The sequence below is a fragment of the Shinella sp. R2-11 genome (assembly GCF_055330205.1).
The window spans coordinates 111623-165416 of record NZ_JBVAPC010000007.1 but is presented as its reverse complement, the minus strand read 5'-3'; the positions used below and the strand labels follow the sequence as shown (position 1 = coordinate 165416).

The window sequence follows — 53794 nt, the reverse complement described above, 5'->3', positions numbered from 1 at the left end:
GATGGAGTACCAGCCGGGCGTGAAGGTGCCGTGGGTGAAGCGCGGCGCAAGGCCGGGCTGGATTTCCGCCATCTCGGCGGCGTCCATGTGGCGGAACTCGATGCCGTGTTCGGCACGCGCCTTCCAGCCGGGCAGCGAGGCGTCGAGCTCGGCCTGGCTTTCATAGACCTGGAGATTGCCTTCCTTGCGCAGCATGGAGGCCGTGCCGGTCCCGGCGAGGAACGGCTCCAGCTCGGCCCTGGAAAGGTCCATCAGCGCGGTCTGCGCGGCGGTGGAATGGGCGACGCGGCTTGCCGAGCAGGCACGCCAGAAGCGGAACATCCACGGCGCGATCTGCAAGGCATAGGACGGCGGCACGGAGAGCGGCCCGAGCGGATCGAGCAGCCATTTCGGCGCCTTCTTCAGGATGCCGGGCGAGGCGAGCGGCAGGATGTCGGTGAAGGCGAAGGCGCCGGCGTTTCCAGCGGACGCGCCGGCGGCGGGTTCCTCGCGTTCGAGGACGGTGACGGCGAGGCCGCGGGCCTGCGCCGCGATGGCGGCGGAAAGGCCGACCACGCCGGCGCCGATGACGACGACGCCAGGCTCGATTTCAGTCTGCATCTTTGCCTCAGTGGGTGGCGGCGAGGAACGCCTGCAATTCCGGGTTCTTGGGTGCGCCGAACAGGTCCTCCGGCGGGGCGATCTCGGCCATCACGCCCTTGTGGAAGAAGGCGACGCGGTCGGAGACCTCGCGGGCGAACTTCATCTCGTGCGTGACGCAGATCATCGTCATGCCCTCGGAGGCGAGCATGCGCAGCGTGTCGAGCACTTCGCCGACGAGTTGCGGATCGAGCGCCGAGGTCACTTCGTCGAACAGCATGTAGGCCGGCGACATGGCGAGCGCGCGGGCGATCGCCATGCGCTGCTGCTGGCCGCCGGACATGCGGCTCGGATAGACCTTGAGCTTGTCGCCGAGGCCGACATGGGTGAGCTGCTTGACGGCCATCGCCTCGGCTTCGGCCTTCGACTGGCCGAGCACCTTCACCGGCGCCAGCATGACGTTCTCCAGCACCGTCAGGTGCGGGAAGGCGTTGAACTGCTGGAAGACGATGCCGAGCTTGCGGCGCAACTTGTTGAGGTCCGTGCCCTTGGCATGGACATCCGTGCCGTCGACGACGATGCGGCCGGCGTCGATGGTCTCGAGGCCGTTGATGCAGGTCAGCAGCGTCGACTTGCCGGAGCCCGAGCCGCCGATGATGGTCAGCACCTCGCCCTTCTGGACGGTGAGGTTGATCCCCTTCAGGACCTCGAGCTGGCCGAAGGATTTGCGGACGTTTTCGATCTCAATCATTGGACCACCGTCTTTCGAGATACCCGCCCAGCCGGGCGATGGGGAAGGAGATGATGAAATAGATGGCGCCGCAGATCAGCAGGATGAACAGCGGTTCCTGCAGGCGCGTGACGAGGATCTGCGAGGCGCGCAGGAGCTCGATCAGGCCGAGCCAGAGCACGAGCGCGGAATCCTTCATGACGCCGAGGGTCAGGCCGATCCAGGCGGGCAGCGAGACGCGCGTGGCGAGCGGGGCCACGATGTAGCGCATGTCCTGCCACCAGGTCATGCCCAGCGAGCGGGCCGCGCGGCGCGTGGTGGCCGGCACGGAGGAGATGCCGCCGCGCACGATCTCGGTGCAATAGGCCGCGGTATAGAGCGACAGCACCACGCAGGAGGTGGTGAAGGGCGCCCAGCCGAGCTTCATGATCGACTGCGCCGCATTGCCGAGCACGAGCTGGATGAGCAGCGGCACGGAACGGAAGATGTCGAGCAGGAAGGTGAGCGGCATCGACCAGTAGGGGCCGGCCTGGTTGCGGATGACGCCGAAGACGATGCCGAGCACGGTTCCGGCGAGGACGGAGACGGCGGTGACGGCAAGCGTCATCAAGGCGCCTTGCGCGAGGAAGCCGAGATCGGCCCAGGAGAGAGCGGTATCGAACATGGTTTACCCCTCTCAGTAGCGGAACATGCGCGCGGCGGCGAGGCGCGCCGCCAGCGTCACGATCTTGGCGATGACGTAGTAGATCACGGCCGCGAGCGCGAAGAACTCGAAGGTGCGGAACGAACGGGCGTTCAGTTCCTGCGTGATGCCGGCAAGGTCCGTGTTCATGCCGACGGTGACGCCGAGCGAGGTCATCAGGATCGCCCAGACCATCTGGTTGGTGGCCGGCAGGAAGGCGACGCGCAGCATCTGCGGCAGCACGATGTAGCGGAAGGCCTGCAGCGAGGTCATGCCGAGCGAGCGGCCGGCCCGCGTCTGCGTCTCCGGGATCGCCTTCAGCGCGCCGCGGAAGTTCTCCGCGAGATAGCCGGCATTGTTGAAGGCGATGCCGACCAGCAGCGCCGTATAGGGGCTGAGGTGGATGCCGAAATTGCCGAGGCCGAAATGGGCCATGTAGATCTGGAAGAGCGCCGGCGTGTTGCGCGCGATCTCGACCCAGGCCGTGGCGAAGCCGCCGAGGATGCGGTTGCCGGACAGGCGGAAGAGCGTCAGCGCGAGCGCGACCGCAACGCCGATGACCATGGACAGGATCGCAACCTGCAGCGTGACGAGCGCGCCGTCCAGCATCTGCGGCAGGGCCTTGAACGCCTGGTTCCAATGAAAGGAGTAACTGAACATTGCCGTCTCACCCTTTGAAACGACCGGCGGCGCGGAACGGGATGTTCCACGCCGCCGGGCAAGCGGCAGATTAGCGATAAACGCCGTTCACGGAGAGGTCCGGCACATCGCCGCCGACCCACTTTTCGTAGAGTTCCTTGTAGCGGCCGGTGCGAACCTGCTGGTTGATGAAGAGGTTCAGGTAGTTGATCAGGCCGTATTCTTCGCGATTGGTGAAGAGCGCGACATAGTCGATGTCGTAGGGCGCCTTGCCGACGACCGAGATGCCGGCGAACTTGCCGCTCTTGACGTTGGACTGGGCGACCGTGGAGGTGGAGACCGTCGCGTCGATCTGGCCCTGGCTGAGCGCGAGGAAGACGTCGGCCTGGGTCTGGTACGGACGGAACTCGCCGGCGCCCCATTCCTTGACCGACTTTTCGAGCGCGATGGCCTCGAACGTGCCGGCGGTAGCGCCGACCGTCTTGCCCTTCATGTCCTCGAAGGACTTGACGCCTGACTTGTCATTGGCCGTGACGGCCATTTCGAAGGCGAAGTAGGGGATCGTCATGCCGACGGTCTTGGCGCGCTCAAGCGTGTCGGAGGTCGAGGCGACGCCGACGTCGACGCGGCCGGACATCAGGGCCGGGATGCGTTCCGGGAAGGGCGTCTCGACGATCTCGGCCGTGACGCCGAGCGCCTTGGCGAGGTCGTTGCAGTAATCGACGTCGAAGCCGATCGGGTTGTTGCTCTCGTCGCGCGAGCCCATCGGCGGGAAGTCGAGGACGACGGCGCAGCGCAGCGTGCCGGACGAGATGATGTCGTCCAGCTTGTCGGCCTTGGCCGGGCTGGTCAGAGCGGTGGCGGCAACGAGGCCGAAGGCGAGGACCGAGGTCTTCTTCATAACTCTCTCCCTGGATTGGTCTGGCAGTTCACGCGGGCGGAGGTCCGTCCTGCGCCATGAGCGTAAACCCGTCCACTAAAATACAAAAAATATACAAAAAGTATATACCCAGGCCCTAAAAAAGTGGGAGCCGGGTCTCCCTTGCGGAAAACCCGGCTCCTGTCCAGCCAGCGGCTTGAATCAGTTGAGGAAATCCTCGGGCAGCAGGCCTTCCGGCATGTTCTGGTAGGAAACAGGGCGTAGGAAACGGCGGATCGACATGGTGCCGACGCTCGTCGCGCCGAAATTCGTCGAGGCCGGATAGGGCCCGCCATGCACCATGGAATCGACCACTTCCACGCCCGTCGGGAAGCCGTTGACCAGCACGCGGCCGGCCTTGCGCTCGAGGATCGGGCGCAGGCGCTTCGCATCGTCGAGGTCGCCGGCGTCCATGTGGATCGTCGCCGTGAGCTGGCCCTCGAAATTGCGGGCGAGCGTCTCCATCTCGCCGACCGAGCCGACGCGCACGACGAGGCCGAGCGGGCCGAAGACCTCTTCGGAGAGCGCGTGGTCGGCAAGGAACTGCTCGCCGGAGATCTCGAAGAGGTTCGGCAGCGCGTCGCGGCCGGCGGAGTCGGTGGTGAAGAGCGGCTTGACCGTGTTGCGGCTTGCAAAGCGCGCCTTGCCGTCCTGATAGGCCTTGGCGATGCCGTCGGTCAGCATGGTCTGCGCGCCGACCTTGCCGAGGGCTTCCACGGCGGCGGCCGTGAAGCGGTCGGCATCCGGGCCGTCGGCGACGATGGCGATGCCCGGATTGGTGCAGAACTGGCCGGCGCCCATGGTGAGGGAGCCCGCCCAGCCCTGGCCGAGGCCCTCGGCGCGGGCCTTCATGGCTTCCGGCAGCAGGAACATCGGGTTGACCGAGCCGAGCTCGCCGAAGAACGGGATCGGCTCGGGACGGGCGGCGCAGAGGTTGAAGAGCGCGCGGCCGCCGGCCAGCGAGCCGGTGAAGCCGACGGCCTTGATCAGCGGATGCTGCACGACGGCTTCGCCTACCTGGCGGTTGCCGCCCTGGATGAGCGAGAAGACGCCCGGATGCACGCCGGTCTTCTTGATGGCGGCAAGCACGGCCTCGGCGACGATCTCGCCGGTGCCCGGATGGGCCGAGTGACCCTTGACGACGACCGGGCAGCCGGCGGCGAGCGCGGCGGCGGTGTCGCCGCCGGCCGTCGAGAAGGCGAGCGGGAAGTTGGAGGCGCCGAAGACGGCGACCGGGCCGATCGGCCGCTGGACGAGGCGGATCTCCTGGCGCGGCGCCGGCTGGCGGTCCGGCAGGGCGGCGTCGAAGCGGCGGTCGAGATAGTCGCCCTTCTCGATATGGTCGGCGAAGAGGCGGAGCTGCCCGGTGGTGCGGCCGCGCTCGCCCTGGAGGCGCGCGACGGGCAGGCCGCTTTCCTCAGTGCCGATCTCGGTGATGGCATCCGCCCGGGCCTCGATCTCGTCGGCGATGGCGCGCAGGAACGCGGCCCGTTCGGCGCGCGAGGAATAGCCGTAGCTGAGGAAGGCTTCCTCCGCGGCTTCCGCGGCCTTGTTCACCAGCTCGACCGTGCCGACGGCGAAGGCATGCGCCGGGCCATGGGCCGGCGAGGAGGTGAAGGTGCCGTTGCCGTCCAGCCATTCGCCTGCGACGAGGTGTTTACCGTTGGGGGTGAAAGCCATTTGACGTACCTTTCTTGCGGAATGATGCTCGCCCGATATAGGAAGCGGCGGGGCGAATTGCACTTGTCGAAATCTTGTATACTCTATGTATGCAAATGTTCAATCGCCAACCTGCAAAGGTCGGCACCAGCCGTTGAAGAGAGAAAGATGACGCAAACCACCACTCTGTCGATTGCCGCGCTTCAGGAACGGGTCGAAGCCATCTTCCTGAAGGCTGGCCTGAACGGCGTGCAGGCCGGCGCGCTTGCCCGCGTCATCGTGGCCGGCGAGCGGGATGCCTGCAAGTCGCACGGCATTTACCGCATCGAGGGCGCGCTGCGCACCGTCAAGGCCGGCAAGGTCAAGCCGGATGCCGTGCCGGAACTCGACGGCAACGAGGGCTCGGCCATCGTCAAGGTCAACGCCAAGGGCGGTTTCGCCAACCCCGCCTTCGAGCTCGGCGTTCCCGCCCTTGCCGAGCGTGCCCGCAAGCTCGGCATCGCGGCGCTCGTCATCAACGACTGCACCCATTTCTCCGCGCTCTGGCCGGAAGTCGAGGCCGTGACAAAGGAGGGCCTTGCCGGCCTCGTCATGTGCCCGAGCTATGCGACGGTCGCACCGACCGGCGGCAACAAGCCGCTGCTCGGCACCAATCCCTTCGCCTTCGGCTGGCCGCGCCCGAACGGCGCGCCCTACGTCTTCGACTTCGCCACTTCCGTTGCCGCCCGCGGCGAGATCGAGCTGCACCGCCGCGCCGGCAAGCAGCTCCCGGAAGGCTGGGCGATCGACGCCGACGGCAACCCGACGACCGACCCGGAAGCCGCGCTTGCCGGCGCCATGCTGCCCTTCGGCGGCCACAAGGGCTCGGCCATCGGCACGATGATCGAGCTTCTGGCCGGCATCATGATCGGCGACCTGACGAGCCCGGAAGTGCTCGACTATCTCGGCACGACGACGCTCGCCCCCTTCCACGGCGAACTGATCATCGCCATGTCGCCGGAAGCCTTCGCCAAGGGCCGCCCCGGCGATCCCTTCGCCCGCGCCGAAAACCTCTTCGAGGCCATCGTCGGCCAGGGCGCGCGCCTTCCCTCCCAGCGCCGCTTCGTCGCCCGCACGAAGTCCGAAACGGAAGGCGTCACGTTGACGGCCGCCGAGATGGAACAGCTCGACCGCCTGCTGGACAAGGGCCTCGACGCGATCGCCTGATCGCGCCCTGCCTTCGCCTGCCGCCAAAAGAAAAGGCCCTCCGCGAGGAGGGCCTTTCAGTTTTCCGGCATGCCGCGCCCACCCGCTGTCGTCATCCTCGGCCTTGTGCCGAGGATCTGCCAACGCATTGAAAGAATGGAGACGTTACAGATGCTCGGGACAGGCCCGAGCATGACGGAGGAGAGGTCCCTGCACCTGCGCCAGGAATCAAAAAGGCCCTCCTTGCGGAGGGCCTTTCTCTCATTTGGGAAGGCTTGAAGCTCAGGCCTTGTACTTCTGCACGGCGCCCGGCAGCTTGCTCCATTCGGCATACCAGGTGTCGAAGAGCTTGAGCTGGGATTCGACATAGCCGCGCTGGCTCTCGGAGAGGGCGTCGGTCTCGTTGAAGTGCAGTGTGTATTCCTTGTCGCCCTTCAGCACCATCATGTGCTTGAAGTAGAGGACGAGGTCCGGGCCTTCGTCGAAGGACGAGAGGACGGCGAGCGCCGATTCCAGTTCCAGCGCGCGGGCGCGGGCGTCCGCGTCGCCCTTGGCGGCGGCCTGGGCGAGGGCGCACATGTGCAGCACTTCCTTCGGCAGCACGCAGCCGATCCCGGTGATTGCGCCGACGGCGCCGCAATCGACGAAACCGGTGAAGACGCAGGTGTCGACGCCGATCATCAGCGAGACGTCATCGTCGCGGCTGGTGATGTTTTCCGCCGCATAGCGCATGTCGGCGGCGCCGCCGAATTCCTTGAAGCCGACGAGGTTCTTGTGGTCCTGGCGCAGGGCGAAGAACAGGTCTGCGCGGGTGGCGAAGCCGTAATAGGGGCTGTTGTAGATGACGGCCGGCAGGTCCGGGGCAGCCGACAGGATCGCCTTGAAGTGGTTCTTCTGGGCGGCGACGACGGAGCCGCGGGAAAGAACGCGCGGGATGACCATGAGGCCCTGCGCGCCGACCTTCTGGGCATGGGCGGCATGGGCGACGGCCGAGGCGGTGTTGACGGCACCGGTGCCGACGATGACCGGGATGCCGGCCTTCCCGAGACGCTCGACGCCTTCCATGCGCTGCTCGTCCGTCAGAAGCGGCCAGTCACCCATGGAGCCGCAATAGACGACGGCGGACATGCCCTTCTCGATGAGCTCCTTGCCCTTGCGGACCAGCTGGTCGAAGTCCGGCGTGCGGTCGTCCTTGCAGGGGGTCATCAGGGCGGGAATGACACCGGAAAAAATCTTGGCCTTCATGTCGATCTCCTTTGGGGCGGTTCGGTCGGGTGGTGGGCCGGCACGATGCACGAAGCCTCCCCCCTCTCTCTCTCGATGATGGTTATAGCATCTTGTATTTTATTTGTCGACAAGAAAAATACACGACGATCACAAGTCGATGTCGAGCCTGTCGTTGCGGTTGAAGAGCTTCTGCACCTGCGCGACGATCGCCTCGGCATGGGCCTTGCCGAGCCGGTCCGCCTCGTCCAGGTCCCGCGCCTCGATGGCGGCGAGGATGGCGGCATGCTCGTCCACGAAAAGCTGCGGGAACTGCTCGTCGTAGGATTGGTAATAAAGCCGCAGGATCCTTCGGCCCTCGTCCAGCAGCCGGCGGAACAGGCTGGTGAAATAGGGGTTGCGGCCGGCCTCGGCGATGGCCGCGTGGAAGGCGGCGTTGGTGGCGATCATGCCCAGCGTGTCTCGCTCGGCGAGCGAGCGGGCGTAATCCTCGTGGAAGCCGCGGATGATGGCGATGTCTTCGGCGCGGTGGTACTGCGCCGCAAGCCGCGTCGTCACCCGGTACATCAGCACCAGCGCGTCGAAGAAGGTATGGAGGTTGAGGAAGTCGATATTCGCGACCATGGTCGAGCGGTTCGGCAGCGTCTCGATCAGCCCCTCGCCGGCCAGCCGCACCAGCGCCTCGCGGATCGGCGTGCGTGACATCTTGAACCGCTCGGCAAGCTGCACCTCGTCGATCGGGCTGCCGGGGGCGAGCTTCAGATCGAGGATCTCGTCGCGCAGCAGGTCATAGACCAGTTTGACGCCGGAGCCGCGCTTTCGCTCGGGCAGGGAGCTGGAATCGGTATCGGTCATTGAAAATCCTCTTGTCGACAAAAGAAATACAATTCTCTGCCTGCGCTATCAATCGTTTAAAGTGGGCATTTTGACGAAACCCTCGTCAAGCCCGCCCGGTGGGCGGAGGCAAAAGAAAAGGCGGGGTTTCCCCCGCCTGTTTCGCAATCGAGATGATGCGGCCCGCCGGCCGTCCCGCGGATGCGCCTATTTTGTGCCGTACATCCGGTCGCCGGCATCGCCGAGGCCGGGCACGATATAGCCCTTCTCGTTGAGCTGGCGGTCGATGGAGGCGGTATAGACCGGCACGTCCGGGTGATGCGCGCGGAAGCTCCTGATGCCCTCGGGCGCGGCCAGCAGGCAGAGGAAGCGGATATTCGTCGCGCCGCGGCTCTTCAGCGTGTCGATGGCGGCGATGGCCGAGTTGCCGGTCGCCAGCATCGGGTCGACGACGATGACGAGGCGCTCGTCGATGCTGTCCGGCGCCTTGAAGAAATATTCGACCGCCTCCAGCGTCTCGTGGTCGCGGTAGACGCCGATATGCGAGACGCGGGCCGAGGGCACCAGCTCCAGCATGCCTTCGAGCAGGCCGTTGCCGGCGCGCAGGATCGAGGCGAAGACCAGCTTCTTGCCTTCCAGCACGGGTGCGTCGATCTCCTCCAGCGGCGTTTCGATCCGCGCGGTGGTCAGCTCCAGGTCGCGCGTGACCTCGTAGCAGAGCAGCGTCGAGATTTCGCGCAGCAGGCGGCGGAAGCTGCCGGTCGAGGTTTCCTTCTTGCGCATGATGGTCAGCTTGTGCTGCACGAGCGGGTGATCGATGACTGTGACGCCGTCCATGGCCAACCTTCCGAAACTAAGTTATGCCTTCTTTTTCCACGGAACGGCCGGGACCTGCAAGAGAAGAGAACCGGCTGGAGGCAACATCCCCAGCCCGCTTGCGCCTCAAAGCGCGGAAAGAAGCCTCTGCCGGGTCGGCTCGTCGACGAAGGCCGCCTCGATGGCGGTCCGCGTCATGCCGAGGATGTCCGCGTCGCTGAAACCCATGATCGTCGAGGCGACCTCGTATTCGCGGGCAAGCGACGTGTGGAAGAAGGGCGGGTCGTCGGAATTGAGCGTGACGCGCACGCCCGCCTCGTGCAGCGCCCGCAGGGGATGGCTTTGGAAATCGGCAAAGACGCCGAGCGCGACATTCGATCCGGGGCAGACCTCCAGGACCACGCCCTCGTCCGCCAGCCGCTTCACCAGCGAGGGGTCCTCGATGGCGCGCACGCCATGGCTGATGCGCGAGGGGCGGACATGGTCGAGCGCGTCGCGCACGCTGAAGGCGCCGGAAAGCTCGCCCGCATGGATGGTTATGCCGAGGCCGGCGTCGCGGACGACGTCGAAGGCGCGGGTGAAATCGGCGACGCGGTGCATGCGCTCCTCGCCGGCAAGGTTGAAGCCGGTGACCAGCGGGTGCGGCCGGCGCGCGGCATATTCGGCGGCCCTGACCACCCGCTCCGGCCCGAAATGGCGGATGCCGACGATGAGTAGCCGCGTCTCGATGCCCGTCTTCGCCTTCGCCCGCTCCGCGCCTTCGGCAAGGCCGCTTATATAGGCTTCGGCGCCGATGCCGACGGCATCGCCCTGGTCCGGCGAGACGATCAGCTCGCTGTAGATGGCCCCGGCCCCGGCGATATCCGTGAGATAGGTTTCCGCGAGTAGCGCGTAATCCTCCTCCGTGCGGAAGAGATTGGCGGTCGCGTCGTAGCTGGCGACGAAGCTCGTGAAATCCTGCCAGGTGTATTCGCCGTCACGGATGAAGGCGGACGTGTCGATGCCGTAGCGCCGCGCCTGGGAGAGCGCGAGGGCAGGGGGCGTCGCGCCCTCGATATGGCAGTGCAGCTCCGCCTTGGGCATGGGTTCGGTCACAGGAAGCTCCTTCCATGCGGGCCGGGGGCGATGCCGAGGTGCCGGGCGATGCTCTCGCCGATATCGGCGAAGGTCGTGCGGGTTTCGAGGAGGCGCGAGCGGATGCCCGGGCCGAAGCTCATGATCGGGACGCGCTCGCGCGTATGGTCGGTGCCGCGCCAGGTGGGATCGCAGCCATGGTCGGCGGTGAGGATGACGATGTCGCCGGGCTTCAGCTTGCGGTCCACTTCCGGCAGGCGCCGGTCGAAGGCCTCCAGCGCCGCCGCATAGCCGGCCACGTCCCGCCTGTGGCCGTAGAGCATGTCGAAATCGACGAAATTGGTGAAGACCAGGTCGCCGTCCTTCGCCTCGTCCATCACGCGGAGCGTCGCGTCGAACAGCGCCATGTTGCCGTTCGCCTTGGCCAGCGTGCCGATGCCCTGGTGGGCGAAGATGTCACCGATCTTGCCGACGGCGTGCACCGTGCGGCCGGCCTCCGTCAGCCGGTCGAGCAGGGTCGGCTCCGGCGGCAGCACGGAATAGTCACGGCGATTGCCGGTACGCTCGAAGGTTTCCGGCGTCTCGCCGATGAAGGGCCGGGCGATGACCCGGCCGATGCGTCCGCCCGGCCGCGCGTCGAGGATCCCGCGCACCGTCTCGCAGAAGGCCAGCAGCCGGTCGAGACCGAACGAGCCCTCATGGGCGGCGATCTGGAAGACCGAATCGGAGGACGTGTAGCAGATGGGCTTGCCGGTACGCCGGTGCTCCACGCCATGCTTGGCGATGATGTCCGTGCCCGAGGCATGGCAATTGCCGAGGATGCCGGGCACCTTGCCGGCGGCGCAGATCGCTTCGACGAGTTCCGGCTCGAAGGCATCGCCCTCCGCGGGGAAGTAGCCCCAGTCGAAGGTGACCGGCGTGCCGGCGATCTCCCAATGGCCGGACGGCGTGTCCTTGCCGTTGGAGACCTCGCTGGCCGCGCCGTGATAGCCGAAGACGCGCGGCGGCACGTCCATGCCCGGCGGAAAGAAGCCGGTCGCCGCGCGCGCCGCATGCAGCAGCCCGAGCGCCGACATGTTGGGAAGGTGGAGCGGCCCCTGTCTCAGCCCCGGCCGGTCGGCGGCCCCTGCCGCGCAGAACTCGGCGATATGGCCGAGCGTGTTGGCGCCGAGATCGCCGAAGGCCGCCGCATCCGGTCCGCCGCCGATGCCGAAGGAATCGAGAACGAAGAGAAAAGCCCGCGCCATGTGTCACCCGTCGACTGTTCGCGCCGCCCGCTTGCGCGGCGGCTGGACTGTCTGACATGGCATGCCCGCCGAGCGCCGTTCAAGGAAAATCCGTGCCGGGAGGGCCGCGTCAGCAATCGCCGCAAGTGATTTCCGTGCCGGTGCGCTGGCGGAAATAGCTCGTCTTGGAGAGATTGATCTTGTTGATGTTCGAGGCCAGCCCCGGCGCCATCAGGAAGATCGTGTGCGGCACGGAGAATTCCGTGCGCACGATGAAGGTGCCCTTCGCGTCCATCTCGGTGGGAAGGGTCACCGGCGTTCCCTTGGTGTAGGGAACGGCGGATGCCTGGTCGCGCGACCAGGCGACGGTCGCCTTGCCGCTGCTGTCGATGGCGATGCCGGTGATCTTCAGCGTGTAGCCGTCCTGCGAGAAGGGCGCGACGATGTTCTTCGTGACGTCCTTCATCGAATCCAGCGTGGTCTTGTTCGTCGTTTCGGTCCGGGTGAGGAGATCGGAAACGGTGCTGGAGGCGCGGCTGATCTTGCGCGACATCGTTACGGCAACGGTGATCTCGAAGGCGCCGATATAGGTCATCAGGAGCAGCGGCGCGACGATGGCGAATTCGATGGCGCCGACGCCGCGGCGGTCGTCGACGAAGCGGCGCAGGTGCCGAAGGAGGCCCGATCCGGATCTGGACGTCGCCATGGTCTTGCCCATCACGGATAGTCCTCGTTCTGCATGATGACGGTCGCCACCATCAGGTAGTTCTGCCGCGAGCCGTCGGCGGCGCGGATGTTGGACAGGATCGGGCGGACGAGATCGGTTATGACGTCCCAGCGATAATAGGCGCGGACGATGTTGATCGTCTTCTTGCCGCCGGGGTCGAACTTGAAGTCCTTGGTACTGAGGTCGCCGTCGACGAGCGGCACGGTGGACGGAATGTCGGAATATTTGTCGAAATGGCGCACGTCGAGGAACAGCTTGTCCGGCTTTGCCGCCTCGGTCTTTGAGCAGGGCATCAGGATCTTGATCTCCTCGCAGAACGCCGTGCGGAACTGCAGCTCCGTGGTGGCGTTGGACGCGGCCGAGGCGGCGCGGATCTCGCCGGTGCGGATCTTGCGCGCCATCGTGTCGGTGGCGTTGGCGAGCAGCTGGTCGCCCATGAAGGCCACGAAGGTCTCGATCGAGGCGAAGACGATGACGAAGAAGGGAATGGCGAGGATCGCGAACTCGATCGCCGTCGCGCCGTCGCGGCGCCGGAGGAGGCGTCGGAACAGGCCCTTTGCCGGCCGCCGCCGGGGGGCTGTGTCGTGATCGAGCGGCATCGCGAGCGGTTCCCAAGGATCGAGAAGGCCAGACTAGGCGGCAGACCCTTTATATTTCGTGTGCGCGGACGTGAAGATTCGACCGGTTTCCCGCATCAGGACGCCCGAAGCGGGACTGCGGCTCAGTTGCTGCCGGCCGTCTTGCTGGCATGCTGCTCGCAATTGGGCGTGCAGGAGAGGACGGACCGGTCCGTCTGGCGGAAGACGCGCACCGTGTTGCCCTCGTCGATCGATACGAGGACGCGCTCGTCGACGATGGCGTTGCCGTCCGCATCGAGCAGCACGAGATTGGTGGTCCCGAAATTGCGGCCGGTCAGCACGATGGTCTGGGCATCGGCGACCGTCGCATCCGCCACCGCCGCATTGCCGACGATGACCTTGCTGACCGGGCGATCGAGCCGCAGGACGCGGGCGTGATCCATATAGACGCGCAGGAATTGCTCCTGCGCCCCTGCATCGGCGGCCGCCGACAGCAGCACGAAGGCGGTCGTCGCAAGCGTTGCTGCACCCGCAGCGAAGGTCCGGTCGCGTCCCATAAACAGTCATCCCGATGAAGAAACGCCCACAGCATCGCCAAGAATGGTGAATGAAGGTTTAAGCGGAAGGTCGGCATTCTCGATTCAACCCTGGCGCTCAGGGGGGCTCACTCGCGGCGAAAACGGCCGAAGCGGCGAAAGAGCGTGCAAATACCGGCATTTCACGAAGAATTAACCCTAAAACCAGCGTCCTCTTCTTAAGCTTCCATTAACCCAACTCCTTAAGTCGATGGAAATGGCCTGCCTGTAGGTTGCAGTCATCCGAACAACGGAAACAGTTGGCGGACGTGCTGAACCAACATCGTGGAGCTAGGAGAATACCATGACCAAGATTTTCGCTCGCCTTATGAAGGACGAGTCTGGCGCAACCGCCATCGAATACGGCCTGATCGCCGCCCTGATTTCCGTCGCCCTCATCACGGGTGCAACCGCCCTCGGCGGCTCGCTGAACAACACGTTCAGCGCTCTCTCTACCAAGATGCAGGCTACCGAGAACAAGTACTGATAGCCATCAGTGGTCAATGTTCGGAAAGCCGTCCTTTGTGAAGGGCGGCTTTTTGATTTTCAGATCATGTCTTTTCGGAACCGACGCATCATCGTCGAAAAAGGAGACCGTCGTGACGCAGGCTATCATTTTCGTCGTTTTCCCGCTCTGCCTTGCGGTTGCGGCCTGCTCCGACTTCTTCACGATGCTTATCCCCAACCGTGTCTCGGCGATCCTGCTGGCCTCCTTCCTTATCGTCGCCCCGCTCGCCGGTCTTGGTCTCGCCGACATCGCCACGCATCTTGCCGCTGGCTTCATCGTGTTCTCCGTCTGCTTTGCGCTCTTCGCCCTGAATGTCATGGGCGGCGGCGATGCGAAGCTGCTGACGGCGAGCGCCGTATGGTTCGGGCTGACCTTTTCTCTCTTCGAATTCCTGATCTACGTGTCGTTCTTCGGTGGCCTTCTGACTTTCGCCATCCTGTCCCTGCGCTCGCATACGAACGCGATCCTCGCCAGTGGCCTGCCCGTGCCCGGCCACATTCTTTCAGCGAAGAAGGTGCCCTACGGCATCGCCATCGGCATCGGAGCCTTCATGGCCTATCCCTCGTCCCCGCTGATGCTCGCCGCGCTCGGCGGCTGAGGACGTCAACCAGCCGTTAACCATAGCCGTAAGGCGCTTATTAACCATAATTACACCATTGCCGGTCAATGTGGGCTGACAGGAGATTCCGCAGCTCAGGGAAACCACATGAAACCGGCACGAATCATCATTCTGGCAGTCGCCGTCGTCTCGGCGGGCGTGGCAGGATTTCTTGCCTTGCAGGTTGCCCGCGGCGGCCCGTCGGTGATCGAGACGCAGACCGTCGTGGAGCGCGAGCCCACGATCAACGTGCTCGTCGCCAGGGAAAGCCTGCCGGTCGGCGCGCGGCTCAACCCCGATGTGGTCGCCTGGGCGGCCTGGCCGGAAGGCTCCGTCGTCGAAGGCTTCATCACCGACAAGAGCCGGCCGGATGCGATCGAGACCCTCAAGGGCGCCATCGCGCGCATGCCGATCTTCAACGGCGAGCCGATCCGCCAGGAGAAGATCGCCGACTCCTCCAGCCGCATCATGTCGTCGCTGCTTCCCGCCGGAAAGCGGGCCGTCGCGACGGAAATCTCGGTCGCGACCGGCGCCGGCGGCTTCATCCTGCCGAACGACCGCGTTGACGTCACCATGGTGCGCAAGGGCGATTCGGGCGCCTACCTCACCGAGACGATCCTGTCGAACGTCCGCGTCCTCGCCATCGACCAGCAGATCCAGGAAAATCCGGACGGTTCGAAGGCGGTCGTCGGCACCACCGCGACGCTCGAACTGACCCCCGACCAGACCAAGGTGATCGCCGTCGCCCAGCAGATGGCCGAGCGCCTGTCGCTGGCGCTCCGCAGCGTCGCCGACGCCCAGGAGGCCGATACCGGGGCGGCCGATTACCTGCTCAGCGGCGGCGAAGGCCGGCCGCAGATCCAGGTGATCAAGACCGGTTCGATCGTCAACGGCACGACTGCCGCCGCAACAGCACAGCAATGAGCAGGAGCTGACCCGTGTTTGGAATCACAAGGACTTTTCGGGCTTCTGTCGCGGGCGGGCTGAGCTTCTGCCTGGCCTTTGCCGGTTTCCCGCTTCCCGGCCAGGTCGCCGAGGCGGCAACCTCGTCGATCATCCGCATCCAGGAGAGCGGCGCGGGCGTGCGCAAGTCGGTGCGCCTCGGCCTCAACAAGGCCATCGTCGTGGACCTGCCGACCGACGCGCACGACATCCTCGTCGCCGATCCGGTCAAGGCGGATGCCGTCACGCGCACCTCGCGCCGCATCTATCTCTTCGGCAAGGAAGTCGGCCAGACCAACATCTTCGTCTTCGGGCCCAATGGCGAGGAGATCGTCAGCATCGACCTCAATGTGGAGCGTGATGTCAGCGGGCTGCAGACGCAGCTACGCCGCTTCATCCCCGATTCCAACATCCAGGTCGAGATCATCTCCGACAATATCGTGCTCTCCGGCTCCGTGCGTACGCCGCAGGATGCCACCCAGGCGGTCAATCTCGCGCAGATATTCCTCAAGGGCGGCGAAGCGACCACCCGCACGGTCGTCTCGCAGGGCAACAACGGCGATTCGGCGATCTTTGGCGAAGGGCGCCAGAGCTCGCAGGTCGTCAACATGCTGCAGATCGAGGGCGAGGATCAGGTCACGCTGAAGGTGACGGTCGCCGAAATCCGCCGCGAGGTTCTCAAACAGCTCGGTTTCGACAACACGTTCAGCCGCGTCAACAAATCCGGCTCCAGCCTGGATACCCTGGTTTTCAACGCTGCGGAGACCGGGCTCACCGGCAACATCGCGGGTAATATCGGCAAGTTCGGCATCGATGCCGCCCTGAGCGCGCTCGAACAGGCCAAGGCGATCCGCACACTGGCAGAACCGACGCTGACGGCGGTTTCCGGCCAGTCGGCAACCTTCAATTCCGGCGGGGAGAAGGTGTTCTACATCTCCGACCGCAACGGCGGCGTTACGACGACGACCTATCAATACGGCATTTCGCTCGGCTTCACGCCGACCGTGCTTTCCTCCGGCCGCATCGGCCTGCGCATCCAGACCAAGGTGTCGGAGCCGGTTGTCTCGGGGGCGAACACCGCGGAATACCGCCGCCGCGACGCCGAGACCGTCGTCGAGCTGCCGTCCGGCGGCTCCATCGCGCTGGCCGGCCTCATCCGCGACGATGTCCAGCAGACCGTGTCCGGAACGCCGGGCGCCTCCAAGGTGCCGGTCCTCGGCGCGCTGTTCCGCAGCAAGTCCATCGAGCGCAACGAGACGGAACTGGTGATCATCGCCACCCCCTATCTCGTCAAGCCGGTGAACCGGAACGCGCTGGCCCGGCCGGACGACAATTTCAATCCGGCGAATGACGCGGCGAGCGTCTTCCTCGGCCAGGTGAACCAGCTCTACGGCAGGAAGAACGGCCTGCCGGCCCAGCGCTACGAAGGTAGCGTCGGCTTCATCTACAAGTGAACGGGTGCGACGTGACGAAGGGACGGACCCAGCCAATGGCAAACGAAATGCACACCACCCGCACCAGGAATGGCCGCACCCGGAACGGCCGCGCTGTCGCCGTCTTCGCCATGGCGGCGCTCGCCGTCGCCCTTGCCGGCTGCGCCGACCGCCGCGCGACGGGTTCGCTGCCGGATGACTACCGCACGCGCCATCCCATCGTCGTCGGCGAGCAGGAACGCACCATCGATATCCCGATCGCCACCGGCGCCAGCGAACTGACGCGCGGCCAGGGCGAGGTCATCGCCGGCTTCGCATCGGGCTATTCCACCGAATCCTCCGGCATGTTCCGTGTCATCCTGCCGCGCGGCGCGCGCAACGATGCCGCGACCTCGGTCGCCGGCCGGCAGATTCGCAAGCTGCTTGCGCGCCATGGCATACCGGCCCGCAAGATCATGATCGAAAGCTATTCCGCCGGCGATCCGGACGAGGCGGCGCCGATCCGTCTCAGCTATTTCGCCATCACCGCCTCGACGCAGGCCTGCGGCCAGTGGCCGGAAGACATGACGATCAACACCTTCGAGAACAAGAACTACTACAATTTCGGCTGTGCCACGCAGAACAACCTCGCCGCCCAGATGGCCGATCCGAACGATCTGCTCGGCCCGCGCCGCGTGACGCCCGCCGACGCGACGCAGCGTGGCGAGGCGCTCGAACGCTATCGCGGCGCCTATACCGAACTGAAGGACATGTGACGATGAGCACGGTCGACTACACCTTCACGAGCGAGGCCGTTGAAAACCAGGCGGACGAGGCCGTGCGGCCGATGGACCTAGAGGCCGTGCGTCCGCTGCCGCGCATTTCCGTGCATGCCTTCTGCGAGAGCGAGGCCATGCTGCGCACCATGGAACGGTGCGGGCAGGACCGGCGCATGGCGAAGGTCAGCCTGCGCATCTCCAGCGCGAGCATCGCGGCGGCGGCCAACATGTTCGCCAGCGCGCCGACGCCGAACCTCCTGATCCTCGAGACCTCGACGGAGCCGCACGCCATCATGGACGAGCTCGCGCCGCTCGCCGAGGTCTGCGATCCCTCCACCAAGGTCGTCATCGTCGGCCGCTACAACGACATCGCCCTATACCGCGACCTGATCCGCAACGGCATTTCCGAATACATGGTCGGTCCGGTCGGCATGGCCGAGGTGCTGAACGCCATGGCGGCGATCTTCATCGACCCGGAGGCCGAGCCTCTCGGCCGCTCGCTTGCCTTCATCGGCGCCAAGGGCGGCGCGGGCTCCTCGACCATCGCACACAACTGTGCCTTCGACATCTCCAACCTGTTCCAGACCGAGGTGATCCTCGCCGATCTCGACCTGCCCTACGGCACGGCGAATATCGACTTCGACCAGGACCCGCCGCAGGGCATTTCCGAGGCGATCTATGCTCCGGACCGCCTCGACGAGGTCTTCCTCGACCGCCTCCTGACCAAATGCTCGGAGCATCTTTCGCTCCTCGCCGCGCCCTCGATGCTGGACCGCGCCTACGATCTGGAGCGCGGCTCCTTCCAGCCGGTCCTCGAAGTATTGCAGCGCAGCGCGCCAGTGACGGTGCTCGACGTGCCGCACGCCTGGTCCGAGTGGACCCGCATGCTGCTGTCCGAGGTGGACGAGCTGGTCATCACGGCGACGCCGGACCTTGCGAGCCTGCGCAACGTGAAGAACATGCTCGACGCGTTGAAGAAGCTCAGGCCGAACGACAAGCCGCCCCACCTGATCCTCAACCAGGTGGGCCTGCCGAAGCGCCCGGAAATCGCCCCGGCGGATTTCTGCGAGCCGCTCGGCATCGAGCCGGTCGCGATCATTCCCTTCGACGCGCAGCTTTTCGGCACGGCCGCCAACAGCGGCCGGATGATCGCGGAAATGGACCGCAAGTCGCCGACCGCGGAAACCTTCTCGCAGATCGCCCATCTCGTGACGGGCCGCGCGACGGTGAAGAAACCCAAGAAGGCCGGGCTCGGCAAGATGCTGGGCCTGATCGGACGCAAATAGGCCCCGAAGGGGCAATGCAACAGACTGGATGACGTGGCATGTTCGGCAAACGGGGCAATGACGGTTTCGGCAAGAGCGGCGCAGCGGGCCAGATGCCCCACGCCGCACCCTCGGCCGCCGCGACGGTGACGGCCGAACGGCCGGCCGCGCCCGCGCCCGTGGTCCAGCCCGCCTTCGAGCCGGCGCCCGCGCCGGCGGCTCAGGCCCCTGCGCCCGCCGCCTCCAGCCGCCGCCGCTCGCCGCGCACCGAAGACTATTACGATACCAAGAGCCAGGTCTTCTCCGCGCTGATCGACACGATCGACCTGTCGCAGCTCGCAAAGCTCGACACGGAAAGCGCGCGCGAGGAAATCCGCGACATCGTCAACGACATCATCACGATCAAGAACTTCGCGATGTCGATCTCCGAGCAGGAGGAACTGCTCGACGACATCTGCAACGACGTTCTCGGCTACGGTCCGCTGGAGCCGCTGCTGGCGCGCGACGACATCGCCGACATCATGGTCAACGGCGCCGGCAAGACCTATATCGAAGTGGGCGGCAAGGTGCAGGAATCGGAGATCCGCTTCCGCGACAACGCCCAGCTCCTCTCGATCTGCCAGCGCATCGTCAGCCAGGTCGGCCGCCGCGTCGACGAATCGAGCCCGATCTGCGACGCGCGCCTTCCCGACGGCTCGCGCGTCAATGTCATCGCCCCGCCGCTCGCCATCGACGGCACCGCGCTCACCATCCGAAAGTTCAAGAAGGACAAGCTGACGCTCGACCAGCTCGTCCGTTTCGGCTCGATCACGCCGGAGGGCGCGGCGCTGCTGCAGATCATCGGCCGCGTGCGCTGCAACCTCGTCATCTCCGGCGGCACCGGCTCGGGCAAGACGACGCTGCTCAACTGCCTGACGAACTATATCGACCGGGACGAGCGGGTCATCACCTGCGAGGACTCGGCCGAACTCCAGCTCCAGCAGCCGCATGTCGTGCGTCTCGAAACCCGCCCGCCGAACATCGAGGGCGAGGGCGAGATCACCATGCGCGACCTCATCAAGAACTGCCTGCGCATGCGTCCCGAACGCATCATCGTCGGCGAAGTGCGCGGACCGGAGGTTTTCGACCTCCTGCAGGCGATGAACACCGGCCACGACGGCTCGATGGGCACGATCCACGCCAACACGCCGCGCGAATGCCTCTCCCGCATGGAATCCATGATCGCCATGGGCGGCTACACGCTGCCGGCCAAGACGGTGCGCGAGATCATCGCCGGTTCCATCGACGTCATCATCCAGGCTTCGCGCCTGCGCGACGGCTCGCGCCGCATCACCCACATCACCGAGGTGGTCGGCATGGAAGGCGATGTCATCGTCACCCAGGACCTGATGCGCTTCGACATCCAGGGCGAGGATGCCAACGGCCGCATCGTCGGCAAGCATATGGGCACTGGCATCGGCAAGCCGCACTTCTGGGAGCGCGCCCGCTACTTCAACGAGGACAGGCGCCTGGCGGCAACGCTCGACGCGATGGAAAAGCCCTAAGGGCAGGGAGTGGCGCGGATGTTCGGGCTGGATATCACCATCGTTGCGATCTTCGCGCTGGCGGCGCTCTCCACCGCCGGCCTTGCCTATGGCGTGCTCTTCTCGCGCATCGAGGCCGAGAAGAAGACCGAGAGCCGCTTCCGCCGCGTGCAGGCCGCGGAGACCGACCAGAACAAGGCCAAGGCCGCGCGCGACCGCATGCAGGAGCTCTCCAAGCGCCGCAAGTCGGTGCAGGAATCCCTGAAGGACCTCGAAAAGAAGCAGCAGGAGCAGACGAGGCGCATCGCCACGACCCTGAAGGCGAGGCTGATGCAGGCGGGCCTTTCGATCACGCCCGCCAAATTCTACGTCTTCAGCGCGATCTTCGGCCTCTTCGCCTTCGTGCTGACGCTCGTGGCCGGCGCGGGGCTTCTCATCTCGCTCGGCGTCGCCTTCATCATGGGGGCGGGCCTGCCGCGCTGGCTCGTCGGCTTCCTCGTCAAACGCCGCATGAACAAGTTCCTCGAGGAGTTCCCCAACTCGCTCGACGTCATGGTGCGCTCCATCAAGTCCGGTCTTCCCCTGACGGATGCGCTGCGGCTGATCGCGGCCGAAGGCCAGGAGCCGGTGAAGACGGAATTCCGCAAGGTCGTCGAATCCCAGCAGGTCGGCCTCAGCGTGCCGGATGCCTGCGCCCGCATGTTCACCAATATCCCGCTGCAGGAAGTCAACTTCTTCTCGATCGTCATCGCCATCCAGAGCCAGGCGGGCGGCAATCTCTCCGAGGCGCTGGGCAACCTCTCCCGCGTCCTGCGCGAGCGCCGCAAGATGCGCGCCAAGGTCAGTGCTTTGTCGATGGAGGCAAAGGCCTCGGCGGCGATCATCGGCGCCCTGCCGTTCATCGTGACCTTGCTCGTCTACCTGACCTCGCCGGAATACATCATGATCCTGTTCCAGGATCCGCGTGGCCATCTCATCCTCGGCATTTCCGGCTTCTGGATGTCGATCGGCATCCTCGTGATGCGCAACATGATCAACTTCGACATCTAGGGCCGAGACCATGGTCGCCACGCTTACCGATCCCGCCATCCTGCTGCCGGCCTTCGTGATGATCGCCGTGCTGGCGACCTTCTACACGCTGGCGGCGCCCTATCTCGACCGCGGCGACCTCGGCAGGCGCATGAAGGCGGTGGCGCTGGAGCGCGAGCAGATGCGCGCGCGCGAACGCGCGCGCCTCAACACGCAGGCCGCCCAGAGCAAGGCCTCGCTGCGCGCCCAGCACAACACCTCCGTGCGCCAGGTCGTCGAGCGGCTGAACCTGCGCGAGGCGCTCGTCGACGTCAATACGGTGAACCGGCTGAAGCAGGCGGGCTACCGCTCGCAGAACGCGCTCAACATCTTCCTCTTCGCGCGCTTCGTCCTGCCCTTCGTCTTCCTGATGCTTGCCGGCTTCTACATCTTCTATCTCGGCTTCCTCGGCGACAAGCCGCTGCCGATGCGCATCCTCGCCACCGTCGCCATCGGCTATCTCGGCTTCTACGCGCCGAACATCTTCGTCTCCAACCAGGTGTCGAAGCGCCAGAAATCGATCCGCCGCGCCTGGCCGGATGCGCTGGACCTCATGCTGATCTGCGTGGAATCGGGCATTTCCATCGAAGTCGCCTTCAAGCGCGTCGCCGACGAGATCGCCATGGCCTCGCCGGAACTGGCCGAGGAACTGGTGCTGACCACCGCGGAACTCTCCTTCCTGCAGGAGCGGCGGGTGGCTTACGAGAACCTCGGCACCCGCATCGGGCTCGACACGGTCAAGTCGGTCACGCAGGCGCTCATCCAGGCCGAACGCTACGGCACGCCGCTCGCCCAGGCGCTGCGCGTGCTGGCGCAGGAATGCCGCGACCAGCGCATGAACGAGGCGGAGAAGAAGGCGGCCGCCCTGCCGCCGAAGCTGACCGTGCCGATGATCCTGTTCTTCCTGCCGGTGCTCGTCGCCGTCATCCTCGGCCCCGCCGGCATCCAGGTTTCCGACCGCTTCTGACAGCGGTTAACCGAACGAAAAAACGCCCCGGTCGAGCAATCGGCCGGGGCGTTGGCGTCTTGGGAGGGACGCTGGGATGAGCTTCAGTTGGTGCTGCCGCTGTCGTCCGCGGCGAGCTTCTTCCAGGCATTCTGCTGGGTCAGCATGGAGCGCAGATACGTGACATTGGCTTCGGCCTGCCCGGCGGTCAGTTCCTGCCTTGCGATGGTTTCCGCCTCCTGGAACCGTCCCTGCAGGCCGACGGTGAGCGCCAGGTTCTGGCGCACGCTGCTGTCGGCGCCGGGCTGCGTGGCGGCCGAGCGCAGATAGGTCTCCGCCGTCTTCAGGTCCCGCGTCAGGAGGTAGGACATGCCGAGATTGGAGAGCACGGAAGGCTCGTTCGGTCGCAGGTCGAGCGCCTCGCGGTAGCGCTGGCGGGCCTCGCCCGACCGGCCGAGCTGGTCGAGGATCGCGCCTTCCGCCGATTTCAGCTTCCAGTCCGGCCGGTCCGGCGTCTGGGCGCGCAGGATCGTGTCGAGCGCCTGCTGGAGCTGGCCGGCCGCCGCCTGCGCCTTGCCGTAGGCGGCCAGCACTTCACGGTTGTCGGGATTGCTGATGGCGACCTGCTGCATGACGGCGAGCGCCTGGTCGTTGCGCCCGTTCATGCGCAGGACGCTGGCATAGTTCATGCCGGTCTGCGGATCGCGCGGGTTCTTCTCGTAGGCCTTGCCGATGCTGTCGGCCGCCCCGCGCAATTCCGTCGCGTTCATCGCGCCGATCGGCTTGGATGTCGTGGAGATCGAGCCCGTGGTCGGGTTGTTCTTGCTGGCGCAGCTCGCCACCGCCACCGTGATGGCGAGTAGCGCCGCCCCTCTCAGAAGCGCCGAGCGAAGTGACGAACGCGTGCGGCTGATAGCCATGATCGGTCCCCGAAGCGATTTTCGCATCCCCGCGGCGTCAAGAATCACGCCGCAATCTCCACTCCAGCAATAATCTGTTAACCCTAACAGAATGTTAATTGCCCGATTCCCGGCTCTCTCCAAAGGTTCGCCATGGCCCCCTTCCAGTTCATCGACCGGCCCTCTCCCTTCAACACGAAAGGCGGCAGGACGCTGCCGATCTTCGCGATCACGCCGGCCCATATCGAAACCGGCACGATCGACCCGATCGCGCTCGACTGGGCGAAGAAGGCCGGCTTCAAGGCGGAGGCGGGCGCGCTGCTGATGGTGCCGACGGCCGACGGCCATCTCGGCGGGGCGCTGTTCGGCCTCGGCAGGAACCCGTCCGATGCGCCTTTCCTGACGGGCAAGCTCGCCCGCACGCTGCCCGCCGGCGACTGGCATATCGAGACTGCGCCGCTGACGGCCAACCGCCTCGCCCTCGGCTACGGTCTCGGCAGCTACCGTTTCGAGCGCTACAAGGCCTCGGCCTCCGAGGCGCCGACCCTGCTCATCCCGACCGATGCGGACGCCGCCGACATCAAGCGCCAGCTCGCCGGCGTCTTCCTTGCCCGCGACCTCATCAACACGCCGACCAACGACATGGGCCCGGAAGCGCTGGAAGACGTTTTCCGCGCGCTCGGCGAGCACTACAAGGCGAAGGTCTCGGTGATCGCGGGCGACGATCTTCTCAAGGAGAACTTCCCCCTCATCCACACGGTCGGCCGCGCCTCGGAGCAGGCGCCGCGCCTCCTCGAACTGCGCTGGGGCAAGAAGGGCCACAAGCGCGTGACGCTCGTCGGCAAGGGCGTCTGCTTCGACACCGGCGGCCTCGACATCAAGCCGGCCTCCTCCATGCTGCTGATGAAGAAGGACATGGGCGGTGCGGCCAATGTCATGGGCCTTGCGCTGATGATCATGGACGCCAAGCTGAAAGTGGACCTGCGCGTGCTGCTGCCGGTGGTCGAGAACTCGATCTCGGCCAATGCCTTCCGCCCCGGCGACATTTACAAAAGCCGCAAGGGCCTGACCGTGCAGATCGACAATACCGATGCCGAGGGCCGGCTGATCCTTGCCGATGCGCTTGCCTATGCCGACGAGGAGGAGGCCGACCTCATCGTCGACATGGCGACGCTGACGGGCGCCGCCCGCGTCGCGCTCGGCCCGGACCTGCCGCCCTTCTTCACCGACGACGACGACCTTGCCCACGACCTCACCGAGGCGAGCCTTGCGGTCGACGATCCGATGTGGCGCATGCCGCTCTACATGGGCTACGACAAGGACGTCTCCGCCCGCATCGCCGACCTCACCAATGCCCCGGCCGGCGGCATGGCCGGCTCGATCACCGCGGCGCTCTTCCTCAAGCGCTTCGTCACGCGCAACCGGCGCTGGGCGCATTTCGACATCTATGCCTGGGCGCAGGCCGAGCGTCCGCATTCGCCGGTCGGCGGCGAGGCGCAGGCGATCCGCGCGCTTTACCATCACCTGCGCGGCAGGACCGCCTGAGCTTTCCTTCGGGCGGTTGATACGGTAGCGTAACGATTGCGGGAAGCCCGTGGCTGCGCCCGTGATTGCACTCGCGACGCCTCGGAGGACTCGTGCCGCTCGATCTCAACCCCTCGCAGGCGCTCGGCCTCTGGCACGCGGTCGCCGTGGAGCAGGTTCGCGAGGACGGGCGGGACCTGACCCTGCGCCAGCTCGCCATCCTTCTGGAGATCTATCTCGTGCCCCCGCCGCATACCGTGCGGGGGCTCGCCGCCAGGCTCGGCGTCACCAAGCCGGTGATCACCCGCGCGCTCGACACGATGGGCGAGCAGGGGCTCGTCACCCGCGTGCGCGACGAGCGCGACCGCCGCAACGTCGTCATCAAGCGCACCGTCGAGGGGGCGCTCTATCTCGAACATCTCGGCGATGTTATCATCGCCAGGGCCCGCGCCCAGAATTCCTGAAGGCTTCCGCGAGAACATCATGAACGCCCTGCCAGACCGCCGCCTCAACGCCTTCCGTCCGGATCTCGCCGAAGAAGCCCTCAAGGGCACCGTCGCCGCCGAGCGCTATGTGACGGGCGTGCCGGCCCGCATCGCCCTGCCCGTCGCCGCCCTCCGGCCCCGGCCGGACGAGACCGCCGGCATCGACACGCAGGTCCTGTTCGGCGAGGGCGTGCGCGTGCTCGACCGTGCCGCCGGCTGGGCCTGGGTGAAGTCGGATTTCGACGGCTATGTCGGCTACCTGCCGGAAACCGCGCTGGATGCGGCCGCGGCGCCCGCCACCCATGTCGTCGGCGTGCCGCGCACCTTCGCCTATATCGGCCCGGATCTCAGGACGCCCGCCGCCTTCGCGCTTTCCATGGGAAGCCGGCTAACGGTCGTCGGCGAGAGCGAGACGCGCGGGACGCGCTATTTCACGCTGGAAGGCGGCCAGTCGGTCATTGCCGGCCATTGCCTGCCGGCCGGCGGGACGGCGGGCGGCGACTACGTCGCGATTGCCGGCCGCTTCCTCGAAACGCCCTATCTGTGGGGCGGCCGCTCCGGCTTCGGCCTCGACTGCTCGGCCCTCGTGCAGCTTTCCATGATGATGGCAGGGCGAAGCGCCCCGCGCGATTCCGACATGCAGGCCGCCGGCCTCGGCACGCCCGTCGCCCGCGAGGAACTGCGGCGCGGCGACCTCGTCTTCTGGAAGGGGCATGTGGCGATCATGGAGGACGAGACGACCATCATCCATGCCAACGGCCATACGATGAGCGTCGCCCGCGAGCCGCTGGCGGCCGCCATCGAGCGCACCGCCTATCTCTACCAGCAGCCGACGGGCTATCGCCGTCCCGTCTAGAGCTTTTCCGCTCGCGAAAACATTCATCCTTTTGCTTTGGCGCAATTCCGGACGCAAAACCGCTGCGCACTTTTGCTGGAATTGCTTTAGAATAACGTCTCGTAGATCTCCGGCTTGAAGCCGGCCGTAAGCTGACCGTCGCGGTCTAGGATCGGGCGCTTGATCATGGACGGCTGGGCGAGCATCAGCGCGATGGCCTTCTTCGCGTCGATATCCTGCTTGTCGGCGTCCGGCAGGGCGCGGAAGGTGGTGCCGGCGCGGTTGAGCACCGTTTCCCAGCCGAGCGCATCGACCCAGCGCGCAAGGCTCGCCTCGTCGATGCCTTCCGCCTTGTAGTCGTGAAAGCGATAGGCGATGCCCCGGGCGTCGAGCCAGGTGCGGGCCTTCTTCATCGTGTCGCAGTTCTTGATGCCGTAGATCGTGACGGTCACGCGTCTCTCCTCATGTCATGTGCCGCTTTCATAGAGCGCCGTAGAGGTCACGTCACCCCGAGATAGCGGCCGGGGCGGTGATTGATGGCGAGCGTCATGTTGACGACGACGGCGCCAAGCACCGAGAGCGCCAGCCGGTCCGCCGGGATGACGAAGAAGGCCGCGGCGAGGATGGCAAGGTCCACGCCGAGCTGGAAATAGCCGGCGCGCAGGCCGAACCGGTCCTGCAGGTAGATCGCCAGCACATTGATGCCGCCGAGCCCGGTGCGGTGGCGGAAGAGGATGAGCAGGCCCGTGCCGCAAAGCGCGCCGCCCATCACCGCCGCATAGAGCGGATCGAGATGGGAGAAGGCGATCAGGCCGGATGTGAGCCGGGTAAGGATCGAGACCAGCGTTACCGCGGCGAAGGTGCGCAGCGTGAAGGCCCAGCCGAGCTTGCGCACGGCAAGCACGTAGAAGGGCAGGTTGATGGCGAAGAACAGCCACCAGAAGCCGATGCCCGTCGCATATTGCAGGAGGAGGGCAAGGCCCGCCGTGCTGCCGGCGAGCAGCACGGCCTTGGTGTAGATCACCACGCCGAGCGCCACGAACATCGTGCCGACGACGATGGCGATGACATCCTCGTAGACGGAATGGCGCTCGGGCGGGTCGGCCGTCATGGCATCCTCACAGGCTCAGGAACTTCTCGATGACGGCATCGACCTCCGCCGTCTTCAGGCCGGCAATGTTGATGCGGCCGGAGGTCGGCATGTAGATGGCGTGCTCGGCCCGCAGCTTCATCACGTCCGCCTCCTCGAGCGGCAGCAGCGAGAACATGCCCTCCTGCTCGCGGATGGCGGTCAGCACCTGCCAGCGCCTCGAAAGGCCCGCGGCAAGGCGCTCGCGGATCGCGGTTATGCGCAGCCGCATGGATTCGAGCTCGGCCTTCCAGTCCGCCATCAGCGCCTCGTCGCCGAGGATCATGCTGACGACCGCGGCGCCGTGGTCCGGCGGCATGGAATAGCTGATGCGGGCGAGCGCCGCGAGGTTGGTGCGCACGGTCAGCGCCGTCTCGGCGCTGCCGCAGACGGCATAGATCGCCCCGGTGCGCTCGCGGTAGAGCCCGAAGGATTTCGAGCAGGAAACGGCGACCAGCGCCTCCGGCACGGCGCTGAGCAGGATGCGCAGGCCCGCCGCGTCTTCGTCGAGGCCCCGGCCATAGCCCTGATAGGCGATGTCGATGACCGGCAGCAGACCGCGCTCGGCGATAAGGGCGGCAACGGCGCGCCATTGCTCGGTATTGAGGTTCGCCCCCGTCGGGTTGTGGCAGCTCGCATGCAGCAGCACGGCATCGCCCGGCGCGGCGCCGGAAAGTGCCTCCATCATCCGGTCGAAGAGAACGGCCTGCGAGGGGATGTCGAAGAAGGGGTAGGTGACGACCTCCAGGCCGGCGGCCGTGAAGATGCTGGCATGGTTCGGCCAGGTCGGCAGGCCGAGCCAGATGCGCCGCGTGCCCATGCGCGCCATGAGGTCGCCGGCAAGGCGCAAAGCGCCCGAGCCGCCCGGGGTTTGCAGTCCGGCGGTCGCGCGGCCGCGGCCGGCCTCGCCCGTCGTCAGCGCCCACAGGCGTTCGAGGAAGACGGGATCGCCTTCCGGCCCGACATAGGCCTTGGTCTGCTGGGTCTCGACGAGACGGCGCTCGGCCTCCTTGACCGTGCGGAAGACCCGCGTCACGCCCGTTTCGTCGCGATAGACGCCGACGCCGAGATCCACCTTGCCGGCGCGCTCGTCCGCCCGGAAAAGGCCGATCAGGGCAAGCAGCGGATCGTCGGGCTGGCGGGTGAGGGCATCGAACATGGCCGGTTTCCTGTCTGGCTGGAGGGTGAAGACGATTTAAGGCAAAGCGCCCGCAAATTCGACCATGAAATTGCGGGGAAGGCGCAAGAAGCTTTTGTATTCTTGCGGCCTGCCGTAAGTTCCGTGCAGGTTTTTGCGCGAGGGGCGGGAATGGAGAAAAAGACCGGCGACGACATCGTCCTGGACCAGACCGACCGGCGGATCATCCGCCTGCTCATCGAGGATGCCGGGCTTTCCAACAACCAGCTCGCCGAGAAGGTGGGCCTGTCGCCCGCCCCGCTCTCGCGCCGGCTGGCGCGGCTGGAGGCGAGCGGCGTCATCCGCCATACGGTCATCGTCGATCCGCGTGCCGCCGGCATCGGCTTCCAGGCCTTCCTGGAGGTGACGCTGGAGCGCACGGCCCCGCGCGTCGGCGAGCGCTTCATCGATCTGGTGCGCCGCATGCCGGAAGTGGTCGAGTGCCACACCGTCGCCGGCGATTTCGATTTCCTCCTCAAGATCGCGGTCAAGGATGTCGCCGATTACCGGCGGCTGCTCTGGAGCGAGTTCGAGCGTATCGGCGAGATCAAGACGCTGCGCTCGACCATCCTGCTCGACAGTCCGAAGATGCAGGTGAGCGCGCCGCCCTGACTTTTCGGAACCTTCTTGCCGCAGGGCGGTTGCCGAGAGGAAGCCCGCCCCCATATGATGGGAAGGTGCCATGAGGAAGGTCCATTGGACAGGAACGGCAAGATCACGTCGGCCGCGCTGCTTGCGGCCATTCGCAATCGCCGCGGCCACCGGCCGCCGGAAAACAATCGCCCGGGCGATACCGTCATCGCGTCCTACAACGTGCACAAATGCATCGGCGTCGACCGGCGCTTCGATCCTGAGCGCACGGCCAGCGTGATCGCCGAGATGAATGCCGACATCATCGCCATCCAGGAGGCGGACAAGCGCTTCGGCGAGCGGTCGGGCCTCCTGAACCTGGAGGCGCTGGAGCGCGACTGCGGCCTCGTGCCGGTGCCGATCAACGCGCTGTCCTCCTCCGGCCACGGCTGGCACGGCAACATGATCATGATGCGCAAGGGCGTGGTCGGCGGCGTGCGGCAGCTGAAGCTGCCGGGCGTCGAGCCGCGCGGCGCGCTCGTCGTCCATCTCGACCTGCCGGTGGGGAAGCTGAGGCTCGTCGCCGCCCATTTCGGCCTCTTGAAGCGCTCGCGCGAGCAGCAGGCGATGGCGATCCTCGCCTCCGTCGCGGAAGAGGAGGAGATGCCGACCCTTCTCGTCGGCGATCTCAACGAGTGGCGCGTCGGCCGGCGCTCGTCGCTCTCGCGCTTGCAGCCGACCTTCGATCCGGCCTCCGGCGCGGTGCCGAGCTTTCCCTCCCGCTTTCCGGTTCTGGCGCTCGACCGGGCGCTCGGCCATCCGCACGATCTCGTCACCTCCGTCGAGGTGCACGATTCGCCGCTTGCGCGCGTGGCGTCCGATCACCTGCCGATCAAGGCCCATATCGACCTCAAGGTCGTCTGGGAGCGTGCTGGCGCGTCTACAGATAGGGCGAGCCGAGCCATGTGATGCGCTCGACGAGGCGCTGGGCGAAGGGCCGCGCATTGAGCGCCTCCAGCGTGACCTCCTCGGCATTCGACAGCGCAGCCGCGATGCGCCCGGTGATGCGGTCGGCGAAATCCGGGTCGATCACCTCGATATCCACCTCGAAGTTCAGCCGCAGCGAGCGCGGATCGATGTTCGACGAGCCGACATAGGTCCAGATGTCGTCGATGACCGTCAGCTTGGAATGGTTGAAGGCGCCGGAGGCGCGCCAGATGCGGCAGCCGTATTTGAGCAGCTGGTCGAACTGCGCGGTCATGGCGAGGTCGACCAGCTTGAGGTTGTTGGCCGAGGGCACGACGATGTCGATCTCCACCCCGCGCCGCGCCGCCGTGACCATCGCGCTGATCAGCTCGCGATCGGGCAGGAAATAGGGCGACATGATGCGGATCTGCTTCTTGGCGACCGACAGCGCGCCCATCAGCATGCGGTGGTTGGTCTCGAGACTCTTGTCCGGCCCGGAGGGCACGACGCGGGCGAGCATGCCGGTATCCGGCGCGTCCGGCGGCGGCGGAATGCGCCAGGCCTCGCCGGAAAGGTCGTCGCCGCCGGAAAAGCGCCAGTCCTCGTAGGCGATGCGGAAGAGATCGCTGACGACGGGGCCGGTGAGGCGGAAATGGGTGTCGAGCGCCGCGTCCTGCCCGGCGAATTCCGCGCAGAAGCCGGCGCGGATGTTGAGCCCGCCGGTAAAGGCGGTGGTGCCGTCGACGATGAGGATCTTCCGGTGGGTGCGCAGGTTCGCATAGGGCAGGCGCAGGCCCATGACGATATTGCCGTTGAACACGTCCGTCGGCACCTTCGCCCGCCGCAATTCCGAGACGATGGAGGGAATGGAGTAGCGCGCCCCGACCGCATCGATCAGCACGCGCACCTCGACGCCGCGCGCGACCGCCGCCGACAGCGCCTCGACGAAGCGCCCGCCGGCCTTGTCGCGGTCGAAGATGTAGGTTTCCAGCAGGATGGAGCGCTCGGCGGCGCCGATGGCGGTCAGCATCGCCGCATAGGCCTCGTCGCCGGTCGAGAGCACCGCGATGCGGTTGCCGGAGGTGAGCCGGCAGCGGCCGACGGCGTCGCCGAGGCGCTGCATGGCGGCGAGCGCCCCGCCGAAGCGCACCTGCATGTGGGCGTTGGAAACGTCGTATTCGTCGAGATGGTGCCAGCCGGCGGCAAGCAGGCCCTCGCGGCCGAGATTGAGGGTTTTTCGCCGGATGCGGTTCACGCCGCCCACGGCATAGATCAGCGCGCCGACCACCGGCGACAGCACGATGACGCCGACCCAGCCGATCGCCGCGCGCACTTCCTCCTTCGTCATCGTCGCATGGATGGCGGCGGGAACGCCGAGCACGATCGACAGCGCGACGAGGATATGCGGCCAGTAGGCGGAGAGCGTCTCAAACATGATGCGTGCGGATCATCCCAAGGCGGCAAGCTCTTTTGCTGCTTCTATATATTGCTTCGGGCGATACGAATGCGAGGGGGAAGGCCATCCCCCGCGCGAAAGATTTTTGCGGGCCGCCGTCAGTCTTCCAGCGTGCCCGGCTTGCGGTCCCTGCGGGTCGCTTCGCGGCAGGCGATCTTCATCAGGTCGTCGCCCCGGCGGGCGTAGCGGGCCGAGCAGCGCGTGGCGATCAGCCCGTCATGGCCGGCCGTGACGGCAAGCGTGCCGCCCGCCTCGCCCGGCCGGACGATGAGGGTGGCGAGCACGTCGCCGGCCTTCACCTCGTCGCCGATGTCGCGGTGGAAGAGCACGGTGCCGGGCTCGGGCGCCTTCACCATCTCGATATTGTCGAGCGGCACGGCAGGTCCCGCATAGGGCTTCGCCTTGTGCGCCGGGTCGGCGACGATGCCGCGGCCGGCGAGGAAAGCCCAAAGGCCGTCCGCATCGCGCCGCGCCATGTCGGGATAGACGTCGCGCCGGCCGCGCAACTCCACGGTGACGGCAAGGCGGCCCGGCACGGTCTTGAGTTTGCCGCCGCCCTGGTGCTTGACGGCATGGCCGACGGCCTCCTCGAAGGCGGTGCTTTCGCCGTCCGAGAGGAACACGGCCTCCATGTCGAGGGCCGATGCCAGATCCGCCGCCTCCGGCCAGAAGGCATCGTCGATATAGGCATACTGCAGGGATTCGTCGTCGCAGTGGAGGTCGAGGACGAGGTCGGCGCCGAGCGCCATGTGCAGCAGCGTCCGCTTCAGCCGGTCGGCGGCGCTGCGGCTTTCGAGCTTTTCGAGCAGCGTGTCGCGCCCGGCGAGTGCCACCAGCGGGAAGTCGCGGTTGAAATTGGTGCGCGAGCCGAGATCGAAGCGGCCCTCCATCTCGCCGAAATGATACTGCGCAAGGCCGATCGGATTGGCCTGCGGCACGACGGTGATGTCGCCGCGGATCGCGCCGTCCGCTTCCGCCGTCCGCAGGCGTTCCAGCAGGAAGTGGAGGAGCGCCGTGCCGGGCAGTTCGTTGGCATGCAGCGCCGCCTGGATATAGGCCGAGGGCGCCGCCGCGTCGCTGCCCTTGAAGCGGAAGACCGGCACGCGCCATTCGATGCCTGCCGTATCCCCGCCGATGATGATCTCGGAACGTTCCACGCCGTTTCTCCTCAAATTGTTTGCCGCGTTATGCGAATTGCCTGCGCATGGCGCAAGCCCCGGCAAGAAACGGGTTGAAACCGGCCGGGCAAAGCCCGATCTTGTGACAAAACGGGAACGGGAGCCGAAAATGACCGGCAAGACCCAGTATCGGATATTCGAAACGGCGGGCGGCCCCTGCGGCATCGCCTGGACGGCGGCGGGCGTCGTGCGCTTCCAGCTGCCCGGCGAGGATGCCGCAACAACGCGCCGCCTGCTGCTGCGCCGTCTCGAAAATGCCGAGGCCGCCGAGCCTGCCGAGCCGCCGCCGGCCGTCGCCCGGGCCATCGAAGCCGCGCAGCGCTATTTCGCCGGCGAGGAGGCCGATTTCACCGATGTGCCGCTCGACCTTACCGGCCAGAGCGATTTCTTCCGGGCGATCTACGATGCGGCGCGGCGCGTGCACTGGGGCGAGACGACGACCTACGGCACGATCGCCCGCGATCTCGGCGCGGGCCCGGAAGGCGCGCGCGAGGTCGGCCAGGCCATGGCGAAGAACCCCGTCGCCCTCATCATCCCCTGCCATCGGGTACTGGCCGCCGGAAACAAGGTCGGCGGCTTCTCGGCCCCCGGCGGCGCATCCTCCAAGTTGAGGATGCTGGCGCTGGAGGGCATTTCCTTTGCCCAGCCCGAACCGGCGCAGCAGTCCTTCGGGTTCTAGCCGGGCAGCGCGAGGCTCGTCAGCTTGTCCGGGTTGCGAGTAATGTAGATGGCGGCGATGCGGCCGTCGATGATCTCCAGCGCCGTGGTCTGCATGTGCCCGTCGACGCGGCTGAGGAAACCCGGCAGGCCGTCAATCATCGCATGGCCGAGGAATTCCGCCGGCGGGCCGGGCTTGCGCGACAGGCCGAGATAGAGCCGGATCAGCCGGTCGACGCCATGGATGGCGTTGGGGAAGGCGAGCACCTTGCCGCCGCCGTCCGAGCGCAGCGTCACGTCCGCCGCCAGCATTGCGCCGAGCGCCGCCGCATTGCCGGCGCGGCAGGCCTCGAAGAAGGCGCGCGTCAGCGCCTCGCCATCCTCGCGGGGGATTTCGTAGCGCGGCTGGTCGATCCGCACATGGGCGCGCGCCCGCGCCGCGAGCTGGCGGGTGGCCGCCGGGCTGCGCTTCAGCGTCGCCGCCACGTCGTCGAGCGGCTGGTCGAAGACGTCGTGCAGCAGGAAGGCCGCGCGCTCCAGCGGCGAAAGCCGTTCCAGCGCCACCATGAGCGTGAGGGTGATGTTGTCGGCGCGCATCTCCTCGTCCGCCGGCTCGATCAGCGGTTCGGGAAGCCAGGTGCCGGGATAGGTCTCGCGCCGCGCGCGGGCGGATTTCATCGCGTCGAGGCAGAGGCGCGAGACGATGCGGGTGAGCCAGGCGGCGAGCTCGGCCACCGCCGCGCGGTCGCTGCGGTGCCAGCGCAGCCAGGCGTCCTGCACGATATCCTCCGCCTCCGCATGCGAGCCGAGCATGCGATAGGCAAGGCGCAGCAGCCGCGGCCGCTGCGCCTCGAAGACGTCCGTGGCAGGGTCACGCCGCATGGCGCCGGTCGACCGGGTGCTCGGCGCGGAAGCCGACCTGCACGCGGTTCCAGACATTGATCGCGCCGATCGCAAACGGCAGCCATGCCTGCTCGTCCGGCGTGAAGACGGCCTTGACGGCCTCCCAGTCCGCATCGGGCGCGCCCGTTTCCGCCACCAGCGTCAGCGCCTCCGTCCAGGCAAGGGCGACCCGTTCCCGTTCGCTATAGAGCGGGGAATCGCGCCAGCCGGCGAGGAGGTGGATGCGCATGGGATCCTCGCCGCCCTTCAGCGCCTCGCCGACATGCATATGGATGCAGTAGGCGCAGCCGTTGATCTGCGAGGCGCGCACCTTGACGAGATGCGTGAGCGTCGCATCCAGCGGGCTCGCCTTGATGGCGGCTTCCAGGGCCAGCATCGCCTTGAAGGCGGGCTCGGCGCGTGTGAGGTAGTCGGTCATGCGAGCGGACATTCCAGTCTCCTTTTCAATCCTGTACCGTCATGACGAGGCAGGAACGCCGGATGTGACATGGAACTTCGAATTTTTTACCGGAAAGCAAAAGCCCCGGCGCGGACACCGGGGCTTTCTGGATTTCCGTCATACGGAGCTGGATTTCCGTCATGGAGAGGGACGCGCCCTCACTCCCACTCGATCGTGCCCGGCGGCTTCGACGTCACGTCGTAGACGACGCGGTTGATGCCGCGGACCTCGTTGATGATGCGGGTCGCGGCGCGGCCGAGGAAGTTCATGTCGTAGTGGTAGAAGTCGGCCGTCATGCCGTCGACGGAGGTGACGGCGCGCAGCGCGCAGACGAATTCGTAGGTCCGCCCGTCGCCCATGACGCCGACGGTCTGGACGGGGAGCAGCACGGCGAAGGCCTGCCAGATCTTGTCGTAGAGACCGGCCTTGCGGATCTCGTCGAGATAGATAGCGTCGGCCTCGCGCAGGATCTCCAGCTTGTCACGGGTGATGCCGCCGGGGCAGCGGATGGCGAGGCCCGGTCCCGGGAAGGGGTGGCGGCCGATGAACGAGTCGGGCAGGCCGAGCTCGCGGCCGAGCACGCGGACCTCGTCCTTGAAGAGCTCGCGCAGCGGCTCGACGAGCTTCATGTTCATGCGTTCGGGCAGGCCGCCGACATTGTGGTGCGACTTGATCGTCACCGAGGGGCCACCGGTGAAGGAGACGCTTTCGATGACGTCGGGATAGAGCGTGCCCTGGGCGAGGAATTCCGCGCCGCCGAGCTTACCGGCCTCTTCCTCGAACACCTCGATGAACAGGCGGCCGATGATCTTGCGCTTGGTCTCCGGGTCGGAGACGCCTTCCAGCTCGCCGATGAAGCGGTCGACGGCGTCGACATGGATGAGATGCAGATTGTAGTGCTCGCGGAACATGGCGACGACGTCGGCCGCCTCGTTCTTGCGCATCAGGCCGTGGTCGACGAGGATGCAGGTGAGCTGCGCGCCGACCGCCTCATGGATGAGAAGGGCCGCGACGGAACTGTCGACGCCGCCCGAAAGGGCGCAGATGACGCGCTTGTCGCCGACCTGCTCGCGGATCGCTTCCACCGCGCGGGCGCGGTAGGCGGACATCGACCAGTCGCCCCTGATGCCGGCGATCTTGTGCACGAAGTTGGAGAGCAGCTTGGCGCCGTCCGGCGTGTGCACCACTTCCGGATGGAACATGGTCGTGTAGTAGCGCTTCGCCTCGTTGACGCAGATGGCGAAGGGGGCGTTTTCCGAAACGCCGATGATCTCGAAGCCCTCGGGCGCGACAGTGACGCGGTCGCCGTGGCTCATCCAGACCGGATATTTCCTGCCGACTTCCCAGAAGCCTTCGAAGAGCGGGCTGGCCTTCAGGATCTCCACGTCGGCGCGGCCGAATTCGCGGGCATGGCCGCCCTCGACGGTGCCGCCGAGCTGGGTGGCGAGCGTCTGCTGGCCGTAGCAGATGCCGAGGATCGGCAGGCCGGAATCGAAGACGACCTGCGGCGCGCGCGGGCTGCCCTGGTCGAGAACGGAAGCGGGACCGCCGGAGAAGATGACCGCCTTCGGCTTCATGCGGTGGAAGGCTTCCTCCGCCGACTGGAAGGGGATGATCTCGCAATAGACGCCTGCTTCGCGCACGCGCCGCCCGATGAGCTGGGTCACCTGGCTGCCGAAATCGATGATGAGAACGCTGTCGGGATGGGCTGTCTGGGTCATGGCGAGCCTTTAAAGAATATCCTTGCGGCGTGCAACGGGGAAAAAGCCGGATTCTCAGCCTTTGAGCACGAGCGTTCCGTCGGCGGCAGCGGTTTCCAGCCTGTCGACGGCAGCGGCGAGCCTTTCGTCGATCACGTGCAGGTATTCCGTCCAGTCGCCGATATGGGTGAGCTCGGCCTTGCCGTCGGAAATGCCGCGAAGCGCGACGAGCCGGACGCCGAAGGCCTGGCAGGCGCGCAGCTCCGCATAGGTCTCCATCTCCACCATGTCCGCGTCGATGGCGGCATAGGCGGCGCCGGAAACCACGTTGGCGCCCGTCGAGAGCCGGGCTTCCGGCAGGCCCGGCACATGCACGGTCAGCGGCACCTCCGCCGGCAGGTCGAGGAAGGGCGTCGCGCCGCGGGTGAAGCCAAGGGGCGAGGCATCCATGTCGCGGTAGGAAACGGAGGTGGCCTGGTAGACGCCGGTCTGCTCCAGCACCGCGGAGCCGGCCGAGCCGAGCGAGACGACGAGGTCGGGCAGATTCCCCTCCGCCTCCAGGTGGCAGAGGGCGAGCGTCAGTTGCACGGCAGCCTCGACGGGGCCGACGCCCGTCATCAGCGGCGTCATGCGGGCCGCAAGATGCGGGCCGTATTCGGCATCGACGGCCATGACATAAAGGATGCGGTAGCGGCCGGCGGTCTTGAGGACGAAGCTCATTCGGTGATGTCCTCCCGCCCGCGCACCACCATCATCGTGCCGGTCATCGACGCGATCAGCTTGGCCGGCCCGTCCGTCAGGGCATAGCCGCGCCCGTCGGCGACGATGATGTTGCTGCCCGGCTTGGTGACCTCGCCGCGGAACAGGAAGCGCTCGCCCCGCCCCGGCGACAGGAGGTTGACCTTGAACTCGATGGTGAGGATCGAGGCGTCCGCATCGATGACGGAATAGGCGGCATAGCCGCAGGCCGTGTCGAGCGCGGCGGAAATGACGCCGGCATGCAGGAAGCCGTGCTGCTGCGTCAGCTTCTCGTCGAAGGGCAGCTCGATCTCCACAGTGCCATGGGAAATGCGGGTGAGCTCGGCGCCGATCAGCCGCATGGCGGCCTGCCGTTCGAAACTTCTCGAGACGCGGTCGGCAAAACCCGACGGAGGAAAGCCTGTCATGACCCCACTATCGCCGGAACGCCGGCGCTGAACCGAAGGTGGTCGAGGTTTGCACGGCACATGCTGCACTGCAAGCGCCGGGCGGCGATATCCCTCAGTTGAGGACGAGAATCGCGCCGTTGAGCGCCGTCGCGAAGAGGACCCAGGCGAGGTAGGGCAGGAAGGCGAGGGCCGAAGGGCGGTCCTGCCGCCAGGATGCGGCGATGAAGCCGGCGACGGCGATGTCGAGGGCGAGGATGACGATCATCGCCGATGCCGGATCCTGAAGGCCGAAGAACACCGGGGTCCAGGCGAAGTTGAGGACGAGCTGCGCGAACCAGAACCGCATGGCCATGGACCGGCGGAACGCCAGCCAGGTGCGGGCGCCCACCACACCGATGATCAGGTAGAGGATGCTCCAGACCGGCGCGAACAGCCAGTTGGGCGGGTTGAAGAAGGGCTTGGCAAGCGAGGCGTACCAGCCGCCGGGCACCGTATGGGCGCCGATGACGAGGCCGCCGCCGAGAACGAGGATGATGAAGGCGAGATAGACGAGGGGTTTGTTGCTCATGCCCTCAGAGCTAGTGCGCGCCGCGCCGTCGTCCAGAGGCGGGTCAGCGTCGCGGCATCAGGCCGGCAATGTGCTGGTCCCAGGCGACATCCGCGCGCCGGCCGGCAAAACGGCCGTCATAGGAGGAGACGGCAAAACCGTGCGGCGCGGCGGCGATGCCGGCGGCGTCCGCGACCGCCTCGTCCCTGACGACGCGGCCGGTCTTGGCGTCCAGCACGACGAAGCGCCCGCCATTCGGCGAGGTGAGGCCGACGAGCCCCTCGCGCCGGTTGACGGCGATGGCGCCGACATAGTTGGCAAGGCCGATCGTGATTTCTTCCGGAAGGTCGATGAAGGCGAGGTCCTCGCCCCTGCCGAAATGGCCGACGAGCGGCGGCAGGTCGTTGCGCGGCCCCTCGTACTGGCAGGCGAACCAGATGCGGCCCCTGTCGTCGAGGTCGATATGGCGCGTGGAGAGCTGGCGCAGCTTCTCCGGCAGCGCGTGGCGCTCGATAAGCGCCCCGGTCGCCGCGTCGATCAGGGAGAGCGAGGGCTCCATATGGTCGAGATTGAGCTTGGTGCGGCCGAAATCCGGGTGGGTCTCGATGCCGCCGTTCGCCGCGATCAGGAACCGGCCGTCGTCGCTGACGGAAAGGTCGTGCGTACCGATGCCGTAGGTGGAATATTCGCCGATGCGGCGGTAGCTGTCGCGGGCGTCGTAGAGGCCGATGACGCCGCGATTGGCGTCGAAGTCGTTCTCGCTGGCATAGAGCAGCCTGCCGTCCGGCGAAAAGCAGCCATGGCCGAAGAAATGGCGCTCCTGCGCGGCGGCGATGGTGCGCGGCTCGGCCCGGCCGCTCCGGTCGATGACGAGCGCGAAGGTGCCGGGACGGCGGGCGAAGGCGACGAGATGGTTCGTCGCGGGCGAAAAGGCCATGCCGTGGCTGCGGGCGGGAAGCGCCGTGCGGTCGATCACCGTCCCGTCCTCGGCCAGCACCGCGATGCCGAAGCGGCCGTCACGGTCCATGTAGCCGGAGGCGAAGACGGCGTCGGTGCGCGCGAGCGCGAAGGCCGGGCCGGCGCCGAGCGACGCCACGAAGGCCGTGCCCGCCATGCGCAGGAAGGCACGGCGGTCGAGCGCGGCGTTGGGCAGGCCCATAGCTTCCATCAGTCGCCGTCCGCGAAGGAGAAGCCGGCGCCGAGGCCGATCGCGCCGCCGAAATCGCCGTTGAGCGCCAGGATCAGGTCTCGCGTATTGGTGAGGAGGAAGCCGATCTTCTTCTCTTCCGCCGGCGTGGAGACAGCCTTTTCGATGTTGGGATCGACGGTCTGCGCGACGCCGCGTAGCGCCTTCAGCGCGAAATCGACATTGCCGCTGAGCGACGTGCGGCCGGGATCGACGAATTCGGCGATGCCGGACCGGTCGAAGAGCGTCTGCAGGCCTTCGAGATTGGCGTCGATCGAGACCCAGGTGTTGCCGGAGCGCCAGAAGACCGCCGATTTCGGCCGCGGCGTGCCGCCCTTGCGGTAGAAGGTCTCGATGCGCTGGTCGCGCACCGCTTCCGTTCCGTGCACGAGAATGCCGAGCAGGGCGGTCATCGCCTCCCGGCCGGTGCGGAAGACGGGGTTCTGCGGTCCCGGATGCTTCCAGTGCTGCTGGACGCCGTCGGGCGCGTCCCAGGCCGCCGTGAGCTGCCCGGCCGTTATCTCGATATGGCTGGCGACGGCGGCGGCGTAGCGGCAGCGGAAGCTTTCCGGTGTCTTTTCGAGGTCTTCAGAGCCGGTGCCGTAAAGCGCGAATTCGAGCGCGCCGAAACCCTGGATGGCGACGCTCTTGCCGCCCATCGCTGCGGCCTTCGTGTCCGCCTCGTCCGCCTTCTGGAGCAGCGCCTGCACCTGCTTGAGGCCGGTGCTCTTGCGGTCGGGGTAGAAGAGGATGCGCTCGAAGCGGTTGTCGTCGAGAACGGGGCCGATGCGCACCATCTCGATACGGCCCCAGTCCGCGACGGCCTGCCGGAAGGCGTCGTCCACCGCCTTGCGTGAATCGTCCGAAGGCGCCTTGCAGAAGGCGGTCGTCGCCTCGGCCAGCTTGCCGGCGGATGCCTCGAAGGCCCGGTAGCCGGGGCGGATGACGTCGTCGACGGCATGGGTCATGACGCCGACGACGCTCTCGTTGGTGAGCTCGGGCGGCGCGGCCGTCGCGTCTTCCTGCGCCATGGCCGGCAGGGCGGTGGAAAGCATCAGGCTTGCCCCGGCAAGGGCGGCGAAACGCAGGAAGGATGAACGCAGCATCGGCATCTACAGGCTCTCCAGGAAGGTGATAAGGGCGTCTCGGTCCTGCTTTTCCAGCGCGGCGAAGCGGTCGCGCGCCGCCTGTGCCTCCCCGCCGTGCCAGAGAATGGCCTCGGTGAGGTTGCGGGCGCGCCCGTCGTGCAGGAAGAACGTATGGCCGTTGACGGTTTTTGTAAGGCCGATACCCCAGAGTGGCGGCGTGCGCCACTCCCTTCCGGTCGCAACGCCCACCTGCTGCCCGTCCGCAAGGCCTTCGCCCATGTCGTGCAGCAGGAAATCGGAATAGGGCCAGATGAGCTGGAAGGCATGGGCCTTGTTGCCGGCATCGCGCCGGGTCACGAATTTAGGGTGGTGGCAGGAGGTGCAGCCGGTCTCGTAGAAGACCCGCTTGCCGGCGAGCGTTTCGGGGAAGCTCGCCTTGCGCCGCGCCGGCACGGCGAGGTTCTCGGCATAGAAGGTGACGAGGTCCATGACCGGCGGCGGCGCCTCGGCATCGCCGAGGCGCTTCTGCACGCCGTTGGGCCGTTCGAGGCAGGCGGTCTGGGCCGGCGTGCAATCGCCGTCGGGGAGCGGCACTTCCGGCGTCGATATGCCGATGTCCAGTGCGAAGGCCTCGGCGCTCTGCTGGCGCACGGTGGCGGCTTGCGCCTTCCAGCCGAACCGGCCGAGCGTCTTTCTGCCGGTCTTCGGGTCGATGGCGACGGCGGCCTTGCCGCTGATGCCGTCGCCGTCGGCGTCGTCAGGGTCGGCCAGCGCCAGGATATCGGCCTCGTGGATCGCCTGCACGAGGCCGAGGCCGAGCATCGGCTGGGTGACGCGCGGCGAGAGCGTCGTCGCCGGATCGAGGTCGCCATAGGCAAGGTCGGTAATGGAATAGGTGGGGCGGCGCAGCCTCACGACCTCGCCGCCGGCAAGCGTCACCGGGTCTTCCCTATAGTCGATGGCCATGCGGCCCTCGGCCTTGAGGCCGGGAATGGCTTGGTCCTGAAGCTGGCGGCCGTAGATGGGGTCCGGCAGGCTCATCGCATGGAAGCTCTTCAGCACTGCCTCTTCCTCCGCCGTCGCGGCAGGCCGGGCAAGGCGCAGGAACATCGAGGTCGCGTCCGCCGCACCCTCCGGCGGATGGCCGCGCCCGTCCTTGATGTGACAGGACTGGCAGGAGCGCGCATTGTAGAGCGGGCCGAGCCCGTCGGAGGCCTGCGTGGAGGAGGGGGAGGAGACCCAGAGCTTCTGGAAGAGCGCGTTGCCGAGCTTGAAGGTCTCGCGTTCCTCGAAGGTGATGTTCTCCGAGAAATGCGAGAAGCTGTTCACGTCGACGCTCGCAAGCGAGGTGGCGGCGCCGGCGGACATGGCCTCGTATTGCTCGGCCTTTGAGAAATCCGTCGCCGGTGCCGTCACGGCGGCGACACGCTTCAGGTCCTTCGCGGAGAGATCCCCGCGCTCCCGCGTGGCCGAAACGGCACTGCCGATGACGAAAACGCCCGCCGCGACGGTGAACGCGGCAGAAACCGCGAGCAGGCGACGGGCGGGGCGTTCTGTCATTGCTGGATCGGGCCGCCGTTCATTGCGCGGCGGCCCGCCTTCCTTCTTATTTGAAGACCGCGCCAGGATTGTCCAGGCTGTCGGAGCCTTCAAGCTCGATCTTGCCAAGGTCGAGCGCCGTGATGACGCGCTCGATCGTCTTCGTCTGGTCGATCAGGCTGTCGATGGCGGTCTGGACGACCTTGTTGCCCTCCGCATTGCCTTCGCCGATCATCTGGTCGTAGGCTTCGCCGCCTTCCGCACGGTCCACCAGCGCCTTGAAGGCGGTGTGGCTGGCGTCGAGCTTGGCCGTCATCTCCTGGTCGAGCGCGGCGTCCTTCTCGGCGACGAGTTCGTGCAGCGACGGGCCGGTCAGCTTGGAGCCGTCCGGGCGGGTATATTCACCCGTATAGACGGTCTGGATGCCGACGACGTCGTAGTAGTGCGAGTTGTGCGTGTTGTCGGAGAAGCAATCGTGCTCTTCTTCCGGATCGTGCAGCAGGAGGCCGAGCTTCATGCGCTCGCCAGCAAGTTCGCCATAGGAGAGCGAGCCCATGCCGGTCAGCATGGCGGTGATGCCGGCCTTCGGATCGGACGTCACGTTCTTGGTGGCGTCGCCGTCCGGCGACCAGGCCGTGACCATGTCCTGAAGGTCGGAGACGAGCAGCGAGGAGGCGGCCTTCAGGTAGGCGGCGCGGCGGTCGCAATTGCCGTTGGTGCAATTGGCCGTGTCGTAGTCCGTCGCCGGGCGGTTGCCGGCGCCCGGGCCCGTGCCATTGAGGTCCTGGCCCCACAGCAGGAATTCGATGGCGTGGTAGCCGGTCGCCACGTTCGCTTCGACGCCGCCCGCTTCATGCAGTTCCTGCAGCACTTCCGGCGTGATCGTCGTGGCGTCGATTTCCTTGCCGGCGATTTCCAGCTTCGGATTGGCGATGACATTGGCGACGAAGAGCGCGTTCTCGTTGCTTTCCGTGCCGTAGCTCGGGTCGACATAGTCGATCAGGCCCTCGTCGAGCGGCCAGGCGTTCACCTTGCCTTCCCATTCGTCGACGATGGGGTTGCCGAAGCGGTAGGCTTCCGTCTGCTGGTAGGGGATGCGGGACTTGAGCCACGCCTCGCGCGCCGCCTTCAGCGTGTCGTCGCCGGGCTTGGCGATGAAGGCATCGATCGCCGTGTCGAGCGCCTTGGCGGCGTCGAGCGCATCGGAATACTTGGCGTGGGCGATGTCCGTATAGTGCTTGACGATTGCAGCCGGATCGGCGGCCGCATGGGCGGAACCGATGGCAAGGCTGGACGCCGCGGCAGCAAGCGCAAATGCGGCCGCGCGAAGGAAGGAAGTGGTCATGACGTCTCCTGGTGTCCTGTTTGGCGAGTCCCCCCGGCACCGGACGCCGCGGCACGGAGCCGCTGCCCGGATCGCCCGGCAGGTGCCGGGTTCGGGTTTATTCAGGCGTTTCTGTCATGGACCAAATAAAAACTGGTGTCAAAGTGTATAGTTTAGAATGATTTCAACCTGTTGCGCCGCTTTTGACGGAGCGCAAGGGATTCAGCCCCTGCGGCCCATCGCGCAGAAGAAGAAACCGTCCGTGTCGGTGGAGGCGGGCGTCAGCGTCACGGTCTTGCCGTCGCGCGAGCGGGGCTCCGGCTTGTCCGCGCCGAAGAGCGCCTGCCAGGTCTCCATGACGGGCAGAATCTCGAAATCGGGATTGGCCTTGCAGAAGCCGTGGACCTGCTCCTCGTTCTCCTGCGGCAGGATGGAACAGGTGACGTAGAGCAGCCGGCCGCCGGGGCGCACGAAGGCGCTGGCATTGGCAAGGGCTTCCTGCTGCTGGGCGAGGCGTTCCTCGAGGTTCTTCTCGGTGAGGCGCCACTTGGTATCCGGCCGCCGGCGCCAGGTGCCGGTGCCCGTGCAGGGCGCGTCGACCAGAACGCGGTCGAAGCGTGCGGTCATGGGGGAGAGGCTTGCAAGGTCCTCGTGGACCTGGACATTGCGCGTGCCGGCGCGCTTCAGCCGCTCGATGATCGGGGCGAGGCGCTTGCGGTCGGTGTCGTATGCGTGGACCTGGCCCTTGTTGTGCATGGCGGCCGCCATGGCGAGCGTCTTGCCGCCGCCGCCGGCGCAGAAGTCGAGCACCTGCTCGCCCTCCCCGGGCGCGACGAGGTCGGCGACGATCTGCGAGCCCTCGTCCTGCACCTCGAACCAGCCCTTCTGGAAGGCGAGGTCCGCGGTGACGTTGGGAAGGCGCGCCGGGCCTTCGCCGGCCGGAATGCGGATGCCCTGCCTTGCGATGGCGGAGGCGAGCGCGCCGTTGCGCTCCAGCGCCTTCAGCACCTTGTCGCGGCCGGCCTTGAGCGTGTTGGCCCTGAGATCCAGCGTCGGCCGGCCGGCGAGGGCCCTCGCTTCCGCCAGCCAGTCGCCGTCGAAGTTCGCCTCGAAGGAAGGCTGGATCCATTCGGGAATATCGCCCTGCACATGGAGCGGGGCCGTGGCGAGATCGCGGGCGCGGAAGGCGGCAAGCGCGTCCTGGGAAAGCGGCTGCGGGGCGAAGCGGTCGCCCTCGAACTCGGCGGCCAGCGCCTCGGGAGCAAGCCCCCACTGGCGCAGGAGCACGGCATGGCCGAGGGCGGTGGGGCTGTCGTCGTCCATCAGGAAGGCGTGCGACAGCTTCATGCGCAGCGCGTCGTAGACGATATTGCCGATCGCGGCACGGTCGCCGGAGCCGGCGAAGCGATGGGAAAGGCCCCAGTCCTTGAGCGCATCGGCGACGGGGCGCCGCCGCGTCTCGATATCCGTCAGAACCTCGATGGCCCCCGAGAGCCGCCCACCCAATCGCATCCGTCTACTCCGTTTTGCGTCGTGGTAGCGGCGGAATGCGCGAAGGGCAAGCCGGGCGCCGCAGATTCCGCGGAGCGTCAGCCGATGACTTCGTAACAGATCTTGGCGTGGCCCGAGCGGATCATGCCGATATTGGAGGCCGCGGCCTTGGAAAGGTCGAGCACCCGGCCGCGGATGAACGGGCCGCGATCGTTGATGCGGACGACGACGCTCTTGCCGTTGTTCGCGTTGGTGACCTTCACCTTGGTGCCGAAGCGCAGGCTCCGGTGGGCGGCGGTCAGCATGTTCGGGTTCATCCGTTCGCCGGAAGCGGTGCGCGAATGCAGCGCATACCACGAGGCGCGACCGCAGCCGGCGGCTTCAGCTTCGGAGAAAGTAACGAACGTCGAGGAGGCGGCGAGCAGGGAGGCAAGGGCGAGGCTGGAGAGCTTGAGCATCATGTATCGGACGACCTTCCGGGAAAGTTGCGGTTTTCCACTGTGTTGACCGCCCTATGAGGAAGCAAAAGTGGCGAAAACGTGCCTCAACCCGCCACAAGTGCCGGCAAGCAGCCCTTCGATATACAGTCCATCGCCCACGATGGATTTTTAACCTTGGTTAACGGGGCAGGAAAAGCGCTTGCGAATCAGTCGCTAAACTGGATCGACTTGGAAGTTGGAATGTCTGTGCGGCAATCCTGCAAATTTTCGGAAAAAACTTTCAATATTAGCAATTTCTGCGCAGGAATTCGGAGGCGAAAATGGGGCAGATAAATTAAAGGTTGTAGAAAATCGCAAAACGGGCCGCGCGGGCCCGTCCTCCGTCAGCCCCGCCAGTGCCCGGACGAGAGGAGCTCGGCGAGCGACTGGCGGTAATTCGGGAAGCGGAATTCGAAGCCCGCAGCCTTCAGTTTCGCGTTCGAGACGCGCTTGTTCTCCCCGTAGAAAGACCGGGCCATGGGAGAAAGTTCCGCCGTTTCGAAAGGAATGTCCGGCGGGGTCGGCAGGCCCATCAGCCGGGCGGCTTCCGCGACCACGTCCTGCGGCGGGCCGGGCTCGTCGTCGGTGATGTTCCAGACGCCGCCGAGATGCCGCTCGGCAAGGAAAAGGGCAGAGCGGCCGATATCCTCCACGCGGATGCGGTTGAACACCTGGTCCTTCTTGATCAGGCGGCGGGCGGTTCCTTCCTCCATGTTGCGCAGCGCGTTACGGCCCGGCCCGTAGATGCCCGCAAGGCGCAGCACGGCGACGGGAAGGCCGGAGGCCGCGCCATGGGCGAGCCAGCGCTCCTCCGCCTCGACCCGCTCGACGGAGCGGGCGGAGACGGGGTTCAGCGCGGTGTCCTCGTCGACCCAGCCGCCCTTGTGGTCGCCATAGACGCCGACGGTGGAGAGATAGCCGGCCCATTCGAGCTTCGGCATCAATTGCGAAAGCGGGGGAACGCCGGCGCGGAACAGCGGATCGCCGTCGCGGCCGGGCGCGATGGACTGCACGACATGGGTGGCGCGGGCCATGTCGGCGGCAAGGTCACTGGTAATCGTGCCGTCGAAGAGGAGGGGCGTCATGCCGAGGCCGCGCAGGGCTTTTGCCTTCTCCGCCGAGCGCGTCGTGCCGGAGACGGTGAAGCCGGCGGCCAGGAAGGTTTCGCCGATGGCCTTGCCGGAAAAGCCGGCGCCGAGGATCAGGAGGTGCTTCATGGTCTTTCCGCCTTCGCTCTTGCATATTCCGCGCGCACGTCCTCGTCCACGTCGTCCGCCCTTCCTGCCGCAAATTCCGTGAATTCGGAAGCCGTCATCAGGCGGGAAAGCGCCCATGCGGCCATGCCGCGCACCACGGGCGCGGCATCGTCGGCAAGGCGGATGCAGGTTTCGATAAGGTCGCGGTCGCCGGAATTGCCGGCGGCGATCAGCACGTTGCGGATGAAGCGGTCGCGTCCGATGCGCTTGACGGGCGAGCCGGAGAAATGGGCGCGGAAGCCGGGATCGTCGAAGGTGAGGAGATCGGCGATGGCGGGCGCCTTCAGCTCCTCGCGGGCGACGAGCTTCATCTCGGAGGCGGCCGCGGCGAACTTGTTCCAGGGACAGGCGGCGAGGCAATCGTCGCAGCCATAGATGCGGTTGCCGATCCTTTCGCGGATGTCCGGCTCGATCAAGCCCTTGTGCTCGATGGTGAGATAGGAGATGCAGCGCCGCGCATCGAGCTTGTAGGGCGCCGGGAAGGCATCGGTCGGGCAGGCGTCGAGGCAGGCCCGGCAGGAGCCGCAATGGTCGCGCTCCGGCTCGTCGCGCATGAGGTCGGCGGTGGTGAAGAGGCTGCCGAGGAAGAGCCAGGAGCCGTGCGTGCGGCTGACGAGATTGGTGTGCTTGCCCTGCCAGCCGAGCCCGGCCGCCGCGGCAAGCGGCTTTTCCATGACCGGCGCGGTATCGACGAAGACCTTGACGTCGGCCCCGCCGCGCGCGGCAAAGCGCATTGCCACTTCCTTCAGCCGGCCCTTGATGATGTCGTGATAGTCGCGGTTCTGCGCATAGACGGAGATCGCCGCGCGGTCCGGCATGGCGAGCACGGCGCGCGGATCGTGCGCCGGCCCGTAGTTCATGCCGAAGATGACGACGGAGCGCACCTCGCTCCACAGGACACGTGGATCGGCCCGGCGCGCCTCCGTCTCCGCCATCCAGTCCATCGTGCCGTGGTAGCCGGCGGAAAGGAAGTCGGCGAGCCGTGCCGGCGCCTCAGGGATGGAATCGGGGCCGGTAATGCGACAGAGGTCGAAGCCCTTGTCCGCCGCCTCGGCCTTGAGGAAGTCGGTCAGGCGGCGCCGGAGCCTGTCGTCGCCCGACATGGCGTCATCCTCAGAAGTCGAGGTCCGCGTAATGCGAGACCGGGGTGACGCCGCGCACGCGCTCGGCGAGCAGCGGACGGAAGGAGGGGCGGGATTTCAGCCGCTGGTACCAGTCCTTGGCCTGCGGCGCGTCCGTCCAGTTGATCTCGCCCATATAATCGAGGACGGAGACGGCGGCGGCGGCGGCAAGGTCGGCATAGCTGAGCCGGTCGCCGGCAAGATAGGTGCGTGAGCCGGCCAGCCACGAGAGATACTTCATGTGCTGGCGGATATTGGCGCGCGAATTGCGCAGGATCTTGCTGTCTGGCGGCCCGCCGCCCTGGTCGGAGGTCATCTGCAGCTTGAAGATGCGCTCGCGCACCAGGGGCCGTGTGACGTCCTGCTCCATCTTCTGGAGGAACCATTCGGTGAGGCGGCGGATTTCCGCGCGCTGGAACGGGTCCTCGGCAAGCAGCCGCCGGTCGCGCTTGAGGACGCCATGCGTCTCGTCGAGATATTCTGAGATCACGCTCGCGCCACAGAGCGCCCGCATGCTGTCGTCGACATAGACGGGCAGTGTGCCGGCCGGGTTGAGCGCCAGGAAGTCGCGCCGGTTTTCCCAGGGCTGCTCCTCGGCAAGCTCCGTCTGGAAGCCGTATTCCGCGAGAATCAGCCGGATGAAGCGGGAGGCAGAGGACATCGGGTGATGATAGAGTGTGGGCATGGACGCTGCTTTACTGGTCTTGCGGAAGGGGTTGCGCCGGGCCCTTGCGCGCGTGCGGCGCAGATCCGGATCACGGCTGATTTGACGAACCTATAGAAATTTGGTGGTACAAACACAAGCGAATCGGGCTTTTTGCCGTATGCCCGATTTCGTTTCGTGCCTTTCCTTCCTCCCATCCCAAGGAACATCCATGGCAGACCAGTCCATCGTCAGCGCCCTCGTTCTCGGCCTAATCGAGGGCTTGACCGAATTCATCCCCGTCTCCTCCACCGCCCATATCCTGCTCGCCGGGCATTTCCTCGGCTTCAAGTCGCCCGGCAACACCTTCGCGGTGCTGATCCAGCTCGGCGCGATCCTGGCGATCCTGTCGGTCTACAGCGCCAAGCTGCTGCGCATCGCCCTGGCGCTGCCGTCGAGCCCGGAGGCGCGCCGCTTCGTCATCAGCATCCTCGTCGCCTTCCTTCCGGCCGCGGTTATCGGCGCGCTGGCGCACGATTTCATCAAGACGGTGCTTTTCGAGACGCCGATGCTGATCTGCGTCGTGCTGATCGTCGGCGGCGTCATCCTCTATGCGATCGACCGCATGCCGCTGACGCCGCGCTATACGGATGCGATGAAGTACCCGCCGTCTCTCGCCTTCAAGATCGGCCTCTGCCAGTGCCTCGCCATGATCCCCGGCACCTCGCGCTCGGGCGCGACGATCGCGGGCGCCCTGCTGATGGGAACGGACAAGCGCTCGGCGGCGGAATTCTCGTTCTTCCTCGCCATGCCGACCATGGTCGGCGCCTTCGCGCTCGATCTCTACAAGAACCGGGACGCGCTGTCGTCCGACGACCTGCTTCTCATCGGCGTCGGCTTTGCCGCCGCCTTCGTCGCGGGCCTCTTCGTCGTGCGCTCGCTGCTCGACTTCGTCTCGCGGCGCGGCTTCACGCTGTTCGCGATCTGGCGGATCGTCGTCGGCGTGCTGGGCCTTGCGGCGCTGCTGATCTGGGGCTGAAGGGCCGGCTTCGGCCGGCCCGACGGGCTGGCCGGGGCTTACTTGACCGAAGCGGTCGTGCAGGGATCGACGCCATAGGCCGGCGAGCAGCCGTGCTTGCTGGCGGAGACCGTCGTGGGCGCGGCAAAGGACCCGGCCACGATGATCAGAGCCGAAAATCCGAAGAAGATTGCAATTGCCTTGCCCATTTGCGCCGGAAGCCTCTTGAAGTGCTGAAATGCGCCGTGTCCGTCTCTTTTGCATGACGCGGCGGGGGCGGTGTTTATTCGCAGGTCCCGTTACAATCAATATCGCGACATGCTGAATCGGGCGTAAATGCCGCAACGCTTTTTCGAACCGCTGCATAAGTGCAACAGAAGGCCCGAAGCGCTTTGGAAAAAAACGGACCGGCCGCCGCGGAAAGCCTCCCGCGGCGGCCGGTTCTGCATTCCTGAAAGGGCCGATCAGGCCGTGCGGTCGATCTTGGTGAATTGGCCCTGCGGGCGGTAGCGCACGAGATAGCTCGGCAGGATCGCCTCTGCGAGGATCGGCTCGATGCCGAGGCCTTCCAGCGTGCGGCCTTCCTTGCGGGCAGCCTCGGAAACCACGTTGTCGGCGCGCAGCAGCTTGACCTGGTCGGCGGTGAGCGGCGGCTTGACGAAGGGGATCAGCGAGGTGATGGAGCCGATCAGCGAGGCGATGCCGAAGGGCAGCGCGACGAGCGGGCGCTTGCGGTCGACGATGCGCAGCATCGTTTCGAGACACTGGCGGAAGGTCAGCACTTCCGGGCCGCCGAGCTCATAGACGCGGCCGCGCCCGATCGTGCCGTCCACCGAGCGGGCGACCGCTTCGGCGACGTCATTGACATAGACCGGCTGGAACTTCGTGTGCCCGCCGCCGATGAGCGGCAGGGCCGGCGCGAAGCGCGACATCTCGGCGAACTTGTTGAAGAAGCCGTCTTCCGGGCCGAAGACGATGGACGGGCGCAGGATCACGGCGTCCGGCACCGTGCGCATGACCGCCGCCTCGCCGCGCGCCTTGGTGCGCGCATAGGTCGACGGGGAGTTTTCGTCCGCGCCGATGGCGGAGATGTGGGTGAGCTTCGCGCCGGCGGTACGGGCGGCCTCGGCCACCGCGCGGGCGCCGAAATCCTGAACGGCGTCGAAGGTGTTGCGGCCGGTCTCGAAGAGCACGCCGACGCAGTTGACGACATGGTCGGAGCCTTCGACCGCGCGATCGACCGACTGGCGGTAGCGCAGGTTCGCCTGGACGAAGGAGATCTGGCCGACGCCACCGATCGGCTGCAGGAAGCCGGCGAGGTCCGGGCGGCGCACGGCGACGCGGATGCGGTAGCCACGGCGCGCCAGCGCGCGCACCACATGACGCCCGACGAAGCCCGAGCCGCCGAAGACGGTGACGAGCGGCGGAAGGTTGGACAAGGTCATGAGGCTGCTCCTGGAGACTAGGATAGGTAGGTAGGGCCTACATAGCCCAAACAACCGGCAAGGTGAAGCGCGGCGAAGCGTCTCGCGTGCCGGTTTTGCAAGGGCTTGCGGTCAGGGGGTCAGAGGCCCTCGACGACCACCATTTCCGCATCCGCCACTTCCTGGCGGATCGCGGCGGCGATCTGGTATTCCGGCGAGTTGTAACAGTCGACGGCGGCCTGGAGCGAGGGGAACTCGATGATCACGTTGCGGGCGCGCACACGGCCCTCAAGCTGCGCGAAGGCGCCGCCGCGGGCAATGAAGTTCGCGCCGTACTTCTCGAAGGCCGGCTTGGCGGCGGCCACATAGTCCTTGTAGCGCTCGGGATCGCGCACATCGACCTGTGCAATCCAGTAACCCTTGGGCATCTCTGTCTCCCTCTCGTTATGCGGTAAGCGCGCCGTCCATCTCGGCGAGGATCGCCTTTGTGGCGGCAAGCGGATCGGCGGCCTTGACGATGGGGCGGGCGACGACGAGGTGGCTGGAGCCGGCCTTCAGCGCATCGGCAGGCGTCATCACGCGCTTCTGGTCGCCGAGCTCGGCCCCGGCGGGGCGGATGCCGGGGGTGACGATCGCCATGTCGGAACCGACGACCTTGCGCACGGCGCTCGCCTCCTCGGCCGAGCAGACCACGCCGCCCATGCCGGCGATGCGCGCCTGTTCGGCGCGGCGCAGCACCAGCGTGTGCGGATCGTATTCATAGCCGGCATCGATGACGTCCTTGGCGTCCATGGAGGTCAGCACCGTGACGCCGAGCAGGCAGAGGTCCGAGCCTTTCGCGGCGGAAACGGCGGCGGCCATCGCCTTCGGATAGGCGTGCAGCGTCAGCATGGACATGCCCATCTTCACGATGTTCTCGACGCCCTTGGCCACCGTGTTGTCGATGTCGAGCAGCTTCATGTCGAGGAAGACCTTCTTGCCGTCCTTGGCGAGGTCGCGGGCGAATTCCAGTCCGCCGGCAAAGACGAGCTGGTAGCCGATCTTGTAGAAGAGGGCGGTGCTGCCGAGCGTCCGGACCACCTTTTCCGCCTCCGCGATGGTCGGTACATCGAGGCCAACGATCAGGCGGTCGCGCGCGGACATGGTCACATCCCTTTCCAAGATTCCATTGCCGTCCAGTCGCATGTGACGCTTCGGTCCGCAAGACGGAAAGCGAAAAGATTGCCGCCGCCCGCCGGCTGGTCGCCGTCGCGGCGGATGGGCGTGCCCCTGAGGTGGCATTTCAGAAGCGTGCCGACACCGCCATGGCCGACGAAGGCGATGGGGACGGCCGGGTCATGGGTTTCGAGTACCCGCTCGACGGCCGTGACGATGCGCGCCTGTGCATCCACCGCCCGTTCCCAGCCGCGAAAGCTCTGCAGCGGATGGGCGAAGAATTCATCCGCTGCCGCCTCGAAGGCATCGGGCGGCAGGAAGCCGGTGGCGGAGCGGTTGTTCTCGCCCATGGCATGGTCCGTCTCGACGGGCACGCGGCCGGCGGAGAGGATGTCCGCCGTCTCGATGGCCTTGCGCTCGGTGCTTGCGACGAAGCGGCCGATCCGTGCGGCCCAGTCGGATGCTGCGGCCAGCGCGGCGCGCGCTCGGCCGCGCCCGGAAAGGCCCCAGCCGGGCACCGGCACGGCTGGGTCGATCAGCACCTCGGGATGGGTGATGTAGAGCGCGAACATTCCCGCCGCTCAGTGCGTGCGGCGGTAGGTCCAGAGCTGCGCCGGCGGGATGTTGCGCACGACGAAGTCGAGATGGGTGATCTGGTAGCGATCCGGCATGGCGACGACGGGGGAGAGCGGGCCATAGGAGATCTGTACCACCGGCCGGCCGGCGGGGATGCGGGCGAGCAGGTCCTCGATCAGCGCGACGCGCCGGTGCATGGGGAAGTTCAGCAGCGGCACGGCGGAGATGACGCTGTCGAAGGTAGCATCGCGCAGGTCGCCGAGCGTCCTGTCGAGATCGAAGGCGTCGCCGTTGATGAAGTTGACGCCGTGGAAGCGCTCGACGAGGTGATTGTAGAAATCCGTCGAGAACTCCACCGAGGTCAGCTTGTCCGGCGTGATGCCGGCCTGCAGGATCGCCTTGGTGATGACGCCGGTGCCGGGACCGAGCTCGAGGACGGGCAGGCCGGAGGCCGGATTGACGACGCTCGCCATGCGGCGCGCGGTAACGGAGGATGTCGGGATGATGGCGCCGACCGCCTTGGTGTTGCTCACCCAGCCCTTGAAGAAGCGGATCTCGTCGTCGAATTTCCTGCCGAGCCGTTCCTTCACCTTCACGCGCAACGTCATGCCGTCTCCCCCTTCATGGTAACATTTCCGAGGCCGGCGGCAGGTTTCATCCCGTCCGCATGGTTCGGCCCCGCCGACTATGTGACGCGGTTTGCGTCAAAAACAAGTCTGATTGCGCCGCCGCCGGCAAGTTTCTCGAAGACGGCGGCCTTGCCTTTTGCAAAAAAGAACCCGCCGGCGACCGGCGGGTTCCTCGAACGGTTTCCCGATGCCGCGGCGGCCGGACTATACGCGCATCGGCATCAGCACATAGAGCGCGTCGTCGCCGGCAAGGTCGCGCACCAGCGTCGGCGAGCCCGGATCGGCCAGCATGAAGACGGCTTCCGAGCCGGAAAGCTGCGCCGTGATGTCGAGCAGGTATTTCGCGTTGAAGCCGATCTCCAGCGGGTCGTTCTCGTAGCCGACCGCCAGCTCTTCCGTCGCGCTGCCCGAATCCGGGTTGTTGACCGTCAGCGTCAGCTGGCCCTCGGTCAGCGCCAGCTTAACGGCGCGGCCGCGCTCGGAGGAGATGGTGGAAACGCGGTCGACGGCCTGGGCGAAGGACTGGCAGTCGATCTTCAGTTCCTTGTCGTTGTTGGTCGGGATCACGCGCTGGTAATCCGGGAAGGTGCCGTCGATCAGCTTGGAGGTCAGCACGATGGAGCCGATGGTGAAGCGGATCTTGGCGTCCGACACTTCCACGGTGACGATGAGGTCCGGATTGTCGACCAGCTTCTGGAGTTCGCCGACCGTCTTGCGCGGGATGATGATGCCCGGCATGCCCTCGGAGCCCGACGGGGCGTCCA

The 53794-nt window shown here is 66.4% G+C and carries 59 protein-coding genes (2 of these 59 cut by a window edge); 17 read left to right on the top strand and 42 right to left on the bottom strand.

The features are described 5' to 3' along the window. The 6 genes from ACZ1A1_RS18195 to ACZ1A1_RS18170 form a co-directional block, all read right to left on the bottom strand. On the bottom strand, window positions 1-600 hold the 5' portion of the coding sequence (locus tag ACZ1A1_RS18195; RefSeq protein ID WP_463621011.1) for an NAD(P)/FAD-dependent oxidoreductase. The gene continues 651 nt to the left of window position 1, outside the view; only the first 600 of its 1251 coding nucleotides appear in the window; it begins with the start codon at window positions 598-600; its stop codon lies off the left edge, out of view. Window positions 601-607: 7 nt separating this feature from the next. Continuing rightward, window positions 608-1330: an amino acid ABC transporter ATP-binding protein gene (locus ACZ1A1_RS18190; protein ID WP_415215778.1), complete on the bottom strand. Its 723-nt coding sequence runs from the start codon at window positions 1328-1330 to the stop codon at window positions 608-610. Then, a complete protein-coding gene (locus ACZ1A1_RS18185; RefSeq protein WP_463621010.1) occupies window positions 1323-1973 on the bottom strand; it encodes an amino acid ABC transporter permease in 651 nt (216 codons plus the stop codon). Before ACZ1A1_RS18185 ends, ACZ1A1_RS18190 begins: the two co-directional genes overlap by 8 nt. 12 nt (window positions 1974-1985) lie before the next feature. Next, a complete protein-coding gene (locus ACZ1A1_RS18180; RefSeq protein ID WP_463621009.1) occupies window positions 1986-2651 on the bottom strand; it encodes an amino acid ABC transporter permease in 666 nt (221 codons plus the stop codon). Window positions 2652-2721: 70 nt separating this feature from the next. Then, window positions 2722-3531, bottom strand: a complete 810-nt coding sequence (locus ACZ1A1_RS18175; RefSeq protein ID WP_463621008.1) for an ABC transporter substrate-binding protein — start codon at window positions 3529-3531, stop codon at window positions 2722-2724. Window positions 3532-3711: 180 nt separating this feature from the next. Continuing rightward, window positions 3712-5229: an aldehyde dehydrogenase (NADP(+)) gene (locus ACZ1A1_RS18170; protein WP_463621007.1), complete on the bottom strand. Its 1518-nt coding sequence runs from the start codon at window positions 5227-5229 to the stop codon at window positions 3712-3714. Between the two features lie 147 nt (window positions 5230-5376). Here ACZ1A1_RS18170 and ACZ1A1_RS18165 point away from each other — a divergent pair, with 147 nt between their 5' ends. Next, entirely contained in the window at window positions 5377-6414 is a 1038-nt protein-coding gene (locus ACZ1A1_RS18165) for an Ldh family oxidoreductase (protein ID WP_463621006.1), read from the top strand. A gap of 261 nt (window positions 6415-6675) precedes the next feature. Here the strand turns inward: ACZ1A1_RS18165 and ACZ1A1_RS18160 are convergent, their stop codons facing one another. The 8 genes from ACZ1A1_RS18160 to ACZ1A1_RS18125 all read right to left on the bottom strand — a co-directional run bounded on the left by ACZ1A1_RS18160 (window position 6676) and on the right by ACZ1A1_RS18125 (window position 13429). Beyond that, the gene (locus ACZ1A1_RS18160) at window positions 6676-7638 is read right to left on the bottom strand and encodes a dihydrodipicolinate synthase family protein (RefSeq protein ID WP_463621005.1); all 963 of its coding nucleotides are present in this window, start codon (window positions 7636-7638) and stop codon (window positions 6676-6678) included. Window positions 7639-7767: 129 nt separating this feature from the next. Beyond that, entirely contained in the window at window positions 7768-8472 is a 705-nt protein-coding gene (locus ACZ1A1_RS18155) for a GntR family transcriptional regulator (RefSeq protein ID WP_415215783.1), read from the bottom strand. Window positions 8473-8658: 186 nt separating this feature from the next. Beyond that, window positions 8659-9288, bottom strand: a complete 630-nt coding sequence (gene upp, locus ACZ1A1_RS18150; protein ID WP_064332141.1) for a uracil phosphoribosyltransferase — start codon at window positions 9286-9288, stop codon at window positions 8659-8661. Between the two features lie 105 nt (window positions 9289-9393). Continuing rightward, complete coding sequence (locus tag ACZ1A1_RS18145) at window positions 9394-10350, bottom strand: adenosine deaminase (RefSeq protein ID WP_463621129.1); 957 nt, start codon at window positions 10348-10350, stop codon at window positions 9394-9396. An 8-nt stretch (window positions 10351-10358) separates the two neighbouring features. After that, on the bottom strand, window positions 10359-11588 hold the full coding sequence (locus ACZ1A1_RS18140; protein WP_463621004.1) for a phosphopentomutase: 1230 nt from the start codon (window positions 11586-11588) through the stop codon (window positions 10359-10361). A gap of 109 nt (window positions 11589-11697) precedes the next feature. Next, window positions 11698-12273, bottom strand: a complete 576-nt coding sequence (locus tag ACZ1A1_RS18135) for a TadE/TadG family type IV pilus assembly protein (RefSeq protein WP_415215786.1) — start codon at window positions 12271-12273, stop codon at window positions 11698-11700. Window positions 12274-12284: 11 nt separating this feature from the next. Continuing rightward, window positions 12285-12893 (bottom strand): TadE/TadG family type IV pilus assembly protein, encoded by a 609-nt coding sequence (locus tag ACZ1A1_RS18130; RefSeq protein ID WP_463621003.1) that lies wholly within the window; start codon window positions 12891-12893, stop codon window positions 12285-12287. A gap of 122 nt (window positions 12894-13015) precedes the next feature. Then, on the bottom strand, window positions 13016-13429 hold the full coding sequence (locus tag ACZ1A1_RS18125; RefSeq protein WP_313195508.1) for a pilus assembly protein N-terminal domain-containing protein: 414 nt from the start codon (window positions 13427-13429) through the stop codon (window positions 13016-13018). Window positions 13430-13751: 322 nt separating this feature from the next. Between ACZ1A1_RS18125 and ACZ1A1_RS18120 the strand changes: the two genes are divergently transcribed. From ACZ1A1_RS18120 to ACZ1A1_RS18080, 9 genes are all read left to right on the top strand, one after another. After that, window positions 13752-13934, top strand: a complete 183-nt coding sequence (locus ACZ1A1_RS18120; RefSeq protein ID WP_463621002.1) for a Flp family type IVb pilin — start codon at window positions 13752-13754, stop codon at window positions 13932-13934. Window positions 13935-14046: 112 nt separating this feature from the next. Then, the gene (locus ACZ1A1_RS18115) at window positions 14047-14553 is read left to right on the top strand and encodes an A24 family peptidase (protein ID WP_463621001.1); all 507 of its coding nucleotides are present in this window, start codon (window positions 14047-14049) and stop codon (window positions 14551-14553) included. Window positions 14554-14661: 108 nt separating this feature from the next. After that, entirely contained in the window at window positions 14662-15477 is an 816-nt protein-coding gene (gene cpaB / locus ACZ1A1_RS18110) for a Flp pilus assembly protein CpaB (RefSeq protein ID WP_415215790.1), read from the top strand. A 14-nt stretch (window positions 15478-15491) separates the two neighbouring features. Beyond that, window positions 15492-16949: a type II and III secretion system protein family protein gene (locus ACZ1A1_RS18105; RefSeq protein ID WP_415215791.1), complete on the top strand. Its 1458-nt coding sequence runs from the start codon at window positions 15492-15494 to the stop codon at window positions 16947-16949. A gap of 35 nt (window positions 16950-16984) precedes the next feature. After that, window positions 16985-17683, top strand: a complete 699-nt coding sequence (locus ACZ1A1_RS18100; protein ID WP_463621000.1) for a CpaD family pilus assembly protein — start codon at window positions 16985-16987, stop codon at window positions 17681-17683. A gap of 2 nt (window positions 17684-17685) precedes the next feature. After that, window positions 17686-18972, top strand: coding sequence for an AAA family ATPase (locus ACZ1A1_RS18095; protein ID WP_463620999.1), 1287 nt, complete (start codon window positions 17686-17688; stop codon window positions 18970-18972). Between the two features lie 38 nt (window positions 18973-19010). Continuing rightward, complete coding sequence (locus ACZ1A1_RS18090) at window positions 19011-20495, top strand: CpaF family protein (protein WP_463620998.1); 1485 nt, start codon at window positions 19011-19013, stop codon at window positions 20493-20495. Between the two features lie 18 nt (window positions 20496-20513). Continuing rightward, window positions 20514-21524, top strand: coding sequence for a type II secretion system F family protein (locus ACZ1A1_RS18085; protein WP_313195515.1), 1011 nt, complete (start codon window positions 20514-20516; stop codon window positions 21522-21524). A gap of 10 nt (window positions 21525-21534) precedes the next feature. Beyond that, window positions 21535-22509, top strand: coding sequence for a type II secretion system F family protein (locus ACZ1A1_RS18080; protein WP_415214817.1), 975 nt, complete (start codon window positions 21535-21537; stop codon window positions 22507-22509). Between the two features lie 83 nt (window positions 22510-22592). On the opposite strand, the gene ACZ1A1_RS18075 is transcribed toward ACZ1A1_RS18080, so the two are convergent. Then, entirely contained in the window at window positions 22593-23408 is an 816-nt protein-coding gene (locus ACZ1A1_RS18075; RefSeq protein WP_463620997.1) for a tetratricopeptide repeat protein, read from the bottom strand. 132 nt (window positions 23409-23540) lie between these two features. Here ACZ1A1_RS18075 and ACZ1A1_RS18070 point away from each other — a divergent pair, with 132 nt between their 5' ends. The 3 genes from ACZ1A1_RS18070 (at window position 23541) to ACZ1A1_RS18060 (ending at window position 26252) form a co-directional block, all read left to right on the top strand. Continuing rightward, window positions 23541-24932 carry a leucyl aminopeptidase family protein gene (locus ACZ1A1_RS18070; RefSeq protein ID WP_463620996.1) on the top strand — a complete coding sequence of 464 codons (1392 nt, stop codon included), beginning with the start codon at window positions 23541-23543 and terminating at the stop codon, window positions 24930-24932. Window positions 24933-25024: 92 nt separating this feature from the next. Continuing rightward, window positions 25025-25375, top strand: a complete 351-nt coding sequence (locus ACZ1A1_RS18065) for a MarR family transcriptional regulator (protein WP_415214814.1) — start codon at window positions 25025-25027, stop codon at window positions 25373-25375. 19 nt (window positions 25376-25394) lie between these two features. Beyond that, window positions 25395-26252 carry a C40 family peptidase gene (locus tag ACZ1A1_RS18060; protein WP_463620995.1) on the top strand — a complete coding sequence of 286 codons (858 nt, stop codon included), beginning with the start codon at window positions 25395-25397 and terminating at the stop codon, window positions 26250-26252. An 86-nt stretch (window positions 26253-26338) separates the two neighbouring features. Here the strand turns inward: ACZ1A1_RS18060 and ACZ1A1_RS18055 are convergent, their stop codons facing one another. The 3 genes from ACZ1A1_RS18055 to ACZ1A1_RS18045 are packed head-to-tail and all read right to left on the bottom strand — an operon-like array spanning window position 26339 to window position 28519. Next, on the bottom strand, window positions 26339-26683 hold the full coding sequence (locus ACZ1A1_RS18055; RefSeq protein ID WP_463620994.1) for an ArsC family reductase: 345 nt from the start codon (window positions 26681-26683) through the stop codon (window positions 26339-26341). 47 nt (window positions 26684-26730) lie between these two features. After that, window positions 26731-27342: a YitT family protein gene (locus tag ACZ1A1_RS18050; RefSeq protein WP_463620993.1), complete on the bottom strand. Its 612-nt coding sequence runs from the start codon at window positions 27340-27342 to the stop codon at window positions 26731-26733. A gap of 7 nt (window positions 27343-27349) precedes the next feature. Next, window positions 27350-28519 carry an amino acid aminotransferase gene (locus ACZ1A1_RS18045; protein ID WP_463620992.1) on the bottom strand — a complete coding sequence of 390 codons (1170 nt, stop codon included), beginning with the start codon at window positions 28517-28519 and terminating at the stop codon, window positions 27350-27352. A gap of 150 nt (window positions 28520-28669) precedes the next feature. Between ACZ1A1_RS18045 and ACZ1A1_RS18040 the strand changes: the two genes are divergently transcribed. Together ACZ1A1_RS18040 and ACZ1A1_RS18035 are read left to right on the top strand one after the other, a co-directional pair. After that, a complete protein-coding gene (locus ACZ1A1_RS18040; protein WP_415214810.1) occupies window positions 28670-29149 on the top strand; it encodes an Lrp/AsnC family transcriptional regulator in 480 nt (159 codons plus the stop codon). An 84-nt stretch (window positions 29150-29233) separates the two neighbouring features. Next, a complete protein-coding gene (locus ACZ1A1_RS18035; RefSeq protein WP_313195526.1) occupies window positions 29234-30076 on the top strand; it encodes an endonuclease/exonuclease/phosphatase family protein in 843 nt (280 codons plus the stop codon). On the opposite strand, the gene ACZ1A1_RS18030 is transcribed toward ACZ1A1_RS18035, so the two are convergent. Beyond that, the gene (locus ACZ1A1_RS18030; RefSeq protein WP_463620991.1) at window positions 30048-31508 is read right to left on the bottom strand and encodes a phospholipase D-like domain-containing protein; all 1461 of its coding nucleotides are present in this window, start codon (window positions 31506-31508) and stop codon (window positions 30048-30050) included. The two genes, ACZ1A1_RS18035 and ACZ1A1_RS18030, sit on opposite strands and share 29 nt — an antisense overlap. Window positions 31509-31627: 119 nt before the next feature. Beyond that, window positions 31628-32686, bottom strand: a complete 1059-nt coding sequence (locus tag ACZ1A1_RS18025; RefSeq protein WP_463620990.1) for a peptidase M14 — start codon at window positions 32684-32686, stop codon at window positions 31628-31630. 130 nt (window positions 32687-32816) lie between these two features. On the opposite strand from ACZ1A1_RS18025, the gene ACZ1A1_RS18020 reads away from it, so the two are divergent. Continuing rightward, complete coding sequence (locus ACZ1A1_RS18020; RefSeq protein WP_463620989.1) at window positions 32817-33386, top strand: methylated-DNA--[protein]-cysteine S-methyltransferase; 570 nt, start codon at window positions 32817-32819, stop codon at window positions 33384-33386. On the opposite strand, the gene ACZ1A1_RS18015 is transcribed toward ACZ1A1_RS18020, so the two are convergent. The 15 genes from ACZ1A1_RS18015 to ACZ1A1_RS17945 form a co-directional block, all read right to left on the bottom strand. After that, entirely contained in the window at window positions 33383-34246 is an 864-nt protein-coding gene (locus tag ACZ1A1_RS18015; RefSeq protein ID WP_463620988.1) for a sigma-70 family RNA polymerase sigma factor, read from the bottom strand. The genes ACZ1A1_RS18020 and ACZ1A1_RS18015 overlap by 4 nt on opposite strands. After that, entirely contained in the window at window positions 34236-34697 is a 462-nt protein-coding gene (locus ACZ1A1_RS18010) for a carboxymuconolactone decarboxylase family protein (protein WP_463620987.1), read from the bottom strand. The genes ACZ1A1_RS18015 and ACZ1A1_RS18010 overlap by 11 nt, the downstream gene beginning before the upstream one ends. A gap of 167 nt (window positions 34698-34864) precedes the next feature. Next, complete coding sequence (gene guaA / locus ACZ1A1_RS18005) at window positions 34865-36427, bottom strand: glutamine-hydrolyzing GMP synthase (RefSeq protein WP_463620986.1); 1563 nt, start codon at window positions 36425-36427, stop codon at window positions 34865-34867. A gap of 54 nt (window positions 36428-36481) precedes the next feature. Beyond that, on the bottom strand, window positions 36482-37126 hold the full coding sequence (locus ACZ1A1_RS18000) for a 5'-methylthioadenosine/S-adenosylhomocysteine nucleosidase (RefSeq protein ID WP_463620985.1): 645 nt from the start codon (window positions 37124-37126) through the stop codon (window positions 36482-36484). Continuing rightward, window positions 37123-37572 (bottom strand): PaaI family thioesterase, encoded by a 450-nt coding sequence (locus ACZ1A1_RS17995; RefSeq protein ID WP_463620984.1) that lies wholly within the window; start codon window positions 37570-37572, stop codon window positions 37123-37125. The genes ACZ1A1_RS18000 and ACZ1A1_RS17995 overlap by 4 nt, the downstream gene beginning before the upstream one ends. 94 nt (window positions 37573-37666) lie before the next feature. Then, a complete protein-coding gene (locus ACZ1A1_RS17990; RefSeq protein WP_463620983.1) occupies window positions 37667-38122 on the bottom strand; it encodes a TspO/MBR family protein in 456 nt (151 codons plus the stop codon). A gap of 43 nt (window positions 38123-38165) precedes the next feature. Beyond that, window positions 38166-39269, bottom strand: a complete 1104-nt coding sequence (locus tag ACZ1A1_RS17985) for a DUF1513 domain-containing protein (RefSeq protein WP_463620982.1) — start codon at window positions 39267-39269, stop codon at window positions 38166-38168. Next, window positions 39269-40393, bottom strand: coding sequence for an imelysin family protein (locus tag ACZ1A1_RS17980; RefSeq protein WP_463620981.1), 1125 nt, complete (start codon window positions 40391-40393; stop codon window positions 39269-39271). Before ACZ1A1_RS17980 ends, ACZ1A1_RS17985 begins: the two co-directional genes overlap by 1 nt. A 6-nt stretch (window positions 40394-40399) precedes the next feature. Continuing rightward, window positions 40400-41935 carry a di-heme oxidoreductase family protein gene (locus ACZ1A1_RS17975; protein WP_463620980.1) on the bottom strand — a complete coding sequence of 512 codons (1536 nt, stop codon included), beginning with the start codon at window positions 41933-41935 and terminating at the stop codon, window positions 40400-40402. A gap of 46 nt (window positions 41936-41981) precedes the next feature. Continuing rightward, window positions 41982-43259: an imelysin family protein gene (locus tag ACZ1A1_RS17970; RefSeq protein ID WP_463620979.1), complete on the bottom strand. Its 1278-nt coding sequence runs from the start codon at window positions 43257-43259 to the stop codon at window positions 41982-41984. A gap of 201 nt (window positions 43260-43460) precedes the next feature. Continuing rightward, window positions 43461-44750, bottom strand: coding sequence for an RsmB/NOP family class I SAM-dependent RNA methyltransferase (locus ACZ1A1_RS17965; RefSeq protein WP_463620978.1), 1290 nt, complete (start codon window positions 44748-44750; stop codon window positions 43461-43463). A 77-nt stretch (window positions 44751-44827) separates the two neighbouring features. Beyond that, window positions 44828-45187, bottom strand: a complete 360-nt coding sequence (locus ACZ1A1_RS17960) for a septal ring lytic transglycosylase RlpA family protein (RefSeq protein WP_313195626.1) — start codon at window positions 45185-45187, stop codon at window positions 44828-44830. Between the two features lie 365 nt (window positions 45188-45552). Next, window positions 45553-46425, bottom strand: coding sequence for an SDR family oxidoreductase (locus ACZ1A1_RS17955; protein WP_463620977.1), 873 nt, complete (start codon window positions 46423-46425; stop codon window positions 45553-45555). After that, a complete protein-coding gene (queG, locus tag ACZ1A1_RS17950) occupies window positions 46422-47567 on the bottom strand; it encodes a tRNA epoxyqueuosine(34) reductase QueG (protein WP_463620976.1) in 1146 nt (381 codons plus the stop codon). Before queG ends, ACZ1A1_RS17955 begins: the two co-directional genes overlap by 4 nt. A gap of 10 nt (window positions 47568-47577) precedes the next feature. Next, window positions 47578-48270, bottom strand: coding sequence for a glutathione S-transferase family protein (locus tag ACZ1A1_RS17945; protein ID WP_313195544.1), 693 nt, complete (start codon window positions 48268-48270; stop codon window positions 47578-47580). Between the two features lie 190 nt (window positions 48271-48460). Here ACZ1A1_RS17945 and ACZ1A1_RS17940 point away from each other — a divergent pair, with 190 nt between their 5' ends. Next, window positions 48461-49267, top strand: a complete 807-nt coding sequence (locus ACZ1A1_RS17940; protein WP_313195545.1) for an undecaprenyl-diphosphate phosphatase — start codon at window positions 48461-48463, stop codon at window positions 49265-49267. 38 nt (window positions 49268-49305) lie between these two features. Here ACZ1A1_RS17940 and ACZ1A1_RS17935 read toward each other — a convergent pair whose 3' ends face one another. From ACZ1A1_RS17935 to dnaN, 7 genes are all read right to left on the bottom strand, one after another. Next, on the bottom strand, window positions 49306-49455 hold the full coding sequence (locus tag ACZ1A1_RS17935) for a hypothetical protein (protein WP_162911418.1): 150 nt from the start codon (window positions 49453-49455) through the stop codon (window positions 49306-49308). A 255-nt stretch (window positions 49456-49710) separates the two neighbouring features. Further along, entirely contained in the window at window positions 49711-50691 is a 981-nt protein-coding gene (locus tag ACZ1A1_RS17930; RefSeq protein ID WP_463620975.1) for a complex I NDUFA9 subunit family protein, read from the bottom strand. A gap of 119 nt (window positions 50692-50810) precedes the next feature. Further along, window positions 50811-51098, bottom strand: a complete 288-nt coding sequence (locus ACZ1A1_RS17925; protein ID WP_119257371.1) for a DUF1330 domain-containing protein — start codon at window positions 51096-51098, stop codon at window positions 50811-50813. Window positions 51099-51114: 16 nt separating this feature from the next. Then, window positions 51115-51813, bottom strand: coding sequence for an orotidine-5'-phosphate decarboxylase (pyrF, locus tag ACZ1A1_RS17920; protein ID WP_162911419.1), 699 nt, complete (start codon window positions 51811-51813; stop codon window positions 51115-51117). Between the two features lie 2 nt (window positions 51814-51815). Continuing rightward, window positions 51816-52397, bottom strand: coding sequence for a histidine phosphatase family protein (locus ACZ1A1_RS17915; RefSeq protein ID WP_463620974.1), 582 nt, complete (start codon window positions 52395-52397; stop codon window positions 51816-51818). A gap of 9 nt (window positions 52398-52406) precedes the next feature. Beyond that, on the bottom strand, window positions 52407-53009 hold the full coding sequence (gene pmtA / locus ACZ1A1_RS17910; RefSeq protein ID WP_313195550.1) for a phospholipid N-methyltransferase PmtA: 603 nt from the start codon (window positions 53007-53009) through the stop codon (window positions 52407-52409). A gap of 225 nt (window positions 53010-53234) precedes the next feature. Next, a protein-coding gene (dnaN, locus tag ACZ1A1_RS17905; RefSeq protein ID WP_463620973.1) for a DNA polymerase III subunit beta crosses the window boundary here: on the bottom strand, window positions 53235-53794 show its 3' portion. 559 nt of this gene lie beyond the right edge of the window; 560 of the gene's 1119 nt are visible here — the last part of the coding sequence; its start codon lies beyond the right edge, outside the window; it ends in the stop codon at window positions 53235-53237.

Bases quoted from the DNA above. Each gene is read 5' to 3' on its own strand.
- ACZ1A1_RS18190 (WP_415215778.1), bottom strand. From the start codon at position 1,330: ATGATTGAGATCGAAAACGTCCGCAAATCCTTCGGCCAGCTCGAGGTC.
- ACZ1A1_RS18185 (WP_463621010.1), bottom strand. From the start codon at position 1,973: ATGTTCGATACCGCTCTCTCCTGGGCCGATCTCGGCTTCCTCGCGCAA.
- ACZ1A1_RS18180 (WP_463621009.1), bottom strand. From the start codon at position 2,651: ATGTTCAGTTACTCCTTTCATTGGAACCAGGCGTTCAAGGCCCTGCCG.
- ACZ1A1_RS18175 (WP_463621008.1), bottom strand. From the start codon at position 3,531: ATGAAGAAGACCTCGGTCCTCGCCTTCGGCCTCGTTGCCGCCACCGCT.
- ACZ1A1_RS18170 (WP_463621007.1), bottom strand. From the start codon at position 5,229: ATGGCTTTCACCCCCAACGGTAAACACCTCGTCGCAGGCGAATGGCTG.
- ACZ1A1_RS18165 (WP_463621006.1), top strand. From the start codon at position 5,377: ATGACGCAAACCACCACTCTGTCGATTGCCGCGCTTCAGGAACGGGTC.
- ACZ1A1_RS18160 (WP_463621005.1), bottom strand. From the start codon at position 7,638: ATGAAGGCCAAGATTTTTTCCGGTGTCATTCCCGCCCTGATGACCCCC.
- ACZ1A1_RS18155 (WP_415215783.1), bottom strand. From the start codon at position 8,472: ATGACCGATACCGATTCCAGCTCCCTGCCCGAGCGAAAGCGCGGCTCC.
- upp (WP_064332141.1), bottom strand. From the start codon at position 9,288: ATGGACGGCGTCACAGTCATCGATCACCCGCTCGTGCAGCACAAGCTG.
- ACZ1A1_RS18145 (WP_463621129.1), bottom strand. From the start codon at position 10,350: ATGCCCAAGGCGGAGCTGCACTGCCATATCGAGGGCGCGACGCCCCCT.
- ACZ1A1_RS18140 (WP_463621004.1), bottom strand. From the start codon at position 11,588: ATGGCGCGGGCTTTTCTCTTCGTTCTCGATTCCTTCGGCATCGGCGGC.
- ACZ1A1_RS18135 (WP_415215786.1), bottom strand. From the start codon at position 12,273: ATGGCGACGTCCAGATCCGGATCGGGCCTCCTTCGGCACCTGCGCCGC.
- ACZ1A1_RS18130 (WP_463621003.1), bottom strand. From the start codon at position 12,893: ATGCCGCTCGATCACGACACAGCCCCCCGGCGGCGGCCGGCAAAGGGC.
- ACZ1A1_RS18125 (WP_313195508.1), bottom strand. From the start codon at position 13,429: ATGGGACGCGACCGGACCTTCGCTGCGGGTGCAGCAACGCTTGCGACG.
- ACZ1A1_RS18120 (WP_463621002.1), top strand. From the start codon at position 13,752: ATGACCAAGATTTTCGCTCGCCTTATGAAGGACGAGTCTGGCGCAACC.
- cpaB (WP_415215790.1), top strand. From the start codon at position 14,662: ATGAAACCGGCACGAATCATCATTCTGGCAGTCGCCGTCGTCTCGGCG.
- ACZ1A1_RS18100 (WP_463621000.1), top strand. From the start codon at position 16,985: ATGGCAAACGAAATGCACACCACCCGCACCAGGAATGGCCGCACCCGG.
- ACZ1A1_RS18095 (WP_463620999.1), top strand. From the start codon at position 17,686: ATGAGCACGGTCGACTACACCTTCACGAGCGAGGCCGTTGAAAACCAG.
- ACZ1A1_RS18090 (WP_463620998.1), top strand. From the start codon at position 19,011: ATGTTCGGCAAACGGGGCAATGACGGTTTCGGCAAGAGCGGCGCAGCG.
- ACZ1A1_RS18085 (WP_313195515.1), top strand. From the start codon at position 20,514: ATGTTCGGGCTGGATATCACCATCGTTGCGATCTTCGCGCTGGCGGCG.
- ACZ1A1_RS18080 (WP_415214817.1), top strand. From the start codon at position 21,535: ATGGTCGCCACGCTTACCGATCCCGCCATCCTGCTGCCGGCCTTCGTG.
- ACZ1A1_RS18075 (WP_463620997.1), bottom strand. From the start codon at position 23,408: ATGGCTATCAGCCGCACGCGTTCGTCACTTCGCTCGGCGCTTCTGAGA.
- ACZ1A1_RS18070 (WP_463620996.1), top strand. From the start codon at position 23,541: ATGGCCCCCTTCCAGTTCATCGACCGGCCCTCTCCCTTCAACACGAAA.
- ACZ1A1_RS18060 (WP_463620995.1), top strand. From the start codon at position 25,395: ATGAACGCCCTGCCAGACCGCCGCCTCAACGCCTTCCGTCCGGATCTC.
- ACZ1A1_RS18050 (WP_463620993.1), bottom strand. From the start codon at position 27,342: ATGACGGCCGACCCGCCCGAGCGCCATTCCGTCTACGAGGATGTCATC.
- ACZ1A1_RS18045 (WP_463620992.1), bottom strand. From the start codon at position 28,519: ATGTTCGATGCCCTCACCCGCCAGCCCGACGATCCGCTGCTTGCCCTG.
- ACZ1A1_RS18040 (WP_415214810.1), top strand. From the start codon at position 28,670: ATGGAGAAAAAGACCGGCGACGACATCGTCCTGGACCAGACCGACCGG.
- ACZ1A1_RS18030 (WP_463620991.1), bottom strand. From the start codon at position 31,508: ATGTTTGAGACGCTCTCCGCCTACTGGCCGCATATCCTCGTCGCGCTG.
- ACZ1A1_RS18020 (WP_463620989.1), top strand. From the start codon at position 32,817: ATGACCGGCAAGACCCAGTATCGGATATTCGAAACGGCGGGCGGCCCC.
- ACZ1A1_RS18015 (WP_463620988.1), bottom strand. From the start codon at position 34,246: ATGCGGCGTGACCCTGCCACGGACGTCTTCGAGGCGCAGCGGCCGCGG.
- ACZ1A1_RS18010 (WP_463620987.1), bottom strand. From the start codon at position 34,697: ATGTCCGCTCGCATGACCGACTACCTCACACGCGCCGAGCCCGCCTTC.
- guaA (WP_463620986.1), bottom strand. From the start codon at position 36,427: ATGACCCAGACAGCCCATCCCGACAGCGTTCTCATCATCGATTTCGGC.
- ACZ1A1_RS18000 (WP_463620985.1), bottom strand. From the start codon at position 37,126: ATGAGCTTCGTCCTCAAGACCGCCGGCCGCTACCGCATCCTTTATGTC.
- ACZ1A1_RS17995 (WP_463620984.1), bottom strand. From the start codon at position 37,572: ATGACAGGCTTTCCTCCGTCGGGTTTTGCCGACCGCGTCTCGAGAAGT.
- ACZ1A1_RS17990 (WP_463620983.1), bottom strand. From the start codon at position 38,122: ATGAGCAACAAACCCCTCGTCTATCTCGCCTTCATCATCCTCGTTCTC.
- ACZ1A1_RS17985 (WP_463620982.1), bottom strand. From the start codon at position 39,269: ATGGAAGCTATGGGCCTGCCCAACGCCGCGCTCGACCGCCGTGCCTTC.
- ACZ1A1_RS17980 (WP_463620981.1), bottom strand. From the start codon at position 40,393: ATGCTGCGTTCATCCTTCCTGCGTTTCGCCGCCCTTGCCGGGGCAAGC.
- ACZ1A1_RS17975 (WP_463620980.1), bottom strand. From the start codon at position 41,935: ATGACAGAACGCCCCGCCCGTCGCCTGCTCGCGGTTTCTGCCGCGTTC.
- ACZ1A1_RS17970 (WP_463620979.1), bottom strand. From the start codon at position 43,259: ATGACCACTTCCTTCCTTCGCGCGGCCGCATTTGCGCTTGCTGCCGCG.
- ACZ1A1_RS17965 (WP_463620978.1), bottom strand. From the start codon at position 44,750: ATGCGATTGGGTGGGCGGCTCTCGGGGGCCATCGAGGTTCTGACGGAT.
- ACZ1A1_RS17960 (WP_313195626.1), bottom strand. From the start codon at position 45,187: ATGCTCAAGCTCTCCAGCCTCGCCCTTGCCTCCCTGCTCGCCGCCTCC.
- ACZ1A1_RS17955 (WP_463620977.1), bottom strand. From the start codon at position 46,425: ATGAAGCACCTCCTGATCCTCGGCGCCGGCTTTTCCGGCAAGGCCATC.
- queG (WP_463620976.1), bottom strand. From the start codon at position 47,567: ATGTCGGGCGACGACAGGCTCCGGCGCCGCCTGACCGACTTCCTCAAG.
- ACZ1A1_RS17945 (WP_313195544.1), bottom strand. From the start codon at position 48,270: ATGCCCACACTCTATCATCACCCGATGTCCTCTGCCTCCCGCTTCATC.
- ACZ1A1_RS17940 (WP_313195545.1), top strand. From the start codon at position 48,461: ATGGCAGACCAGTCCATCGTCAGCGCCCTCGTTCTCGGCCTAATCGAG.
- ACZ1A1_RS17935 (WP_162911418.1), bottom strand. From the start codon at position 49,455: ATGGGCAAGGCAATTGCAATCTTCTTCGGATTTTCGGCTCTGATCATC.
- ACZ1A1_RS17930 (WP_463620975.1), bottom strand. From the start codon at position 50,691: ATGACCTTGTCCAACCTTCCGCCGCTCGTCACCGTCTTCGGCGGCTCG.
- ACZ1A1_RS17925 (WP_119257371.1), bottom strand. From the start codon at position 51,098: ATGCCCAAGGGTTACTGGATTGCACAGGTCGATGTGCGCGATCCCGAG.
- pyrF (WP_162911419.1), bottom strand. From the start codon at position 51,813: ATGTCCGCGCGCGACCGCCTGATCGTTGGCCTCGATGTACCGACCATC.
- ACZ1A1_RS17915 (WP_463620974.1), bottom strand. From the start codon at position 52,397: ATGTTCGCGCTCTACATCACCCATCCCGAGGTGCTGATCGACCCAGCC.
- pmtA (WP_313195550.1), bottom strand. From the start codon at position 53,009: ATGACGTTGCGCGTGAAGGTGAAGGAACGGCTCGGCAGGAAATTCGAC.